The following is a 57,671-nucleotide window of genomic DNA, read 5'->3' as shown; positions in this document are numbered from 1 at the left end:
CCATGCTGTCCAGAGAAGAAGCGGCGGTGCATGAGCCGATCGTCGTCATTGTGGATGGAAACAACAAGCCGCTCGTAACCGAGCACCGCGAAATCCACGCCACGGTGCGATAAGGGAATGACACCAGAAAGTAACGGCATGACATCGAATGAAATCGCCCGTCTTAACAAAAAATGATATCAGGTCGGCTGCACTGATCACTCATTTATCAGGTTAAGGGTGGGATGCACTCCATGTTTCAGCATGTATTCGATGAAATGAACAACATGTTCGATGAAATTGTGAAGCATTACCCTGCCGCTCAAGGCCCCCAAAAGCAAGCGCTGGTGCACAATTGGAATTTGCTCAAGCAGATGAGTGACGGCATCATTGACGAGTGGCTCCGCTTCGAGGAGAGAATGGCGGTGTTTCGTGAGAACACGGCTGCACCTCCGGGATTTCCGCCGACCGGATCGCCGGAGCTGCAGCTGGAGACGTTTATCCGGGGACAGGGCTATTACAAGCTGCTGATGTTTGAGCCTGCCTTATCTCAATTCACGGCAGCGGCCGAATCATACCCGGACAGTCCTTTAATCCGGCTCTACCTTGCCATGTCCCATCTGCATCTGGGGGAAACGTCAGAGGCTGCAAGGCAGCTGCTCGGGATGCTCCCTGGTGCAGAGGACAAGAAGCTGAAGGCCATCATTTACAATGCAATGGGCTGTATACAGGTGATTCAGGGAGCAAGGGATAAGGCCTCAGAGTTCTTTACTCTGGCGATTCAACAGGATCCTACATTGCCGGATCCTCTGAACAACCTGCAGGTCTGCCACCAAAAGCGGGGAGAACTGCAGTACGGGAGTCCGCTGATCTCGCTGTTATAAGCCACGAAGACGATGCTCCTTCGCTTTAAAGAAGCGGATGGCAGCATCGTCTTTTTGTGCCGGCAGGGTGTGGAATGTTCAAAAAGCGTAACTTCTGGTATGCTGATAGGTAGACTGTAGGGAAGGAATTTGGCTCAATGAAATATGCTGTGTTGGACTTTGAAACGACGGGCAGCCATTCCACAGATGAGATTATCCAGGTAGGCCTGGCGATCATCGAAGAAGGCGGCCATATTTCCCGTGTATTCGGATCGTATGTAAACCCGGGAATCCCGATACCTCCCTTTATCACGGGACTGACTGGGATCACGGAGCAGGATGTTAAAGATGCTCCGATGCTGGAAGAGATGATGATGCAGCTCGTTCCTTTACTGGACGATGTGATATTGGTTGGCCACAATGTAACGTTTGACTTTAATTTTTTGCAGAATGCACTGGATCGCTGCGGGTACCTGCCCTTCAGCGGCCGGATTCTGGACACTATACATTTTCTCAAAATATGCTTCCCCTCCTTGCACACCTACCAGCTGGGCATGGTTTCTGCTGAGTTCGGTCTGCAGCATGACCGGCCGCATCAGGCCGACAGCGACGCATTGGCAACAGCACATATTCTGCTGAAATGTTTCGAGGAGCTGGAGAAGCTGCCCTTGCTGACTATTCAAAGGCTGGCTGATCTGTTTGTCGATGAGGACAGCGATATGGGCTGGTTCTTTGATGGCTTGAGAGAAGAGCGGGAGCGTCATCCGGTGGATGAGGAGAGTGAGCTCGGCTATACGTTCTATCGTCAGCTTGCCCTGGCTGTAGAGGACTGGACAGATATTCCGCCTGTACGTGATGAAGAGGAGGGTAACCCGCTCAAGAACGTGGGTTTTCCGGAATTTATGGAGCAGGTTCAGCGCAATTTACAGCAAACGCTATCTCATTATGAGAGCCGTGAAGCGCAGGAAATGATGTTCAACAAGGTCATGGAGGCCTTGGATGAACGCAAGCATCTGCTGATTGAGGCAGGAACCGGAACAGGCAAATCGCTCGGCTATTTGCTGCCCTCCATTTATCAGAGCGTCAAGCAGGAAGAGAAGGTCATTGTCAGCACCCATACGATTAATCTGCAGGAGCAGCTGCGGGAGCGGGATGTGCCTCTTCTGAATCAGGTTGTGCCCTTTCCTTTCAAAGCAGCCGTCTTCAAGGGAAGGCAGCATTATTTGTGTTTGCGAAAATTTGAACATAAAATAAACAGAAAAGACTTCGCCTCTCCGAAGGAAGATGTTATCATTGCTGCTCAAATGCTGGTGTGGCTGACTCAGACCCAGACGGGAGATGATGAGGAGCTGAATCTGGGCGGACGAAACGGCGAGTTCTGGGATAGCGTGTCCAGCGACTCCGATTCCTGCCTGGGCAGAGCCTGTCCCTGGTTCAAGAAATGCTACTACCACCGGGCGAGACATGAAGCGGGCTTGGCAGATGTCGTCATTACCAATCATTCCAAGCTATTTACGGATGTGAAGGCCAACCATCAGCTGCTGCCTCCCTACGAGAACCTTGTCATTGATGAGGCGCATCAGCTGGAAGAGGTGGCTGGCAAGCATTTGGGACTGAACGTGAAATATTTCTCGGTCGTGCATACGCTGATGCGTCTGTACAAGGACAGCAAGAACGGCCAGCTTCCGGCGCTTCGGCAGCTGCTCCAGCTCTCCGGCCATGAGAAATCTGGAGATTGGACTGCGGTTGTGGATCGGCTGATCCCCGATCTTATTAGCGTGAAAGAGCATTGGGACCGGCTTAGTGAGCAGCTGTTCCAGCTCATTCCGGAGAGAGGGGATGCTCTTCCCGGCGACGCAGGACAATATACGCTGCGGCTGTCCAAGTCGAAGCTGCCAAAGGCCTGGACCGAGCTGCAGCAGATCGAGCATCAGATCTACTTGACCCTGGGAGAGTTATCCCGGCAGGGAGATGTGCTGATCCAGGAGCTCAGAGAAGATCTGGATGACTACAGCGCTGACAGTCTGGTGACGGATCTGAACGGCTTGTTTAAGGACCTCGCCGCCCATCGGGAGGAGCTGCGCTTTTTTATGAGCCTGACTCACGAGGAAACGGTATACTGGATGGAGGCCAACAGCAGCTATCGCAGCAAGTCACTTCAGCTTTATGCTGTCCCGATTGACGTATCGCAGCAGCTGAAGGCATTATTCTTTGATAAGAAGCAAAGTGTGATTCTCACCTCTGCGACCCTGTCTGTCGATAAATCATTTCAATATATGATTGACAACCTGGGGCTGCAGGAGGCCTCGGAACAGAGCCGTCTGGACACCGTGCAGCTGCCTTCTCCGTTTCAGTACCGGGAGCAGGCGCTGCTCATTGTCCCCCGGGACTTCCCGAGCGTGAAGGGAACGGTGGGAGATCCCAAATTTCTCAGCAGCCTGGTGCAGTCGCTGGCTGACGCGGCCGTGGCGACCCAGGGCCGAATGATGGTGCTGTTCACTTCCTACAAAATGCTGAGACAAGTCTATGAACCGTTAAAGGAGCTGCTGCAGTCCCGTGATATTCACGTGCTGGGACAGGGGATGGACGGCGTGAGTCGAAGCAAGCTGATCCGGCGGTTTCAAGATAGCGGTCCCTCGGTTCTTCTGGGCACGAGCTCCTTCTGGGAAGGTGTTGATATTCCAGGAGAGGCCCTTACCTGCCTGGCCATTGTCCGGCTTCCCTTTCAGCCGCCAAGCCACCCGCTGGTTGAAGCGAAGAGTGAGCTGCTGCAGCAGCAGAAGAAGAATCCGTTTATGAAGCTGTCTGTCCCGCAAGCAGTCATCCGCTTCAAGCAAGGGTTCGGCCGCCTCGTCCGAACTGCAAATGACCGCGGCATCGTCATTGTTTATGATACAAGAATTATTGAATCTTATTACGGCAAGTATTTTCTGTACTCTTTACCCGGACCGAAAATGGAGCATATGCGATCTGATCAGATGGTATCTCGGATTGAGGAATGGCTTCAGCCTGATTCATGAATAAGGTGTGTTAGTGTTCCAGTGTTAGAGACTTAAAGTGTTCGGCCTTGAGTTTAATCTATAGGGGGAGCAAGCATGAAATCGGATAAAATTTCGGAAGCTGTGGTTCGCAGACTGCCTGTCTATCTGCGTTATTTGAATGAGCTGCATAAGAGAGAGGTTGCCACCGTCTCCTCGCAGGAGCTGGGACAGAGGCTGGATCTAAATCCTGCCCAGATTCGCAAGGACCTTGCGTATTTCGGGGATTTTGGGAGAAAGGGCATCGGGTATGACGTCATTTATCTGATTGAGAAGATTCGCCAGATTCTGAAGCTGGATCAGCAAATTAACGTGGTGCTTGTCGGTGCAGGAAATCTGGGACATGCATTATCCAACTATAATGCCTTTCTGAAGGATAATATGAAAATCGTAGCGGTCTTTGACGCTCATACCGCTAAGGTGGGGACACGCATCAATAACCTGACCGTGCTGCCGATGGAGGAGCTGAGTGATACGATTCAGAAGCTGAGCATTCGGATCGGCATTATCACCGTCCCGGACATTGAGGCGCAAAATGTTGCGGATATGCTGGTTGCAGCTGGAATTGAGGCCATATTGAATTTCGCGCCGGTCATTCTGAAGGCTCCATCTCACATCCGTATTCATACGGCTGATTTTACGACAGATTTGCAAAGCCTGGCTTACTATTTGGATAATGGGAAGGAGGAGATGAACAATGACACCGCGGAAGCAGGTCATTAAGAACGGCACCTTTGCCGTGATGGAGGAAGGAAAGACTGTCATTTCGGGATACATGCTCATCGAGGACGATATCATTACGTATATCGGGGAAGAGGAGCCGCAAATCGATGAGGCAACCGAGGTCATGGACGGCAGCCATTTGCTGTTTTTACCGGGATTGATTAATACTCATGGACATACAGCGATGTCGTTGCTGCGAGGTTATGGTGATGATCTGGCGCTCCAGGTATGGCTGCAGGAGAAAATGTGGCCAATGGAAGGGAAGTTTACGGCCCAAGACGTCTATTGGGGTACCTCTCTTTCCGTTCTTGAGATGCTGAAGGGCGGCACAACGACCTTCCTGGATATGTATGATCATATGGATCAAGTGGCGGCTGTGACGAAGCAATCCGGAATGCGGGCGGTGTTGACACGCGGGGTGATCGGCCTGTGCTCACCGGAAGAACAACAGAGAAAGCTGAACGAGGCGGTTGACTTCGCCAAATCCTGGCATGGAAAAGCGGATGGACGAATTACAACGATGATTTCTCCACATGCCCCGTATACCTGCCCGCCGGAATATATTGAGAAATTTGTACAGGCTTCCATCGATATGGATCTGCCGATGCATACCCATATGAGTGAGACCCGCAATGAAGTAGAGCAAAATGTGAAGGATTACGGTGTCCGGCCGGTGGAGCATCTCCTGAAGCTGGGCATGTTCTCCCGGCCTAGCCTGATTGCCCACGGCGTACATCTTACCGATGAGGAGATCAGCATTCTAGCCGCGCATCAGGTCGGCGTCTCTCATAATCCCGGTAGTAATCTGAAGCTGGCGAGCGGCATTGCCCGTGTACCGGAGCTCCTGAAAGCGGGAGTGAAGGTATCTCTCGGTACAGACGGTCCGGCGAGCAACAACAACCTGGATATGTTTGAAGAAATTCGACTCGCTGCTCTGATTCACAAGGGCGTCAGTGGAGATCCTACTGCTGTTCCTGCTGCAGAGGCGCTGCGAATGGGCACCGAATATGGAGCGGATTCCTTGTTCCTGAACCAGGTGGGACGTCTGAAGGCAGGCATGAAAGCAGATTTCATTGCACTGGACACGGATCAGCCGCATTTTCTGCCATACAGTGACTTTATCTCTCATGCCGTTTATTCTGCCTCGGCGAAGGATGTAAAGCATGTATGGGTGGATGGCAGACAGCTCGTGAAGAATGGAGCTTGCCTGACCCTGGATGAAGAGAAAATCCGCAGGGAAGCACAGCTAGCCTTCGAGGCTCTCTTGACCCAATAATGGCGGGAGCGAGGGGACTGAATTGAAAACCAAAACGAAACGTATCTTATTCACCTTATCTGCCATATTGCTTGTTCTGCTCTTTGTTCAAATCTACTACAATGATGTCATGTCCCGCTCCTGGGAGAAAGAGCGGGCAGCCGTTCAGGCTGCAAGGCAATATGGCGGACTTGGCAAGGTCGAGAAAACCTACCGCTCCGTGTGGGATGAGAACAGTAATTACTGGGTTGCTTCCGGGCTGGACACCAAGGGTGAGAACATTATGGTATGGGTGAAATTCACGAAGGACGGGGTGCCTGCAGGAGGGGACTTTGTGCATGCAGAGTCTTTGAAGGATGGCATGAGTGAGAAGCAGATGTCCTCCCTGATTTCCAGCCAGTTTCCGGAAGTCTCAATGCTGCGTCTCGTTCCCGGAATGTACGAGAATGAATATGTCTGGCAGCTTCATTTCCGTGATGAAGGCAAGACAGGCTACCGTTTCTTTCGATTCGCCGATGGTGAACCGATCGGAGAAGATATTATATTACCGAATCCATAAGCATGAATAAACACGCGCCTTTCATGCAGAGGCAGCGTGTTTATTGGTGTGCAATACTATGAATGCGCTTACAACAAATTGTTTTCAATATTTTCACAGTTGTAAATGAAATCGTATATATAATGTGATATACTCTTATTTGTATTCAAAACTACTATGTCGTAAATGCTATAATGATATACTTTCCTATGTACACTTTATGTAGAGAGGATGAACTGACCTTGAAGCTCCGCATATTTCCCATCTTGCTGTCAGTTGTCGTTTCGGCTTCCGTGCTTTTTGGAGGCTGGTTTCTGTACCGTCACTATGCTCTTCAGAATCCTATTGCTCAAGTCCTGTCACAATATGAGGGAGTCAATGACTCTCAGATAGATATTAAACGCAATACGGTCACTTTGAAACTCGATTTACAGCCAGAAACCGATCTTCGGGATTTGGTGTCCCAGATCCAGAAGGAAGGTAAAAGCGTCATTGACCAGCGGGAGCTGATGATCGAGGTGGCTGATCATTCCTCGGAAGTGCTGAATGAGTGGTGGGACAGCGCCATGCTCTCCGTCGCCCAGGCTATGGATAACCGGCAGTATACCGATATTCAAACCGCATTGAACCAGCTGGCCGATCAAAGGCCGAACCTGAAAGCGGTCGCGCAAATTGATGATCAGAACGTGTATGTCAGCCTGTCCGATGGAACCTCGGGCAAGTTTATAATCCTGCCGCGTCATCCCGGCACAATGGAGGTATGGAATCATGCCTAAATGGAGTAAGGAAGCGTTGATTGGCTTTGTTCCTGTATTGTTTATATTTATGGCATTTATCGGCTTGAACGTGGTGCCGATTCTGATCGCGGCTGCTTTGGTCGGGGCCCTGTTTATGGTCCTTAAGATGAGAGGCGGAATCGCAGTAGGGGCCGGCAACGATCGGAAACGGAAGAAAGCGGCGCCCGCGAAGCTGACCTTTGAAGAGATCGGCGGTCAGGACAATGCCAAGCAGGAACTCCGGGAAGCACTGGATTTTCTGAACCGGCATGAAGAGATCAAGAAGTTCGGCATTCGGCCGCTGAAGGGGATTTTGCTGACAGGCCCTCCGGGAACCGGGAAGACCTTGATGGCGAAGGCGGCGGCGCATTACACGAACTCGGTCTTCGTCGCTGCCTCAGGCAGTGAGTTTGTCGAAATGTATGTCGGTGTCGGTGCGGGACGGATTCGTGACTTGTTTAAGGATGCACGGACACGGGCATCCAAAGAGAATAAGCAAAGCGCCATTATTTTTATAGACGAGATCGATGTCATCGGGGGAAAGCGTGAAGGCGGACAGCAGCGGGAGTATGACCAGACCTTGAACCAGCTGCTTACAGAAATGGACGGAATTTATTCCTCGGAGTCGCCGAAGATTCTCGTCATTGCAGCTACTAACCGCAAGGAAATGCTGGACAGCGCCTTGCTTCGCCCGGGACGCTTTGACCGTCATATTCAGGTAGACCTGCCTGACAAGAAGGGGCGTTCTCATATTCTGAATCTGCATGCCGGCAACAAGCCGCTGCACCCGAATGTGGATCTGGACAAAATTGCGGAAGAAGCCTATGGCTTCTCTGGTGCGCAGCTCGAAAGTGTCATGAACGAAGCCGCAATCTACACGATGCGTGAAAATAGTGAAATGATTCATCACCGCCATTTATCCATGGCGATTGACAAGGTAATGATGGGGGAACGCTCCGACCGGGAATCGAATCTCGAAGAGAAAAAGAGAGTAGCTATTCACGAGCTGGGTCATGCCATTATGGCAGAGCTCGTTCGTCCAGGCAGCGTAAAGCAGGTTGCTTTAAGCCCGCGGGGTAAGGCACTGGGCTATGTCCGGCACAATCCGCAGCAGGAGCAGTACTTGTACACGAAGTCTTTTTTGGAGGAACAGATTATGATTGCGCTCGCGGGAGCCGCCTCTGAAGAAATTTATTATGGGGGACGCAGCACGGGCTCTAGCAACGACTTCGAGCAATCCATTTCGATCGTAGAGACGATGATGAAGTCCGGCCTGACTTCGCTTGGCATCGTCAATATGAATATGGTTACGACCGAAGAGCTGATGAAAGAGAATAATACGATTCTGGAGGAGCTTATGGGCCGCACGAAGCAGCTGCTGCTACAGCATCATCAGATCTTTGATCACTCTCTGGACATTCTGATGAGAGAAGAGATTTTATCCGGCGAGCAATTCCGTTGTCAATTCCGTGAAAACACGCTTCAGCCAGCATAATTCTTATGCTTGGCTGTTTTTTTTTACTTTTTGAGCGTGCTAAGATATTATTATATTCCGTGCCCGTATAAATGTATGTTTACAGAAAGAAGGGTACAATAAAGTATAGGATGTTAAGGAAAGGGTGGAGTAAACCATGTACTTCAAAAAAATCGGCGTAATCGGCGGAGGGACGATGGGCCAGGGCATTGCTGAAATGCTTGCCGCTAAAGGCCTCGATGTCATGCTGGTTGAGAAAACGCCAGAAAAGCTTGAGTACTCTTATCATATGATTGAGACCAGTCTGGATAAGCAGCTGGAGCGCTGGGGAATTACCCAGGCAGAGAAGAAGCTCATTCTGGGCCGCATTCAGAAGGTGACGCATTTTGCGGAGCTGGGGACCTGTGACATGGTTATCGAAACGATTACAGAGGATCTGGATGCTAAGAGAGCCGTATTTGAGCAGCTGGACCAGGTTTGCCCGGCTCACATTATACTTGCCAGCAATACCTCCTCGCTCAGCTTAACCGAGCTGGCCAGCTCAACCATGTATCCCGAGCGGGTCATTGGCATGCACTTTATCCATCCGGTATCGAAGGTCGATCTGGTCGAAATTATCCGAGGTCTCAAAACCTCTGAAAATACCTTTACTGAAACCAAACGCTTCGTAGAAGAGGTAGTGGAGAAAAAAGGCATCATGGTTTACGAGTCCCCGGGCTTTGTATCAAGCCGCATGATCTGCCTCCTGATTAATGAAGCACTCCATCTTCTGCAGGAGGGTGTTGCTTCGCCAGAGGATATTGACGATGCCATGCGGATCGGCTACAGCTTCCAGCACGGACCACTGGAAATGGCGGACCGGTTCGGCCTGGACTCTGTACTGGCAGCACTGCAGCGGATGTTCCGGGAATTTGGTGAGCTTAAGTACCGTCCATCCATTGTATTAAAAAAGATGGTGCGTGCAGGTCATCTGGGTGTCAAGACCGGAGAAGGCTTCTTTAAGTATGATAAGGACGGTGACCGGCTGTGAAAATATTAGTCATTAACGCGGGAAGCTCTTCCCTGAAATATCAGCTGTACAATATGAATGATGAATCGGTTCTGGCCAAAGGCCTGGTGGAAAGAATCGGAATGGATTCTTCAATATTGACGCACAAGCCTGCAGGGAAACAGGAGGTCAGTGAGGTTAGTGAAATTCTGGAGCATATTACCGCGATCCGTAAGGTGCTGAGCATGCTGACCCATGAGGAGCATGGTGTGATTGCTTCTATTGAAGAGATTCAGGCGGTCGGCCATCGTGTGGTACACGGCGGTGAAGCCTTTAAGGCGTCTGCGCTCGTGGATGATGCTGCCAAAGCCGAGATTCGTCGCTTGTTTGATCTGGCGCCGCTGCACAACCCTGCCTCGATGATGGGGATCAAGGCTGCCGAAACTAACATGCCGAATGTGCCTCAGGTTGTCGTATTTGATACGGCCTTCCATCAGACGATGCCTGAAAAATCTTACCTGTACGCCATTCCAAGAGTTCTTTATAATAAGTATAAAGTCCGCCGTTACGGCGCTCATGGCACGTCCCACGAATATGTAAGCCAAGCGGCTGCGACGTTCCTGGACAAGCCTATTGAGGAGCTCAAAATCATCACCTGCCATATCGGAAACGGGGCTTCCGTCACGGCTGTGCAGGGCGGTCAGTCTGTAGATACCTCCATGGGCATGACGCCGCTGGAAGGTCTTATGATGGGAACACGCAGCGGTGATTTAGATCCTGCGATCGTACCTTATGTAATGAATAAAGAAGAGCTGAGCGTTAGCGAAGTCAATTCCATGCTGAACAAGCACAGCGGCCTGCTGGCGATTTCCGGTGTGAGCAGTGATATGCGGGAAATTACCGAGGGCATGGATAAGGGCGAAGCCAATGCGACACTGGCGTTCGAGATGTATGAATATCGTCTGCGTAAATATATCGGCTCTTATGCCGCGGCCATGAATGGAGTCGATGTGCTCGTATTTACGGCAGGTGTAGGCGAGAATTCCGTAGTTCTTCGTCAAAAGGTGCTGGAGCAGCTGACCTTCCTTGGCGTCAAGCTGGATGCAGAGCTGAACGCCATTCGTTCCGGAGAACCGAGACGGATTTCTGCACCGGATTCCCGTGTAGAGGTGCTCGTGATTCCGACGAACGAAGAGCTGGTTATTGCCAGGGATACCCATAACATCGTAACAGCGGCTAATCAACAGTAGCAGTTTAAGGAGAGAACAAGCATGACCACCAAAAGTGTAATTTCTCAAGTTCATCAGCATGCAGGAGAGACCGTAAGGATTGGAGCCTGGATTCAGAACAAGCGATCCAGCGGCAAGATCCAGTTTCTGCAGCTGCGGGATGGAACCGGATATATTCAGGGTGTCGTTGTCAAAAGTGAAGTGTCAGAGCAGCTATGGAATGATGCGAAGAGTCTGACTCAGGAAAGCTCACTATACGTGACCGGCATCATTCGGGAAGAGCCGCGCAGTCAGTCCGGCTATGAAATGACAATTACCGAGATCGAAATTATTCATATTACAGAGAATTATCCAATTACTCCGAAAGAGCATGGCGTAGACTTCCTGATGGATCACCGCCATTTGTGGCTTCGCAGCCAGAAGCAGCGCGCCGTCATGGTTATTCGGGCAGAGATTATCCGCGCGGTGCAGCAATATTTTGACAATAACGGCTTTACATTGGTGGACCCTCCAATTCTGACGCCGACATCGGCAGAGGGAACGACCAATTTGTTTCACACGAAATATTTTGAAGAGGATGCTTATTTGACGCAGAGCGGTCAGCTGTATATGGAAGCCGCTGCGATGGCGTTGGGTAAAGTGTACTCCTTCGGTCCGACGTTCCGTGCTGAGAAATCCAAGACGCGCAGACACCTGATTGAGTTCTGGATGATCGAGCCGGAAATGGCGTTTACGGATCATGAGGAAAGCCTCAAGGTCCAGGAGGCGTTTATCAGCCATGTTGTGCAGTCAGTCGTCAAGAACTGCCGCAAAGAGCTGGAAGCGATCGGTCGGGACGTGGCGAAGCTGGAAGTCATCCAGGCTCCATTCCCGCGAATTACGTATGATGAAGCGATTTCCTTCCTTCAATCAGAGGGCCATGAAATTTCCTGGGGCGAGGATTTTGGAGCGCCGCATGAAACTGCGATTGCTGAGAAGTATGAGAAGCCAGTGTTTATTACTCATTATCCTGCCGCAATTAAAGCCTTCTATATGAAGCCGGATCCGAATCGTCCTGAGGTTGTACTATGTGCGGATATGATTGCCCCAGAGGGCTATGGCGAGATTATTGGCGGATCTCAGCGGATTGATGATCCCAAACTGCTGGAGGAACGCTTCAAGGAGCATGAGCTGTCCATGGAAAACTACCAGTGGTACATGGACCTTAGAACCTATGGTACCGTGCCGCATTCCGGTTTTGGCCTGGGACTGGAGCGGACTGTAGCCTGGATTTGCGGATTGGATCACGTGCGTGAAACTATTCCGTTCCCTCGAACGCTTTACAGGCTGTACCCTTGATTTACATGGCGAACCAAAGACAGTCACAGGAACAGGTACAGAGCTCTTCCCAAGCTTGGGCTGACGGTGCCGCAGCGGGAATGCAGCAGGGCGTTACGCTGCTTCCGTATGCTTTATTGCGGAATTATCGAAGAGCCGGTCTTAGCGACAGGGAGTGTATGCTGCTCATTCATCTGCTGTCGTTTCAGCAGAATGAACAGAATGCATTTCCATCCCTGGAAGAGCTTCAGGCAGTGACCGGCACGCCGATGGAGGCGATCGCAGAGCAGCTGCAGAAGCTCATGAAGGCGCAGTGGATCACCATTGATGAATTCAGGGATCCGAACGCCGGCATTCAGTATGAGCGTTACAATCTGCAAGGAGTCTATGAGAAGCTTGCGGCGCTGCTGTCTTCACAGCAGTCCTCCCCGCCGGAGATGATGCCTAAGCCAGGCCAGCGCTTCTCGGAAGAGTCTCGTGCCGCAGAGGCCTGGCCGCCTGCTGAGCAGCCCGTGAAGGAGGAACGTAATCTGTTCCGGATATTTGAACGGGAGTTTGGCCGCCCCTTGTCTCCCATGGAGCTGGAGACGATCTCGGGCTGGCTGGATCAGGATCGCTATCCTGATGAGCTGATTCTGCTCGCGCTGAAAGAAGCCGTATTCGCGGGCAAGGTTCATTTCAGGTACATCGACCGGATTTTGCTGGAATGGAGTCGGAATCGGGTGCGCAATGCCGAAGAGGCCAGAGCCTATGCCCAGAAGTTCCGTAACATCGGCAGGTAATATACGTCAAGCAGCCGGCCAGTTTGGCTGGTGCGTAAGTAAATACTCGCCGTCTCGAGCCCTCTGGTGGGTTTGAGGCGGCGGTTTTTTTTATCACAATGTCATGGAGCAGCGGCTTGCTCGTTTCCTTGCGCGATTCAGCGGTTATAAAGAGCTATAGCATACTTTTTGGAAGCAGCTATTATATAGAGAGAGGGGCTGGAGAGATGTACAAAGCGTATTGGAAGGAAAGCGTGATCTATGAAATTTATCCTCGCAGCTTTATGGACAGCGATGGAGATGGAGTCGGTGATTTGGCGGGACTAATCTCTAAAGCGAATTATATTCAAGATCTGGGAGTGGATACGGTATGGCTCACGCCAATCTATGCTTCTCCCAATGTAGATTACGGCTATGACATTTCCGACTATTACGAGATCCAGCCCGAATATGGCACAATGGACGACTTCAAGCGGCTTGTCCACGAAATGCATGAGCGGGGAATCCGGGTGCTTATGGATTTAGTGTTAAATCACACCTCGGATCAGCATCCCTGGTTTCAGCAGTCCCGCTCAGCAGCAGACAACCCGTATCGAGACTATTACATATGGCGTCCCGCCAACAGTGATGGCGGCCCTCCTAACAACTGGACCTCTTATCTCGGGACTCCAGCCTGGACCTGGGATGATCAGGCAGAGCAGTATTATTTGCACCTGTACAATGCCAGACAGCCGGACCTGAACTGGGATTATCCTCCGCTGAGGCAGCAGATGTACAAGATGATGAGATTTTGGCTGGAGCTCGGCATTGACGGTTTTCGTCTGGATGCCATAAACTCATTGTCCAAGGATCAGCGGTTTCCGGATACCAATCAGGAGAAGCTTCAGGCGAATGGTGACATTTTCACTAAAAACGGACCTCATATTCATACCTATCTGCAGGAAATGAATGAGGAGGTGTTCAGTCATTACCCTATTTTTACAGCTGGAGAGGCATCGAAGGTAAGAAATCAAGATGTGCTGATGTATACTCACCCCGCCCGGCACGAAATGAATATGATTTTATCTCCGGAAGCAGCAACCTTAGGACGTTCTCGGGAGGATGAGTTTCAGAGCCAGAACTGGACCTTAGAGGACCTGCGAAGTGTCTTAAGCCGATGGCAGAAGGACATCGGTGAAGATGGGGGCTGGTTCGGCATCTATGTCAGCAACCATGATCAGCAAAGGATGGTGGATACCTTTGGAGACCCGGAGACATACCGGGTGGAATCGGCCAAAATGATCGCTACGCTGCTGATGACGCTGCGAGGTACGCCTTTTATTTTTCAGGGAGAAGAGCTAGGTATGATTCACAATCCCTTGCTGCAGGAGATCGGGGATTTCAAGGATCAGCAATCTCTGTCGTACTATCAGTTGATGGTTGAGGAGCGCGGAGAAGACAAAGAGAAGATCATGCAGCGAATCCGCCGTCAATCAAGGGACCATGCCAGGACGCCGTTGCCGTGGAACGAAAGTGATCAAGGCGGGTTTACCACGGGGCAGCCATGGCTGCCGGTGCATCCCAAGCACCAAGAGCTTCACACGGAGTTGCAAACACAAGATCCTCATTCCGTACTGAATTACTATAAATCGATCATCCGGCTGCGGAAGGAGCACGAGACCCTCGTCTACGGCGATTTCAAATGGGTGCTGGAGGATCACCGCCAAATCCTAGCTTATATGCGCTGGATGGAGGATGAGGCATGGCTGGTCCTGTTGAACTTTACGGGAGAGGAAGCCGGCTATGAGCTCTCCTGTGCTGAGGTGGCATGGGCAGAACAGGCTGTCTTTGTCATCGGAAGCTACAGGGATCACAGCGATTGTACGACGGGTTTGGAGCGTAATGGACGTCTTCTGCCTTATGAAGCGGTTGTTTACCGGGCAAGTGGTATGAGAGAATGAATCATTAAGCATTAGAAAGTTGGAGTGATGATGGATTTCAAGAAGCTAAGGCATGAGATGGCAGAGGTGGATCTGCGAAGCTGCCTCATTAGCTGCAGAGGAGAGCTGCAATTCCAGTATTACCGGGATGCGGCTGCAGAAAAGGAGCCGGCCAAAATCAATTCCTGTACGAAGAGCATTCTGTCCGCGCTAATTTGTATCGCTATGGATCAAAAGATTTTGCCGGGAGCAGGCACGCCGGTCTCGACATTTTTTCCACAGCTTGCAGCGTCGGAAGACAGGGACAAAGCGGAGATGACGCTGGAGCATCTCTTGACGATGTCGTCCGGCATAAGCTGGACTGAATTTGGCGGTCCCAAATCATTTCCGCGAATGACGAGATCCCCCGACTGGATTCAATTTGTGCTGGAGCAGCCGCTGTGTGAGGTGCCGGGCAGCCGGTTTGAATATAATTCGGGTAATTCTCAGGTGCTGTCTGGAATTCTGATGAAGGCGTCGGGGCTGCCTACGGCTGTTTTTGCACAGGAGCAGCTTTTTCGTCCACTCGGAATTGAACAATACGCGTGGGAAATGGATCCGCAAGGGGTGCATACCGGCGGCTACGGACTGAAGCTGACACCGAAGTCATTGCTGCATTTCGGCCAGCTGTATTTGCAAAAAGGGTGCTTTGACGGGACTCAGCTCATCTCAGAGCGTCTGCTGCAGCAGTCTATAGAGCCCAGGATGGCCACAGAGCCGCCGCGCTCCGGGCATTATGCCTGGCATTGGTGGGTGGACACGTTTAGGGACGAGAGGAGCGAAGGTTCTGGCTTTGGACAAGGGGTAGAGCTGTCCTATTACTATGCCCGCGGCTTCGGGGGGCAATTTGTGTATGTCCTTCCCCAGCTGGAGACCGTTGTTGTTCTTACGGAGGATAAGCGGAAGAAAGACCGTCATAAGATCGATATTTTCCGTCAATGGATTGTGCCGCTGCTGGTGCAGGAAATGCATATATCATAAGAACAAGAGCTGCCTTTAAGATACAGGATCTTGGCAGGCAGCCCTTGGCTTGGAGTACTGGTTATTTTGCTGGGCGGGCGGCGTCCAGCAGCAATTTTTTGTACAAGTATTCAAAAATGAATTCAAAGGCCTCCAAATGCCGCTTGGCTTCAAAGGCATTCTTGCCCCAGGCATAAATTCCATGATTGCGAAGTACAATTCCCGGGATGGTCTGGTTCAATACGCCCGGTACGAGCTTGGCAATACTCGGGATATCTGCGTAATTCGGGAGCACCGGAATGGAGATGCTGGCATCCTCCTCCCAAATATTGAACGCTTTAATAAGCTCGATGCTCTGGGCGGGCACGAAGCCCTCCTCGCCATAATATTCACTGATGAGGTTATTATACACGGTGTGCACGTGAAAAATCGCACCACAGCCTGTTTCACGGTAAATCTCACAATGGATCAAGGTTTCCGCGCTGGGCTTCAGTGCCGTGGCTTGAGCGGGCTTGCCGTTCTGATCCACAAACAAATAATCCTCTGGCGTATGGGCAGACTTGTCTTTACCGCTTGCAGTGATCGCAAAGTGAAAGTCCTCCCGGTCAAACTCACCCACACGGACGGACAGATTGCCGCTCGTGCCGGGAAACCAGCCCCGCTGTGCAAACAGCTCCTTCACCTGTCTCAGCTCTTGAAGGGCGCCTTGCTTCTCTTCTAGAGTAATCTCTGAAAATCTCATTTATCATACCCCCTGAAGCGTCTTCTGCTTCATATCCTCAATGATATCGTGGAACGTTTGAAATGGAACATGCTGAACCCCGAGCTCCTCACACCGCTTGGTCAGTGTAGAGCGCGAGTACACCAGATCGGCGATCTTGGCTCCTTCGAAATCAGTAATGCTGTCCCCAATTAAAATACGGTAATATTGATCGGAAGGGAATTGTTTCATCACGGTCACCTTACACATCCCGCACTGATTGGTGCAGCTGCCTTCACAAGGATGAGGCCAGGTAATCGTAATCTGGGACTGGCTAAAGTCAGCACTGTTACAGTAAATCTGCTCCTCCGGAATATGAAACGGCTCCAGAAGCGGTTTAACGAAGAAGTCGATCCCGCCGCTCGTTACATAAAACGGGATTCTGTGGTCCTGCAGATGCTGCAAATATTCTTGAAAGCCTTCACGAATGACGGCCTGCTCTAACGCGAAGCTCTTGATCTCCTCACGCCGGGAGGAAGGGAAGAGGGCAAACATGCGTCCGACGCCTTCTTTGATAGAGATCTGCCGCTCCACTGTAGCGCGCATCACTTCCTCATAGCCCTCCGGCAAAAAATGCTTCATAATCTCGACAATGTTATCATTGTCTGTAATCGTGCCGTCGAAGTCGCAAAAGACGACAGGCTGCTTGTTCATCATCATGCTGTATTATTCTCCTCCCCAAAGTTCCAGTGCAGCTTTCAGCTCCGGGTGAGCCTCGGCATATTCGGACAGCGGGACTCCATGCATGGCAGCGTCAATGGCCTGCACAAAGGCTTGCCCGCCGGCCTCTGTCCCCAAAGGATGACCATGTATGCCTCCCCCTGCGTTCACCACCACGTCTCTGCCAAAATCACGAATGATTTTAGGTACGAGTCCAGGGTGAATGCCAGCGGATGGAACAGGCATGCTCCGTTTAACCCCAAGGGCTGTTGTATGCAGCTCGTCCCGGATCGACAGATTTTCTTCCCGAGGCATGGTGACCGAGCCATATGGTGAAGGGAACAGCACCAGATCGGCTCCTGCCAGCCGCATCAGCTGGCCCAGCAGAACGGGCGCGGCAATGCCATAATGAGGCGACGGATACATGGCTCCGGCGAGAGCAGGATGCGCCATAATAGGAACCGTAATTTCGGGGTCCGCACTCAGCTCCTGCAGGACGTCATAGCCATAGGACAGCACGTTAAACAGGAGGGCATTGGCTCCGGCATCAATGGCTCGCAGCGCCTGATCCCGAAGCTGAAAGGTCCGTCCGGTAAGATTGGCCGCGTAAAGGAGCTTGCGTCCGGTTTCCTGCTCAACAATGTTCGCTGACTCGATGCACAGACGAACTCGGGTCGTAATCGGGGTCAGGTCATTCTCGAAAAGAATTTCGTCATCCTTAACGAGATCTACACCGCCTTGTGCCTGTCTCATAAATTGTTCCCGAAGCTCGGCAGCACTCAGACCGATCACGGATTTGAAAATACTCATCAGGAGCGGCCGATCATTCACGCCCAACAGCTCGCGGATGCCGTCAATGCCGAACTTGGGGCCCGGAAAAGAGGATAGAAAATCAGACGAAAGGTCTAGATGGGTCAGCTTGATCCGGCCATCCATAGATATTTTACCGAACACGGTGACGAGCAGCGCCGGAATGTCCCGGCTGAAATTAATATCCGGGTAAGCAATGCGAATGTCGGCGTAACGGGTGCCGGCAGAGCCGTCCGGGGATTCGTGAACCTCAACAGCGTACACCTCACCCAGATGCTTCTTCATCGCATCCCGTTTGGCCTGTGGAAGCTCCGTCCAGCTGCCAACGGTCATACCGACCGCGATGGACTGGGCTTTTTTATGAAAATCGGCATGGTCATCATGGATACGATACGTTGCAATACAGTAGCTCATTGGGCTTGTCCTTTCAGCGCAGCGCCCATTTCCCGGGAGCGCTCGGCGCAGCGATTTACAGCAGCAATAACCGTTTCAAAAAAGTCTCCCTGATCCAGGCGCTCCAGGGCAGCTTGGGTCGATCCATTCGGAGATGTGATCTTGGCCCGCAGCGCAGAAGGCTGCTCCCCGGTCACCTGAACCATGCGGGCCGCGCCCATGATGGTCTGCAGCGTCAGCTCATGGCTCTGCTCCGCAGTCAGGCCGCCTCGGATTCCGGCCGCTGTCATGGCTTCCATCATGTAGTAGAAGTAAGCGGGTCCGCTGCCGGAGATCCCGGTCAGAACATCCATCTTGTCTTCATCTATGACGGTGACATCCCCGACAGCCTGAAACAGAGTCATTACGAGACTGCGCATATCCTCTGTCATCTCTTTAGAGAAGGATAGCCCGGTCGAGCCCAGGCCGATCGAGCTGGATGTGTTCGGCATGGTCCGCGCCAGCGGCTGGTTTTGCCCCAGCAGAGTTTGGGTGGTCTGTATTGATAAGCCGGCAATTACCGAGACGAGCAGCTGATCTGGTGACAGAAATGCTCCGAGCTCTTTCAGCGCTTTGGCCGCATCCTTGGGCTTCATCGCGAGGACGATCACTGGACTTGCGGCTAAGATCTCACGCTTGGCCTGCGGATCATTCTCCGTGCGGACTCCGTATCGCTGCTGCAGCTCTTGCAGACGCTGGAGGTTGCTCCGGTTCAGCATCGTAATATTCTCGGGTTCAATAACATGGCGTTGGGTCAGGCCTTTGACGATCGCTTCCGCCATGGAGCCGGCACCGTAGAAGGTAAGGGCTTTATCAATTAAAGGGCGGTTCTGGGGAGATTGACACACAGATGATTCCTCCTTGTCATGTTTATTGGCGGATCTGGCCGCTGCCGCTCACGATGTATTTCGTGGAGGTCAGCGCCGGCAGGCCCATCGGGCCGCGTGCATGAAGCTTCTGGGTACTGATGCCGATTTCGGCGCCGAATCCGAATTCGAACCCGTCTGTAAAGCGGGTGGAAGCATTGTGGTACACCGCTGCAGCGTCTACCTCCTGGATAAAGCGGGAAGCATTCTCGCTGGAGGCGGATACGATGCACTCGGAGTGCTTGGTACCGTAGTCAGCGATGTGCTCAATGGCTTCATCGAGGTTATTTACGATCCTCACATTGAGCACATAATCATTATACTCTGTAGCATAATCCTCCGGCGAGGCTGAAAGTGCCCAGGAAGCATAGCCTTTGGTCGCTTCGTCGCCCCGGATCTCGACTTGCTGCTCCCGGAACTTCTCCAGCAGGCCAGCCAGGTGCTGCGCTGCAAAATCGGCGTGGACGAGCAAAGTCTCCATAGAGTTGCAGACAGAAGGGCGCTGCACCTTCGCATTGAGGCTGATTTGCTCTGCCATTACAGGGTCAGCTGATTGATCAAGATAGGTATGACAGATGCCGGCGCCGGTTTCGATGACCGGAACGGTGGCATTCATGACAACATTCTGGATCAAGGAGCTGCCGCCGCGCGGGATAATGACATCCAGCAGCCCGTTCAGCTTCAGCATTTCATCCACGGAAGCGCGATCGGTATCTTCAATAAGCTGCAGCGCATCCTTCGGAATAGCCGTTGCTGCCATAGCGTCATGAAGAACCTCGACGATTTTTTTGTTGGAGGAGATGGCTGAAGAGCCCCCTCGGAGAACGACGGCGTTTCCGCTCTTCAGGCACAGCCCGGCCGCATCCACCGTCACGTTAGGTCTGGCCTCGTACACAATCCCGATGACGCCGATTGGAACCCGGATCTTGGTGATGGACAGGCCGTTCGGGCGGTCCATCGTATCCAGGGTGTCTCCCACGGGGTCGGGAAGCTCCACGATCTGACGCAGTCCTTCTGCAATGCCCTGGATGCGGGACTCATCCAGAGCTAAACGATCCAGGAGGGAGGGGGAGGTTCCTTGCTCCTTCCCGCGCTGCAAATCCTCGGCGTTTGCTTGAATGATTTCGGCGGAGCGCTGGATCAAGGCATCTGCCATACTCAGCAGAGCCTGATTCTTCTGTTCGGTCGTCAGTTTATTCAGTACCGGAGCTGCCTGCTGGGCAAGACCGGCTTTGGTTCTCACTTCACTCATTGGCTGCAAGCCTCCTTCTATTCCTTATCCTATCACTTTAACGTAATCCATTCATCCCGGTGGATGACTTCCAGGCGATGTACCTCGCCAAGAGCGGCGAGCACCTCTCGGGTCGACATGCCTATAATATGCTGGAGCTGCTCGGAATCATAATTGACAATCCCCCGGCCCACACGTTCGCGGCGGCTGTTCATTACCTCAACCACATCACCGAGCTGAAAATGTCCTTCCATACTCTTCACACCGACCGGAAGCAGGCTGTGCCCGCCGTGGAGCAGTGCTTTCTCGGCTCCATCATCCACGATAAGGGTTCCAAAAGGGGAGGACATAAAGCCGAGCCACTGCTTCTTCATGGGCAAGGTTGAGAGCTGGGTGGCAAAACGGGTGCCGTTCCCGTTGCCCTTCAGTGCACGAAGCAGCTCGCCGGGCTGATCTGCCCGGCCAATGAAGACGGGAACGCCTCCACGGGTGGCAATCTTGGCCGCATCCAGCTTCGAGCGCATCCCGCCGGTACCGACATTGCTGCCTGACCCGCCAGCCAGTCCATAAATCTCTTCGGTAATCTCCTCAATCTCCTGAAACCGGACGGCTTCAGGATTCTTGCGGGGATCAGCGGTATACAAGCCGTTCATATCCGTCAGGATGATGAGGTGCCTGGCTCGAACCATGTTGGCCACGAGCGCGGACAAGGTATCATTGTCCCCGAATTTCAGCTCGTCCACAGATACAGTGTCGTTCTCATTAATGACCGGAATGACACCCTGCTTCAGCAGCTCTTCAATCGTCAGGCTGGCGTTGTTCATGCGTTTTCGGTTGGAGAAATCCGTTCGGGTCAAAAGGATCTGGGCGGCTGTCAGCCCATGCCCGGCAAAGGCGGCCTGATAGGATTCCATGAGCAGAGCCTGGCCCACTGCTGCGGCCGCCTGCTTCTCATGCAGCAGGCGCGGCTTGGCCGGATAGCCGATCTTGCGGAAACCGGCAGCGACGGCACCGGAGCTCACCAGAAGCACTTCATGTCCTTCTTGGGTTAACTGCGCCAGCTCGGAGGCATAAAATTGGATGGCAGCGGCATTTAAACCGCCTTCCGGAGTGGTTAGGGAGCTGCTGCCGATTTTGACGACGACACGTGAAGGCATTACAATCACTTCCTCATTGTTGTTCTATATCCTTGATATAGCCATAAAAAAAGCTTTCGTCCTTGTATGACAAAGGACGAAAGCTTAACTTCCGCGGTACCACCTTTATTGATGAGGTCACTCATCCGGCTCTTTCCCTGTAACAGAGGGTGCTGTCCTGCTGGGCAGGCCGTTCGGGGTTAGGTTTCGGAAGGGGGCTAAACGGCGAATTCTTTCAGCCTGAGGAATTCGCTCTCTGGGCGCGCCGGACCTGTCGTACTGATCCCGTCATTACGTTTATGAGTTCGGTTTATAATTACTAGCAAGAATACCACAACGGCTTCTGCTTTTCAAAGATCAATGGCTCAGAATACGCCCAGCTTACCAATCCGGGCAGCGGCCTCTTGCAGGCGCTCTTCACTGCTTAGCAGGCCGGCACGCACATAGCCTTCACCATGTGCTCCGAATCCAACACCCGGTGCCATGACGACATGGGCTTCTTCAAGAAGAAGATTGGCAAACGAGACCGAGGTGAAGCCCTTGGGTACCGGCAGCCAGCTGAAGAACGAGCCTGTAGGCTTGGCTGCATTCCAGCCAATTCCCTTTAGAGCGTCGTGAAAAGCGTCTCTGCGGGATTGATAAACCGACACCAGGTCCCGCACACAGTCCTGCGGACCAGTTAGAGCTTCGGCTGCCGCAGACTGAATGCCTCCGAACAGACTGACATACATATGGTCCTGAAGCTGATTGATCAGTGAGATGATCCTCGCATTGCCGAGAGCGAATCCGACTCTCCAGCCGGCCATGTTGTAGGTCTTGGAGAGGGTGTAAAATTCAATGCCTACATCCTTGGCGCCTTCTGCCTGCAGGAAGCTGACGGGACGATGACCGTCAAAGCCGATCGCACCGTATGCAAAGTCACTTGCAACCACAATGCCGTGTTGTGCAGCAAATGCCACAGTTTCTTCGTAAAAGGATAACGGGGCGTCCGCTGAGGTCGGATTGTTCGGATAATTCAAAAACATGAGCCGAGCCCGCTCCTTGTCTCTATCCGAAATGGCACTGTAATCAGGTAAATAATCGTTACTCTCCACTAGCGGCATAAATTTCATCTCGGCTCTGGCCAGAGCAACGCCTGACCAGTAGTCGGGGTAACCGGGATCGGGCACCAGGCAAAGCTCACCGGGATTCAGCAAAATCTGCGGCAGCTCGACGAGCCCGGTCTTGCCTCCAAACAGGATGGCCACCTCCGTCTCGGGGTCCAGGTCTACCTGGTAATCCTCCTTATATCTCTTGGCAATAGCCTCCTTCAAAAAAGAGTAGCCGCTAAACGGAGAATACTTATGATACTGCGGATTATCGGCTGCTTCCTTTAGCCGGGCTACGATATGAGCTGGTGTCGGCTGATCGGGATTGCCTTGTCCGAGATTAATAACATCATGCCCTTGAGCAGTCAAACGGCTTACATTACCGACCAGCGTGGCAAAAAATTGTGTTGGCAGCTGTGCCATGATGTCAGCAGGGCGGATTTCAAATGGCGGGTTAAGGTTCAAATTCATGTTAAAGTCACTCCGGTTCTGTACTGCTTCCTGCGCCAAAAAGAGTACGTCATGATTTCTTTGAACCTAAATTTATCACGATTTATCAGGGCTGTATAGAGGGCTTTGGGGCGTTCTATTGAAACGACAGAGTTTACGGGATATGATGAGGATATTGCAGCATGCCACGAAAGGAGTTTTTTCTGTGAACATTGTGCTGATTCAGGCTGATATTCAGATCGGTGAACCGACCGCCAATTTTCAACATATAAAAAAGCTTATGGAGACTGCGCTTTCCGAGGGGCAGAAGCCGGATATTCTGGTGCTGCCTGAGATGTGGAACACAGGCTACGCGCTGGAACGCATTCATGAGCTGGCCGATCCGGACGGCAGACAGGCCAGGGAGCTTTTGAGCTCTTTTGCCAAGAGACATCAGGTGCATATCGTCGGCGGCTCTGTGGCGGAGAAGAAGAACGGACAGATCTATAACACGATGTATGTTTATGACGCTGCAGGTGAGCAGAAAGCCATGTATTCCAAGATTCATTTGTTCAGACTGATGGATGAGGAGAAGCATCTGTCTGCCGGAGATCAGGCGGTAGTGTTTGATCTTCAGCCCGGATTTACAGCCGGTGCATCCATCTGCTATGATGTCCGTTTTCCAGAGCTGTCGAGAACGCTTGCGCTGAAGGGTGCTCAGGTATTGTTCGTTCCTGCAGAGTGGCCGAATCCGCGGCTGCATCACTGGAGAACGCTGCTGACGGCCCGAGCCATTGAGAATCAAATGTATGTTGTGGCCTGTAATCGGGTTGGCACAAGCGGGGACACTACTTTTTTTGGTCACTCCATGATCATTGACCCTTGGGGCGACATCGTTGTGGAGGGCGGCGAAGAGGAAGGTATCCTCCGGGGGGCGCTGAATCCGGCGTTGACGGATGAGGTTCGGACCCGCATTCCCGTCTTTGAAGACCGCAGACCGGGATTGTACAAGCTGAGCTGATCACCTTGAATCCAGCGTTTCATCCTTGAGGTCACGGGTATACTATGTGTATTCCCCAACAAGGAGGTATGAAGCCATGGCCAATCAAGATCACAACGAGCAGGACAGCCAGGAAACCATTCAGGAGCAGAAGAATCAGTTCCGCAGCTTTGTAGAGGGTGTATCCGAGGGCGGAAGCCGCGGCAGCAACGATGCCATTGAAGACAAGGCCCGCATTCCTGATAACCAGAACCGGCTGGTGGACAAGCACAATCTGCGCAAGTAGATAGGGCTGGCCTGGATCAGCATAATCTGGGATTGTAGATTGACGCTGGCGGGATTAGCGGTGAAGACGGTTTGAGAGTGTCAGGGAAGCTTGATGATTAATAAAAAGGCGATGTTTAGGGAGATTCCCTGGCATCGCCTTTTTGGGCTCTGGTGGTGGTCTGTTTCGGGACGAGTTCGGTTTTTCGAGTTCGTTGTGCCGGAAAGCGCCGTGGGGACGGGAACGAGTTCGGTTTTTCGAGTTCGTTGGACCGAATAGCGCCGCTGAGTCGAAATGAGTTCGGTTTTTCGAGTTCGTTGGACCGCATAGCGCCGCTGAGTCGAAACGAGTTCGGTTTTTCGCGTTCATTGGGCCCACTAGCGCCGTGGAGGCGGAATGAGTTCGGTTTTTCGAGTTCGTAGGACCCAATAGCGCCGTGGAGGCGGAATGAGTTCGGTTTTTCGCGTTCATGGGGCCGAATAGCTCCGTGGGGACGGAACGAGTTCGGTTTTTCGCGTTCATGGGGCCGAATAGCGCCGCTGAGGCGGAATGAGTTCGGTTTTTCGCATTCGTTGGACCGCATAGCGCCGTGGGGACGGAACGAGTTCGGTTTTTCGCATTCGTTGGCCCACTAGCGCCGCAGCGGCGAAAGGAGTTCGGTTTTTCGAGTTCGTTGGACCGCATAGCGCCGCTGAGTCGAAACGAGTTCGGTTTTTCGCGTTCATGGGGCCGAATAGCGCCGCTGAGGCGGAATAAGTTCGGTTTTTCGCATTCGTTGGGCCCACCAGCGCCGTGGAGGCGGAACGAGTTCGGTTTTTAGAGTTCGTTGGACCGAATAGCGCCGTGGAGACGGAACGAGTTCGGTTTTTCGCGTTCGTTGGACCGCATAGCGCCGTGGAGGCGGAATGAGTTCGGTTTTTCGCATTCGTTGGACCACATAGCGCCGCTGAATCGAAATGAGTTCGGTTTTTCGAGTTCGTTGGACCGAATAGCGCCGCTGAGTCGAAATGAGTTCGGTTTTTCGCATTCGTTGGGCCCACTAGCGCCGCTGAGTCGAAACGAGTTCGGTTTTTCGCGTTCATGGGGCCGAATAGCTCCGTGGGGACGGAACGAGTTCGGTTTTTCGCGTTCATGGGGCCGAATAGCGCCGTGGGGACGGAACGAGTTCGGTTTTTCGCGTTCATGGGGCCGAATAGCGCCGCTGAGGCGGAATGAGTTCGGTTTTTCGCATTCGTTGGACCGCATAGCGCCGTGGAGGCGGAATGAGTTCGGTTTTTCGCATTCGTTGGCCCACTAGCGCCGCAGCGGCGAAAGGAGTTCGGTTTTTCGAGTTCGTTGGACCGCATAGCGCCGCTGAGTCGAATCGAGTTCGGTTTTTCGCCTACATTACCTCTTAATGACTTAATCCTTGCAGATGGAGCGGTCGCTCTCGGCCAGGCGGCCCATGACTTCCTTGAAGGTTTCAATGAACGCTTCCGCAGCCTTGGATAAATATCGGCCGTTTCGATACGCTATGACCAGCGTCCGGCTGGGGACCGGCTCTGCAAGCGGCAAATACACAGGAATGAATTCGCTGCGCTTGGCCCGCACGATGAAGCGGGGAACGAGGGTCACGCCCATGCCCGCGGCAACGAGCGACTGGACCGTCTCGATGTTATTGCTTTCGAACACCACCCTCGGCTCGAAGCCGGCATTCCGGCAAAGATCGAACGTCAGCTGGCGGAAGCCTTGACCTTTTTTGAGCACAATGAAGGCTTCGTCCTTCAGCTCCTCCAAAGCGACGGGCACCGGGCTGCCCTTATCCGCTCTCGCCGCCAGCGGATGGCGGATCGGCACGGCGAGGTCAATTCGTTCTTCTCCAATAGGCACCCAGGACAAGGATGGCTCGGTTAATGGCAGCGATAACAGGCTGAGATCTGTTTTTCCACTAGCCGTCAGCTTCTCGAGATTGGCAGAGGAATCCTCCAGTAATGCAATCTCGACATCAGGGTATTGCTGGTGAAAAGCAGGGAGTACCCACGGCAGCAGATGTGAGCCGGTGATCGGCATGCTGCCCACGACGACTTTCCCTTTGCGGAGCTGGGATATATCCGACATTTCCTGCCGAAGCTGCTCCACGGCATCCATGATTTTTTGGGCGTGCTCCACAAAGCTGGCGCCTGCATGAGTCAATTCGACCGTGCTGGTATTCCGTTGAAACAGCAGTACACCGAGCTCTTTTTCGAGCTTGGACAATTGCTGGCTAAGTGAAGGCTGAGCGATGTGAAGCTTTTCTGCGGCCCGGGAAAAATTTTTGTCCGCTGCAATTTGCAGGGTATACATTAACTGGCGTAATTCCATATCATCACTCCGTTATAGGCAATACCTATGAAATTTATAGTTCAATTATATTAGTTTATCATTGAATTTAAAAGTAAGAAGTCATTTATAGCTGGAACCTATTGCTTTTATAGATTTTATATCTTGGATCAATCAAGAGGAACATGCTATATTACGTATAAGCAAAAGGGAGATTCAACTCTCTTTAATATGGACGTAATGAACTAATGGGGTGATATGAATGAGTAAAAAGACAATGTTTGAGAAAATCTGGGACAATCACGTGATCCATCAGGAGGAAGGCAAGCCCGGCATCCTGTATATTGATTTGCATCTGGTGCATGAGGTAACCTCTCCCCAGGCCTTTGAAGGCCTGCGCCTGAGCGGCCGTAAGGTTCGCCGTCCGGAGCTGACTTTTGCAACAATGGACCACAATGTTCCGACAAAAGACCGCTACAATATCAGTGATCCGATCTCCAAGCAGCAAATTGACACATTGACTCAGAACTGCCGGGACTTTGGCGTAACGCTGTATGATCTGGAGACGATTGACCAGGGTGTTGTACACGTTATGGGACCGGAGCTGGGCTTGACTCATCCGGGCAAAACTATCGTGTGCGGCGACAGCCATACGTCTACTCATGGTGCTTTCGGCGCATTGGCCTTCGGTATTGGTACCAGTGAGGTTGAGCATGTGCTTGCGACCCAGTGCTTGCAGCAGGCCAAAGCAAAAACCATGGAGGTTCGCTTCAAGGGCAACCGTAACCCTGGCGTAACCGCGAAGGATATGATTCTCGGCGTAATTGCTAAATACGGCACGGATTTCGCGACGGGATATGTAATTGAATACACCGGTGAAGCGATTCGTGATCTGTCGATGGAAGAGCGCATGACCGTTTGTAATATGTCCATCGAGGGCGGCGCCCGTGCGGGGATGATCGCTCCGGATGAAACGACATTTGAATATTTGCGTGGACGTCAGCATGTGCCTCAAGGTGCAGACTTTGACCGTGCTGTAGCTTCCTGGCAGCAGCTCGTTACTGACGAAGGCGCCGAGTTTGATCTGGTGCTTGAATTCGATGTGGAGACCCTGATCCCGCAAGTAACCTGGGGCACCAGCCCGGGCATGGGTACAGACATTTCCTCCGCAGTACCTAACCCGGCAGATTTCAAAACCGAGAACGAGCGCAAGGCAGCTGAAAAGGCACTGGAGTACATGGCCTTAACGCCAGGTACACCGATGTCAGAAATTCCGATTGATTATGTATTTATCGGCTCCTGCACGAACGGACGGATTGAAGACCTTCGCGCTGCCGCCGCAGTAGCAAAAGGACACAAGGTTTCACCTCAGGTCACTGCAATTGTCGTTCCCGGTTCCGGCCGCGTGAAGCTGCAGGCTGAGAAGGAAGGCCTGGATCAAATCTTTACAGAAGCAGGCTTTGAATGGCGTGAAGCCGGATGCAGTATGTGCCTTGCCATGAATCCGGATGTGCTTCAGCCAGGACAGCGCTGTGCCTCGACCTCCAACCGTAACTTTGAAGGACGCCAGGGACGTGGCGGCAGAACACATCTCGTATCTCCGGCAATGGCAGCTGCAGCAGCTGTAAAGGGACATTTTGTTGATGTCCGTGACTGGAATTTTGTATCTGAAGAAGCTGTTATCTAAGAAGGGACGGGGGAGTTTACAATGGAAGCATTTACGAAATTAAACGGATTGGTTGCACCCGTGGACCGGGTCAATGTAGATACCGATGCAATTATACCTAAGCAGTTCTTGAAAAGAATCGAGCGCACAGGCTTTGGCCAGTTTCTGTTCTACGAATGGCGCTTCGACGAGCAGGGAGAGGTCATCACAACCTTTCCTCTGAATCAGCCGCGTTATCAAGGAGCCAGCGTACTGATCTCCAGAGCGAACTTTGGCTGCGGCTCCTCCCGGGAGCATGCCCCTTGGGCGATTATGGATTACGGCTTCCGTGTTGTGATCGCGCCTTCGTTTGCGGATATCTTCTATAACAACTGCTTCAAGAACGGCATTCTGCCGATCAAGCTGTCGGAAGAGCAGGTTGAAGAGCTGTTCAAGCGTACTGAAGCTCATGAAGGCTATCAGCTGAGTGTAGATCTTGAGAACAAGCTTCTCTCCGATGATCAAGGGCTTCAGATTCAGTTTGATCTCGATGAGCATCGTCGTCAGTTCCTGCTTCAAGGTCTGGATGATATCGGACTGACGCTGCAGCATGCTGATGCCATTGATGCCTACGAGCAGGAGCATCACAACCGTTTGTTCGCCTAAGCCGGCAGCATTCGATATTTCTTTCTAAAAAACTTCAAAACTTCCATATCCGCTGTAGGATATGGAAGTTTTTTCTGTTAAAATCATAGATATAGTGCGGAACATTCGCTGTGAAGCCGGAAAATGCCGCATGCTGAGCCAATATGGCGGTTTTTGGGTACTCGTCGCTTTCATTAAATTCATAGGGATGGTAGAGGTGTGAGTATGAAGAAGTGTGGTCTGCTGATGTTTTTGGTGCTTTTTCTGCTGAGTTTAGGCAGTGCAGGAAAAGCGGAGGCAAGCGGTGCAAAGATTTATCTGGATGGAGAACAGCTGAATTTACCGTCCGGAGTCAAGGTGTTAAATGTCAACAACTCTATCATGGTCCCCATTCGGGTCGTTTCCGAGAACCTAGGCTATGAAGTGAAATGGGAAAAGTCCACTCAGACCGTTTCTGTGCTGGACAGCGTTACGGCGGTACATATGAATGTGGGCAAGACACAGTCTCAGGTGAACGGGATCGAGGTTCAGATGAGCATCCCGCCGATGCTGCAGGGGGGAACCACCCTGGTGCCGCTGCGCTTTGTAAGTACAGAGATGGGCATGGATATTGAGTGGGACAACCAGATCAAGGCGGTATATTTGACTAGCAGCGCACCTCCTGTCGCGACTGAACCCGTTCAAGTAAGCCCGCCCCCAGCAGGATCAGTGGGAAGTAATCCCGGCGCTGTCAGTCCTGTAGAAGAAGTGACCCCGGTCTCAGCTTTGGCAAGCGTCGATGGCATCAGCTTCGTCGATAACCAGCTGCTGATTGCCGTATCCGGAAAAGTGACGCCTAAGGTTTTTAGTATTCCTAGCCCTGACCGGATTGTCGTTGATCTTCCGCAAAGCTTTCTGTCCAGCTCCTTTGCCGGGTCGGATCAACAAGTGGGCAAGGAAACGATCCTTCCGCTTGAAGGATACCCCGACGTGAAGCAGATCCGTTATGCCAGATTCAGTGCTTCCCCGGAAACCGTGCGTGTCGTTCTGGACCTCCATACGTCCAAAGCGTATGAGCTTACCCATCAGAATGGATTAATTACACTCAACTTAAACATAGAGCAGACCGCAGCACCGGCGGAGCCGGCTAGCAGCGGCAAGAAAATCGTTGTCATTGATGCCGGACACGGAGATGGAGACCCGGGTGCTCCTAGTGTGAACAAGCGTTGGGAGAAGGACTTTAATCTGGCCGTTGCCCAGAAGGTCGGGAAGCTCCTGGAGAAGGAAACTCAGATCGAAGTAGTCCTTACACGAAGCAATGACACGTTTCTGGAGCTGAAGGATCGGGTAAAAATAGCTAACAACCTTAAGGCTGATGTTTTTGTTTCCATCCATGGAAATAGCAACAATTCCAGCAGCGCCAACGGAACGGAGACTTTTTATACGCGGGATGCCAGCTTGTCTTTTGCCAAAATTATGCACAGTCATCTTTCTAAAGCTACAGGTCTTAAGAATCGTGGCGTCTCTTACGGAAATTTTCATGTGACCCGCGAAACATCCATGCCGGCCGTACTGCTGGAGATCGGGTTCTTAAGCAATAAAGGTGATGAAACACAGATGTTCAAGGAAGATTTCCAAAACCGGGTGGCACAAAGCATCGTAGATGGAATTAAGGAATATCTTAAAGTACAGTAATGTACTTCCCAAGGGGGACGGTTCAATGAGTCAACGTAAATATTGGTCAGCAGCAATTCTGGCTGCTGTAATGGTAATGAGCAGCGGATGTGGAGACAAGCCGGCTGCAGCACCTCCTGCAGACACGGGAGCGGTAAAGCAAGCGGCAGGTGCCGATGAGGGCAACGTCAAAGATGATGTTGATACCACCCAGCAGGCACAAGGGACTGCAGGTACTCAGACCGCAGGAAACAGCACTTCAGCTTCAGATGGAGAGAAGAAGGAGGAGCCGATGCGCAAAGAAAAGGTAGTCCTCTACTACACAGATCCTGAGCTGATGGGCGTCGTTGAAGCCCCGGGTGAAATTATGTACAACGGCGCTGAAGACAAATACGCTAAAGCTTTTAATGCACTACAGCAGAGCGATGATGAAGAGTTCGTTCCATTGTGGAATGAGGCCATTACGCTGAATCAGGTTGAATTTGACGCCGGGGCGCTCGTTCTGGATATCACCAAGCCCGCTGAGGCAAATCTGGGTGCTGGCGGAGAGATGTACGCTCTGGAAGCAATGAAGAATATGTTTTTCCAGTTTGAGGAAGTTCAGTCGATCCAGCTGCTTATTGATGGAGAACAGGTCGAGAGTTTGATGGGACATGTTGTCCTCGAGCATCCGATGAAGCGTCCTACACCTTAATTAGCTAGCGGTAGATTTCAGGTAATATTATTCTTATATAAAGTAAAGCAGCCTTTAAGCAATCTGCTTAGGGCTGCTTTATTTTTTTGGCAAAGTGGAAAAATTTTCGCAACTTTAGAACGAGTGACGCGTCTATTGTATGTCAGGTAATGTCGGACAGGCCGGGAAGTCTACGCCATTTTATGGCAGATTAATAGGATGGTAGGGGTGAAGGATGAAGAAGTTCGGTTTTTTTATGTTTCTGTTCATCATCATGCTGGTGTTTCCAAAGGGCATTGAGGCAAGCGCATTAAGTGCCAAGATTTATTTGAACGGCAATGAGCTGCAGCTGTCTCAAGGTGTCAATGTGGAAAATATCAATGGAACCGTGATGGTGCCGATCCGGGTCGTATCCGAGAATTTGGGCTACACGGTAGGCTGGAATCAGGCAGCACAGAAAATTACGGTTCAAGGCGGAGGAAAAACCGTCGAGATGGTGGTCGGAAGCAGCAGTGCATCCATTGATGGTCAGCGTGTAAGCATGGTTAAGGCACCGCTCTTGCGCGGAGGCACGACAATCGTACCCATCCGGTTTGTGAGTGAGCAGATGGGCATGAATGTCAGCTGGAACAATCAAGAGAAAGCAGTATACCTTATTACCCCGGAGTCAGGCGTCTCAAACCCAAGTGAGTCCGATTACGGTACTCTGACAACGATTGACGGAATCAGCTTTAGCAGCAATCGCCTGCTGGTAGCGGCGACAGGAACGATGAAGCCCAAGATTATGAAGCTGACCTCGCCGGACCGGATTGTCATTGATGTAGAGAATGCGGCATTCTCCGAGCAATTCAGCACGAGTAATATTTTGGACGCTACAAACAATGGGTCCTTGACGGTAACCGGATATCCAGATGTGAAATCGGTCCGGTATTCGCTGTACAGCGACAGCCCGTCAACCGTTCGCATTGTCATTGATCTGAATTATCCCAAAAATTATACGCTTCATAATGAACCTAACGGCTTGTTTACAGTGGACCTGAATACAAGCTCTGAGCCGGTTCCTGCTCCGGGAGCAGGCAGCAAAAAGCTCGTCGTCATTGATGCCGGACATGGGGGTCATGATCCTGGCGCAATCAGCGTCTCGAAGAAAAAGGAAAAGGATTTTGCCCTGAGTCTCGCTCTCAAAACGGCCAAGCTGCTGGAGAACAGCTCAACGATCGACGTTGTCCTTACACGCAGTGATGACACCTTCCTGGAGCTGAGTGACCGCGTGAAAATTGCCGAGAAGCTGAAGGCAGATGTCTTTATCTCCATTCATGCCAATGCGGGACCTGCCACGGCTTCCGGAACGGAGACCTTTTATCAGCGTTCGTCCAGTAAATCGTTGGCGACGGTCATTCATAAAAATATGTTAAATGCCGTTGGATTGAAGGACCGCGGAGTGAAATACGGGAATTTCCACGTCATCCGCGAGACCACGATGCCGGCCATTCTGCTGGAGGTCGGGTTCCTGACCAATAAAACGGATGAAACCAAGCTCTACGATTCCGGGATTCAGGACCGTGTCGCGAAGTCGATTGTGAACGGACTCAATGAATATTTTAAATAATAGTGATGCAGGGCAGATGGAGGTGGACTCATGAATAAAAAAATAGGGTCTGCGGCGTTCCTGGCAGCGTTTATGCTGCTAGGAACGGCATGCGGAGAGAAACCAGGGGCAGCACCTGTCCCTGCGGAGGAGAAGCCGGCAGCTCCTGTCCAGGAGACTGCAGAGGCCGGAAACGAAGGCACTACCACGGCGCCGTCACAGACGCCATCCAGCACGCAGGGTGCAGGCGGAAGCACAGGGGGCAGTGAAGCCCCCTCTACGTCAACGCCTCAGGAAGAAGCCGAGCCAGCGCAGCAAAGTGAAGAGATCAAAGTATACTATACTGATCCTGATTTGATGGAGCTTCTCGAGGATACAGCCAAGATTACGTATACCGATGAAAAAGCGAAATACCAGGCGGCTTACGATGCGCTTCAGAAGAGCACATCTCAGGAGATGGTTCCGCTCTGGAGTAACATGAAGCTTCTTTCCTTGTCATTTGAGGATGGAGATCTGACACTGGATCTGCATATGCCGGATACGGCAAACATGGGCTCCACGGGAGAGGATTTTGCAATTCGGGCGCTCAAGGGCACCTACTTTCAATTTGATGAAGTGGAAACCATTCAGCTGCTGCTCGACGGTAAGCAGGTAGAGAGCCTGATGGGACATGTGACGCTGTATAACCCGGAAACCCGCTAGCTGCTGGAAGGAGATCACATTCTGCTGTCGAATATGTCAAAGAACGCGTATAGCAGAAATGAAAGGAGCAACAACAATGTCATCTAAACGAAGAAATATTCATTCCAAAAAAGTGGTCTCCGCCGTCATGGCCGGGCTTATGGTTATGGGAACTGGCGTATCTGCAGAGCCTGCAGCACCTACAGCAGTCAGCGCGGCGCTCTCGACGCCTGTTTTCAGTGATGTCGTCAGCGGCTATTGGGGAGAAAAATACATTTATAAACTGGCGGCTCAAGGGATTATAACTGGTAATAACGGCAAGTTTCGTCCTAATGATCCCGTAACTCAGCAGGAAGCTATGACGATGGCAATCCGTTTCTTGAATTTGAATGTGAATGAAGGCACCGGCACGGCTGCGACATTACCGACAAATATGAAAGTAAATAATTACTTTGTACCGTACGTCAGCCTGGCGCTTTCGCAAAACCTGCTCAATCAAGAGAAAGAATCGCAGTATGCCGATGACAGCATGATCTGGGGAGCTCAAACGGCAACCCGGGAATGGATTACCGAGGTGCTGATCCGCTCCATCGGCCGTACTGCAGATGCGCAAGCAGCCATGTCGGAAGCTTCAGGCTTTGCAGACCATGGCAGCATTTCACCTGACCGCGCAGGGTATGTCAATACCGCCGTTGAGCTGGGTCTTGCCCAAGGCGTGACGGCTAATCGGTTTGATCCGAAAGGAGCGGTCACCCGGGCTCAGCTGGCTACCTTTTTTAGCCGGGCTCAGGCCTACATAGATGAACAGTATGAGAATCAATATGAGGGCGTCGTCACCTCAATGAGCGATGGCGGGCTGACTCTGTATACCGATGGACAGAGCCAGACATTTTCACTGCAGCCTTCCACGGCCTATTTTGAGAAAGAGGCTGCCGGACGCATTACACAAGGAGATATCCAGCCTTACACGAAGGTAACCGTCATTGCGAAGGATGGTGCAGCAGCTTATGTCGAGCTTATGGATAAAGAGCAGCAGCTGGAATCTTTTGAACGGAAATTTGAGCGTCTGTCCCCCGACCAGGTCATATGGTTTGATACGGGATCGAGCTTTGAGTCTCTGTCTTACACAAAAGATACCCTCTTCCTGGATCAAAACGGCAGCAAGATTGATCCTGCCGATCCCAAGACATTGGTGCCGGGCAGTGTAGTAACTGTGCAGCGGGAAACCTTTACGCCACAGAAGCAGATTGTAGCGATCACGGTGAAGGATGGCGTAGTGAACAAAACGGCGACAGGGGTCATTCAGTCAGTGGATCTCAATGGCAAGAAGCTTACGGTGCAGACCACGACGGGGTCTGCAGAAACCTACAGCTATGAAGGAGCCATCATCAAATACCAAACCCAGCTGCTGACACCTTCTGAATTAAAGGCGGGAGCTGTCGTGAATTACACGGTTGAGAACAGTGTGCTGAAGAGCGTTGAAATTAGCCAGAGCGTTGACCGCACCGTTAGCGCCATGCTGTATTCAGCCGATCCCAACGGGAAATTCATTACGTATAAACGTTCTGGCAGCACGCAGCTGGAAATCAAGGTGCTGGCCTCTCAGCCGGAGCTGATTGTCAGCGGGATTGCAAGACCGGTGCTGGATGACCTCATCTTTGACGAGAAGGCCGGCGACGAGGTGGAGCTGATCATTAATGGCGATGAGCAGGTCACCAAGATCACGGTCGTAGGACGTCAGTCCGAGCTGATGAAGCAGGCGGTCGTAGCGAGATATGATGCAGCCAAGAAGTGGCTGATGGTAAGCGACAGCGCCGGCAAGCCGCACGTGATGATCCTGGATGAGAAGACCAAGCTGGAGTCCTCGGCCGGCAGCTCGCTGTCCGCGGTTGAAGGTCTGCTCGGTTCTGGCAGAAAGGTGAACATCAAGCATCTGGGCAACCGCGCACTATCCCTGGAAGTCATTTATCAGTACGAGGGCACAGTGACGGAGATCAATACAGCCGCCAAGACGGTTACGATTCTCACCGACAACGGTGAAACCGTGAAGCTGCCATTCTCGAATCCGAAGGTAGAGCTGTACAGTAAGGCTTCCGCCTCGCTCTCGGATATTAAAATCGGCGACGAGGTCTATGCGGAGCTTTCCGCTAACCAGGATATGCTGGCCAGCTTGAAGTCCAAGGCTTTCGTTCAGTTTGAGGTGGGATCGGTGGAGCCTTCCTTAAACCGGCTTACGGTTAAGCACGATGGGGTGTCCAAGCTCATTTACACTGACAAAACCGTCATGAGTGACGAGAACGGCCAACCGATTCAGATTAGTGCCTTGAAGCCAGGCAGTCTGGTCAATGTACAGTTTACAGGCACAACGCCAACCTCGATCCAGGAGGTTCGTCTGACGCTAGGCCAAGTGATGGCTGTGGATGCTGCCGCTAACACGCTGACCGTGAAAGACTTTAATGGAACGCAGCAAGTCATTTCGGCAGCAGGCGGGGTCAAGATGAACCGCGGTGGCGCGGTGTCCACAAGCTTGGCCGGCCTCACCCTTAATGACCGGGTCGAGGTTCACAAGGACATTAGCGGAGTGACCGTAGTCAAGGTTCTGGATTCTTTATCAAAAACGTTCTGGAAATCTCAAAATGGCGAAATTTATGTAAAACGGACGTACACAACGGATGAATATCGCTTCCGTACGTCAAGTAGCGTATTTGTTCACCAAAATGATCAGAACTTGTCCGTGCAATCCCTGAAAGAAAATGATAATATTGTACTGTATTTCAACAACGGCACCGTTGTAGAGGTCGTGAAACAATAGTTATCACTGAGGGATACACGAGAAACACCGTCTTGATGCGGGATTTGCTCGCATCAAGACTTTTTTTTGCGGGAGGACCAGCGATGAATAATTCTACCGTACGTCACATTCTCGATACCATCGGCGCTATGTACCCGGGTGCACACTGCGAGCTGAATCATAACAATGCATTCGAGCTAACCATTGCCGTGCTGCTGTCTGCTCAATGTTCCGATGAAACAGTGAACAAAGTGACGAAGGACTTGTTCCAGAAATACAAAACCCCGCAGGATTATGTCTCGGTTCCGATTGAAGAGCTGGAGCAGGACATCCGACGGATCGGGTTGTACCGTAACAAGGCGAAGCACATACACCAGCTGTGCCTCATTCTGATTGAGCAGTATGGAAGTGCAGTGCCAGAGGCTCATGATGAGCTGGTCAAGCTTCCAGGTGTGGGCCGCAAAACTGCGAATGTTGTGGTATCCAATGCCTTTGGTGTACCGGCCATCGCGGTGGATACGCATGTGGAGCGGGTGTCCAAGCGGCTGGGACTGGCTGGCTGGAAGGACAGCGTGCTGGAAGTCGAGAAAAAGCTGATGAAGCGCGTCCCTCGGGATGAGTGGACACTGACGCATCACCGGCTCATTTTTTTCGGCCGTTATCATTGCAAGGCGCAAAATCCGATGTGCCAGGTATGTCCGCTGCTGGACCTGTGCCGTGAAGGAAAGAAACGTATGAAAACATCAGTCGTCAGGAAGAATAAGGATTAGCAGGCTGGCGGCACAAAGTAGACAAAGAGGATGGGATTAAACATGAAATGCATCTCGGTATACACGGATAATTTTGAATTGTTCTCTGACATTTTTGAACAGGTGGTTGAAACCCAGCTGGAAGAGAATGAAGAGAAGGAGGTTGAAGGCGTAACCTTCAGCCATTCCGGTGAAGCGCCGGAAAATTATTTGGAACGGATGTCGCAAAAGGCAGAGGTCGTCGTTATGCGCGATAAATCCCGCGGCGTGACCATTTTGCAGCATGGAAACGTGTTTGAAATTCTCATTCCGGAAACCGAGAGCGCAGCTGCGCTGTAAGCTTTAGAGCCGGGGACAAAGCATGGAATAGCGAGGCCGCAGGGGAGTCTTCCCGATCTGCGGCCTCTTTCCATATATTCCGGCGAGATGGTACAATGAAGGAATGGAGAAATCAAGCATCCCTGATGACAGGATCGGAAGAGGAGCGAATGACAAGTGAAAGCTGTTACAGCACATGAAACCGGATTCAATGCAGACCTGCTGCAGGAAGCCATTGCGCAATTCCAGGCGTGGAATGATGAATCCTCCGCGGAGCTGGCCAAGGATCTTCAACGGAAACAGGAAGCCAAGGAATTAACACTCGCCTTCTGCGGGCATTTCTCGGCAGGCAAGTCCAGTATGATCAATGCCCTGTGCGGCAAAAAGGTGCTTCCATCCGGCCCCGTGCCGACAAGCGCAAATATTGTAACGATTCGAAACGGAGACGCCAAGGCGGTGATCCACCGGGCAGACGGAGCCGTCGAAGAGAGCATTACGGTAACGACCGAGGAGCTGGCTGAATACTGCAAGGCTGGCGGCGACTACCGTGCTATTGAGGTGTGGGATCAGGTTCCGGTGCTTCAAGGCCATGGTGTACTGATGGATACACCAGGTGTGGACTCCACGGACGACGGCCATCAGAAGGCGACTCACTCCGCGCTGCATTTGGCCGATGTTGTTTTTTATGTGATGGATTACAATCATGTTCAGTCTGAGAGCAATCTTATGTTTGCCAAGAGCCTGTCGGATTGGGGGAAGCCGCTGTATCTGATTGTCAATCAGATCGACAAGCACCGAGATGAGGAGCTCAGCCTGGCGTCTTACCTGAGTGACGTTCGCAAAGCGTTCCGGCAGTGGAACATTCAATATCAGGGATTGCTCTGCATCTCACTGAAGGTGCACGATTATCCCTATAATCAATGGCCGGAGCTGCAGTCCGTCATTGCCGGCCTCCTGGAGCAGTCGCGGTCCTTGCTGGACTACAGTGTAGCCTCTTCGCTACGGCAGGTCGCGCATTCTCATGGAGAGGCATTTGCGAGAAGTCATCAGGAGGAGAAGGAGGCGCTGCTGGAGGAGATTGGGGGCCAAGCTGCGCTGGAGGCGCTGAATCAGCGTCTTGCGGAGGAAGAGGCCGAGCTTTCATCTGCCCGGAATATGCCGGAGGTGACGGCAACGGCTTTCCGCAAGGAAGGAGATGCACTGCTGGCGAATGCAAACCTGATGCCTGCCGAGCTGCGGGACCTGGCCTTGTCCTGGCTGGAGAGCCAGAAAAGCGGCTTTAAGGTCGGCTTTCTGTTCTCTAGTGGCAAGACGGGCGAGGAGAAGAAGCGACGGCAGGAGCAGCTTCTGGAGCGGCTGAAGCAGCAGGTGTCCTCACAGGTCGAATTCCATTTGCGCCAGCTGTGGAAGAGCAGCATGGAGGCCATCTCTTCTTTCGGTGAAGAACAGGAGCAGGTCCTGGATTCTGTGCTTCCGAGGGTTACAGCGGAGCTGCTGCTTCAGACTGTGGAGCCGCAGGCGATTCTCTCCGGAGAATATATGCTGAACTATTGCCGGAAGCTCGCCGATCAGATCAAGGCGAGCTATCGGCAGGCGGTCCTGACCTTGGCGGACCGCCTCAAACAGGCCGCCGCGGACGCAGCTTCAGTCCGCGTGGCCGAGCTCTCGCGCCGTCACGCAGAGCTGACGGCGCAATCGGCGGCCGCCGCCCGCTATGCTGCGCTGCAGCAGGCGGAGGCCGCCCGCAGCGGCGCGGCTGCGCAGCTCGCGCCGCCGCCAGAGCCGCTCACCCCCGGCCTCCTGCCGGAGGTGAGCGAGCCGGCTGCGCAGCCGCAGGCCGCAGCCGAGCCCGCCCCTGCGGCTGCGCCGCCGCAGGGGGAAGGGCTGCCCCGCCGCGTGCCGCAAGGCGGGGGCCGGCGCCAGCGCCTGGAAGCAGCGGCAGCGAAGCTGCGGGCTGCTTCGGCGCTGCTGGCGCCGCATCCCGCGCTGGCGCAAGCTGCGCGGGATCTGGACGCCCGCGCGGACAGCCTCGCGGGCGGCTCCTTCACGATGGCGCTGTTCGGTGCCTTCAGCGCCGGCAAATCCTCTTTCGCCAACGCCCTGCTGGGCGAACGCGTCCTGCCGGTATCGCCGCACCCGACCACCGCGGCGGTCAATCGCATTCTGGCACCGAATGCTGACCATCTGCACGGAACGGCGGAAGTGAAGATGAAGACCTATGACACCTGGTGGGATGATCTGAACTATTCCTTTCAGGTTCTGGGCCTGGAGCAGCCCACCAAGAGCAGCTGGCGCAAGGCCGCAGAGGAGCTAACCCCCGCCGGTATTCACCCGGCAGGGCTGCCGCATTACGGTTTTCTAAAGGCAGCAGCGGCCGGCTGGGAGGACATGGAGTCCCGGCTAGGCAGCATCATGACCGTGGGACTGGAGGAATACCGGGGCTTCGTAGCCGACGAAACCAAGTCCTGCTATGTTGAGGGCATCGACCTGTACTATGGCTGTGACCTGACAGAGCAAGGCATCGTGCTGGTCGATACGCCAGGGGCCGATTCCCTGCATGCACGGCATACCGGTGTCACGTTCAGCTATATCAAGAATGCGGACGCTATTTTATATGTGACTTATTATAATCATGCCTTTTCCAAGGCCGACCGTCAGTTTCTGTCGCAGCTGGGCCGGGTGAAGGACAGCTTTACCCTGGACAAAATGTTCTTCATTGTCAACGCGGCCGATCTGGCTTCCTCACAGGAAGAGCTGGAGCAGGTGGTAGAGCATGTCCAGGATAATCTGAAGCGAAGCGGCATTAGCCGGCCGAGCATTTTTCCGGTTTCCAGTCTGGAATCCCTGAGAGCCAAGCAGGCGGCAGATGATGTCAAGCTGGCATCCTCCGGCTTCCTGTCATTTGAGAAGACCCTGAATCATTTTGCCGTGGAGGAGCTGCCCGGCTTGTCTCTGCGGGCAGGCCTGGACAGCATTAGAGAGGCTTCTGGGAAAGCGGAGAGGTGGGCCAGACTGGCTGAGGAGGACGCGGACAGCCGCAAAGTGAGAGCCCAGCGGCTGGAGGAATCCCGCACACAAGCTGTCTGTATGCTGGAAGAGCTGCCAGTCATCAGCTATGAGCGCGATGTGCAGGAGGAATGTGGTGAGCTGTTGTTCCACGTTCGTCAGCGGCTTGATTATGCCATGGGTTCCTTTTTCCAGGATGCCTTCCATCCCTCGGTACTGCGCGAGGATGGCGGCAGTCTGAAGGCGGCGTTCGCGGCCTGCGGGAAGGATCTTCAGCGCACACTGGCGCTGGAGCTGGATCAGGAGCTGTGGGCTACCACGCTCAGATTGGAGGCGACAGGGCGCAAGCTCTGCTCCAAAGCCGTTCAGCGCGTGCTGGATCGTATTAAAGAGCTTGAAGAAGGTCTCGCCTTGTCCGTAAGTCTGGAACTGGAGTGGCCTGCTCCCACGCTGCCGGAAAGTGCGCTTCAGCAGCCGAAGGACTGGGGTCCGTATTGGAGCCTGTTCAAGAATCCGAGGCATTTCTTCGAAAGTCAGGGCAGCCTCAAGCTGCGGGAGCAGGCTGAGCCGTTAGTGAAGGAGGACATTGCCGTTCTCCTTGCATCAAGGTCTCACGAGCTGGTCCGTCATTACACCGAGCAAACGACCGTGGCCTTGACGCAGTATAGAGATGTGCTGCTGGAGCAGCTGGAGCAGGCTGTGAAGGCCATGCAAACGTCTCTTGCTGGCGGACAGTCTGCAGAGCAGTGGCGACAGCTGGCCCAAGAGCTGAAGAGCATTAGCGAGTAAAGCGGAATAGATCCATATTGAAACGGCGAATCCGGGGTCATGCAGCCCCGGTTTCGCCGTTTTTTGACGTGCTGCCGACGCCTAAGATGTCAGGTATTTTTGCTTGGTGATATGCTTTTTTGAAAATGTCACCATATTGTCAGAATTAAAGAGGAAAGCCGATGATTTCATCATGAAGAAACGATAAGTTGCACGAAACGCTTTCAGAAGGTCAGATCATCGCCAATTCCGCTTTTTTTTGTCTTTGCCGCTTTTGGAAGTCGGTGATAAACTTCATAAATGCTACATAACTGTTCGTATTGAGATTAGGGAGGATTAAGATGAATGTTCTCAGGCAACTGCAGGGCTTCTTTTGGGAGAAACGAGTCTATCTCTTTCTTTCCATACTGTGTCTGGCGATGGCGACCGCGCTCGGACTGGTATACCCGTACCTGCTGCAGCGTTTGATCGATGATGCGATCAGACCGGAAAATTTCGGCCTGGTGCCTCAGCTGGCACTCACGGTCGTAGGGGTCGTAACGATCAAAGCATTTCTGCAATTTTTACACGGATTTTATGGTGGAAGGCTCGGTAATTTCTTAGCTTATCAAATGCGGAACGCCTGTTACGAAAAGCTCCAATTTCTGTCCTTCCGGTACTATGATACCGCGCGGACCGGAGACCTGATGTCCCGCCTGACGGGAGATCTGGAAGCGATTCGGATGTTTATCGGATTTGGCTTTGCGCAGCTGCTGAATGTGGTCATGATGGTCACCTTCGGCTCCATCATGATGTTCTCCATCAGCTGGAAGCTGACACTGTTCACCATGATCAGCATGCCATTCCTGGTCGTCACAGCGCTGCGGTTTGAATCCAAGATTCATCCGGCCTTTCAGGAAATGCGCCTGGCGCTGAGCTCGCTGACGACGGCCGTGCAGGAGAACATTACCGGTGTGCGGACCGTCAAGTCCTTTGCCCGGGAGCCGCATGAGGTCGTTAAATTTTCAGGGCGTAATGAACGTTATAAAAGCAATCAGATTTTTGCGTCCGCGCTGTGGGCGCGTTTCTTTCCTTTAATGGAGCTCTTTGCCAACATCAGTGTCGTGCTGTTGCTGCTGTTCGGTGGACGTATGGTCATTAATCAGGAGCTGACGTTGGGACAGCTGGTTGCCTTTTTCAGTCTGATCTGGTACATCATCGGACCGCTTTGGGGCATTGGATTTCATATTAACAACTACACTCAATCCAAAGCCTCCGGAGAGCGGGTGCTGGAGCTGCTCCATCAGCCGGTCGATGTTGAGGACAGTGAAGATGCCATAACACTGAAGCCCGATGAGGTCAAGGGGCATGTCGTGTTTGACAGCGTGACCTTTGCTTATGGAAACAAAATGGCGGCAGTTAAAGATATTCAGCTTCATGCCAAACCAGGATCTGTTATCGGCTTGCTAGGGGGAACCGGCTCCGGTAAATCAACGATCATTCAGCTGCTGATGCATGCTTATAACGTGAACTCCGGCAGCATTACGCTCGATGGAGTGAACGTGAAGGACATTAAAGTCCGCAGCCTTCGCAGCCAGATCGCGACCGTATTTCAGGAGACGTTCCTGTTCTCCTCCAGCATTCGCAATAATATCGCCTACGGCATGAAAAATGTAAGCATGGAAGACATTATTCGTGCAGCCAAGCTGGCGAAGGCGCATGATTTCATCATGGAGATGGAGCATGGCTACGATACCGTGGTCGGGGAGCGCGGAATGGGCCTCTCCGGAGGTCAGAAGCAGCGGATCGCCATTGCGCGGGCTTTGCTGAAGGACCCTAAAATACTCATCCTCGACGATGCCACCAGTGCCGTCGATATGGAAACCGAGCATGAGATTCAGTCGGGGTTCCAGGAGGTTATGAACGGGAGAACGACCTTTATTATCGCGCATCGGATTTCCTCACTGCGTCATGCTGATGAAATTCTCGTTCTGGATGAAGGGGTGATCGTACAGCGCGGCAAGCATGATGAGCTGATCGAGCTCGACGGCCCTTACCGGGATGTCTATCAGATTCAATATGCCGACCTGATCGCCAGACGCTCGGGGGGAACTGTGGAAGGGCAGGTGCAGTCATGAGCGCAGGATTAAAGAGCAAGAGGCGGCCTGAGCCCTCCGCGAGTGGAGCAGGGGCGAAAGAAACCTTGAATGAACGCTTTGTGTATCAGGATGATGAAGCGATTGAGAAGCCGTTTAACTGGAAGCAGCTGGCTCGTTTGGCTTCCTATATGAGGCCTTATGCGAAGCAGATGATTCCGTTAGTCATCATCCTGATGCTGATTGGCACGGTGACGAAGCTGACGGTGCCTTATTTGACGGGTATGGCTATAGATAAGGCATTAGGCGCCGAGACAGGCAGCACGAACCTGACCCTGCTTTATCAAATCGCTGCGGCCGTTCTGCTCTTATTCGTAGTACAGTATATTACCGGCATTTTCCGCATCAAGTATACGAATATTATCGGGCAGCGGGTCATCTACGATCTGCGGACGGATTTGTTCCGCCATATCCAGAAGCTGTCGTTTAACTTCTTTGATAAACGCCCGGCGGGATCTGTGCTTGTCCGTGTGACGAATGACGTGAACTCCCTTCAGGATTTGTTTACGAACGGGGTCGTTAACCTCATGATTGACTGTGTCCAGCTCTTCGGGATTGTGATCATCCTGCTGGCCATTAACTTCAAGCTGGGTCTGGCCGTCATTGTGACCGTTCCGATCATGTTCTTGATTTCGACCGCACTGCGGGTTCGCATTCGTCGCGCCTGGCAGGAGGTTCGTGCAAAGAACTCCCGGATCAACTCGCACTTGAATGAATCCATACAGGGCATTCGTGTCACGCAGGCATACACTCAAGAAGAAGAAAACATGAAGTTCTTTGATGCCATGAACATGGACAGCAAAAAATCCTGGGATAAAGCTTCAGCCATGAACCAGGCCTTCGGACCGATGATCGAAATTACCGGCGGTGTCGGGACATTAATTCTGTTCTGGCTTGGCGCGTCTTTGATTGAGAGCAATGAGCTGACCATCGGCCTGCTGATTGCCTTCTCGAACTATGTCGGCAACTTCTGGGAGCCGATTAACCGGCTGGGCATGATGTATAATCAGCTGCTTGTAGCCATGGCATCCTCGGAGCGCATTTTCGAGTTTATTGATGAGAAGCCGAACATTGCCGATGCCGAAGCGGCAAAGAAAATTCCAGCGATTCAGGGTAACATTCAGCTGAGAGATGTCGTATTTGAATATGAACCGGGGCGCCAAGCGCTCAAGGGCATTAACTTGGATGTGAAAGCAGGCCAGTCCATCGCGCTTGTCGGGCACACCGGCTCGGGTAAAAGCACCATCATCAATCTGCTCAGCCGTTTCTATGATATCACCAGCGGAACGATTACGATTGACGGGTATGATATCCGAAAAGTTACGGTAGACAGTCTGCGAAGCCAGATCGGAATCGTGCTCCAGGATACCTTCATCTTCTCGGGTACCATTCGGGACAATATTCGTTTTGGGCGTCTGGATGCAACCGATGAGGAGATTGAGCAGGTGGCCAAAGCTGTCGGCGCCCATGACTTTATCGTCAGCATGCCAGGCGGCTATGAAACCGAGGTCGAGGAGCGCGGTAACATGCTCTCTATGGGCCAAAGACAGCTGCTGTCCTTTGCCCGGGCTCTGCTGGCGGATCCTCGTATTCTTATTTTGGATGAAGCTACGGCTTCCATAGATACCGAGACTGAGCTGAAAATTCAGGAGGCGCTGAAGCTGCTGCTGAAGGGGCGAACCTCATTTATCGTAGCTCACCGGCTCTCGACCATTCGCCACGCTGACCATATCGTAGTGCTGGATCATGGACGCATTATGGAGGAGGGCAATCATCACGAGCTGATGACCCAGCAAGGAATTTATTATGGGTTAATTGAGGCCCAGTACAAATTTCTGTAAGTTTCGGCAGAAGAAACCTGTGGCAATATGGGGAAAATTGTCGATATGGACTTGAAATCTCTCTGAGAAAGAAAGAAAATAAGAGAGTGGAGAGTTGATATCATAGTAGAAGGGAAGCTTGAGGGTAAATGAGCATGGAAAGCGTTATGTCTGCGCCTGCACTGCTGATTCGAACGTATGAGAGCAGAGATCTGGAATCCGTCACGTCCCTGATGCGCGAGTTGTCCTATCCGACGACACAAAGTGTCATTCGGGAGCAGATGGAGAATATGTCGTGCAATTCGTCCCACTGCAATCTGATTGCAGAACAGAATGGGAAGGTAGTAGGCATGATTATGCTTCGGCAGGTCAAGTCCTACACGATGACGGAGAGAATCACTCAAATTACGTCGCTGTTCGTAACCTCAAACTGCCGCGGCCAAGGAATCGGCAAACGATTGGTTCGCGGGGGAGAGAACTGGGGAAGACAGCACGGAAGCAACCTCTTGTTTCTTACAAGCGGCAACCGGGAAGGCTTAGCCCCGGCACATGCATTTTTCGAACATATTGGCTTTGAAAAGAACGGCTATCAGTTCACCAAAAAGCTGTAGCCCTACCCTTCCTTTGCCCGGCTCCTAAGTGGAGCCGGGTTTTTCTTTATACTCCGAGAGCAGTTGAAGCATCACTTTCCAACTTTTGCAGGATGGCGGATTGGTTAAATCATGCTACAATGATTACATATTGGTGACAAAATTGTAACCAAATTAAAAAGCTCAAAGGAGAGATTGAACCTTATGCGCAAACATATGATGAAAAAAGCAGCGGCAGGAAGCCTGGCTGCAGTGTTGTCCGTTGGACTGCTCTTTCCGTCCTCGGCCTCTGCCGCTTCCTCGACAGATCGCTATGCAGGACTGAAGCAGCAAATCGAGCAATATTTAAAAAGTCAGGGTTATGGAAGCTTTAAATGGCTTGTGCCTGGCGAGCGTGTAACCCAGCAGCCCGCTCCAGCCCCGAGCCAGCCTGAAGCGACCAAGCCTAGTGAGCCCGCATCTCCAGCCCCAAGCCAGCCTGAAGTGCCCAAGCAGCAGCCAGCAGCGCCCGTAACTACCGAACAGGCAGCTATGGAAGCCAAAGTGGTTGAGCTGGTCAATCAGGAGCGCACCAAGGCAGGACTGAAGTCTTTGACTGTTCACCAGGAGCTTGCTGCTATGGCTCTAGATAAAGCAAAGGATATGAGCAGCAACAATTACTTTGCTCATACATCTCCAACCTACGGCTCTCCATTTGATATGATGAAGGCTTACGGAATCTCTTACAGATACGCCGGTGAGAATATTGCTAAAGGTCAACGGACACCGGAGGAAGTGATGAAGGCGTGGATGAACAGCGAAGGTCATCGCAAGAACATCCTGTCTCCGAATTTTACGATGATCGGTGTCGGCTATTACAACGGACATTGGGTTCAGGAATTTATTAGCCAGTAAAGCAGACGTCCGGCCTTCCCCTCAAGGCCGGAGGAGTCTAAGGCTTTAGGCTCACTATTTATAGAAAGCGGCGGTCTCAAAAGTAGATTTTTGTTTAACGAGACAGCTCACTTAAGTGAGATCTGAAGCAAAAAATAAAGACGTGGTGGAGCCAGGGAGGTGATCCCAGCACTGCCACGTCTTTATTATTGAATGTACAAATGAGACCGCTCCTTTTTAGATGGTTGCTAGACACTTCCATTCTACTAAAGGGCGGTTTCTTTATCTTACCTGTGTTTTGGGGAATGGATATGCGCGGAGCATCTCTATAACAACAAACGAGATCATCCCGCAAGACCCTAGATCTTTTGGACAGCCGCTTTTTGTCTTTTTGCCGATTTGCAAAATGCGACGGGAAGTTTTATGTTTATGTACATATACAGCAGGGATCAACGCCTTTTGAACTGCTACGATAAGACTATGAACAGCCGGAGGGATACAGTTGAACTCATCAAAATGGATATGGCGGACGACGGCAGCAATTTCGATCGCCGCGACGATTACGCTTCTCATCGGATTTATTTATGCGTATCAGGATATTAATCAGCCGACAGCTGATTCTTTCGAGCCGGTGACGTCAGAAAGGGAGAAGGCGGAGGAGGCCAGTGAGAGCTCCGCATCAGAAACAGAAGAGTTCCCTGCTGGTGAGAAAGACGGAGAAAAGACCTCCGTGCTGCCTCCGCTGCCAGAACGAGTCAAGGTCACTGCGCTTGGAGATTCTCTCGCGAAAGGAACGGGAGACAATAGCGGAGAAGGTTATGTTCGGCGCAGCATCACAAGACTGAATGAGATCGGAGTCCAGAGTGAGCTGTTAAACAATTTGGCCATCAACGGACTGACAACGGAGGGATTGCTATCCAATCTGAAGGATTCGGGCATGCAATATGCGCTGGAGAAGTCAGATCTGATTCTATTGTCCATTGGCGGAAATGATCTGTTTCAAAACAGCGGACTTACGGATAATGCTCAAGCCCAAAGCGGGGAAGCTGCATTGGATCCGGAGCAGCTGGTGCAGGAGATTCCTGCCGCAACGGAAAGGCTGAAGCAGATTATTCAGTCCATCCGTGAAATCAATCCTACCGCCCGCATTCTATACCTGGGGCTTTATCATCCGTTCGGAGATATTGAAGGGCTGCTGCTGCCTGGGAATATGGCTGTTTCATCCTGGAATTATGCGGCCCAGCAGGTTATTAATGAAGATGCCAATGCGATGTTGATTCCGACCTTTGATCTGTTTCAAGGTAAACTGGAGCAGTATCTGTCCGGAGACCATTTCCATCCCAATGGAGAAGGCTATCAGCAGATCGCAGATCGAATCGCGCAAGGCCTTCAATAGCCGAGGATGACCTGTTTACACTTCTTTATTCAAGCCACTGAACTCACGGGAGGAGCTGCAAGGTATGCAACATGCGTCAGATGAAATCGTGCTGTCTGTGAATCATGTGAAGAAAAAGATCGGGCGAAAATGGATTATCAAGGATGTAACCTTTGATATTCGCGCCGGAGAGGTGTTTGGTTTTCTGGGTCCTAACGGTGCGGGTAAAACAACAACGATCCGCATGCTGGTGGATTTGATTAAACCGACCGAAGGCGTGATTAAGGTTTGCGGCTACAATGTAAACACGCAGCAGGAGCAGGCGCTGCAATATGTCGGCTCTATTGTCGAAAATCCGGAGATGTACAGCTATTTGACCGGTTGGGAGAACCTGGAGCACTTTGCAAGAATGCAGCCGGGTGTGGATGCGGCGCGGATCGCAGAGGTTGTTGACATTGTCGGAATGGATAAACGGATTCACGACAAGGTTCGCACCTATTCCCTCGGCATGCGTCAACGTTTGGGAATTGCCCAGGCACTTCTTGGCCGGCCCAGGCTGTTAATTCTGGATGAGCCAACCAATGGTCTGGATCCCAAGGGCATCAAGGAAATGCGACAGTTCATTCATCGCTTGGCTGCGGAGGGCTTGGCGGTGTTTGTATCAAGCCATCTTCTTAGTGAAATCCAGCTGCTGTGCGACCGGGTAGCCATTATTAGCCGGGGCTCCGTGCTGGCTGTAGGCGGAGTTCAGGATCTGATTGCGGGAAGCTCCGGCTATGTCATCTGGCATGTGTCTTCCCAGGCGGAGGCTCAATCCATTTTGTCCACAGTAGAGGGCTGTGAAATTATCGAGAAGCCTGGCGAGGTGCTGGATGATTCTGTCCTGGCTGGAATGGGACAGAAGGCACTGGTCACAATACTGTCGGAGGACATGACTCCTCTAGCGGTTCGCAAGCTGATGGAAGCAGGTATTGAGGTGTTCGGTGTCAGCCGGATCAATCCTACACTGGAACAGCTGTTCCTGCAGATGACGGAGGGTGAGAGCATTGAATAATATACTGCCGCTGATCCAGAATGAGACGATCAAGGTCATCAAGAAAAAGCGTTTTTACGTTATTCTTCTCGTCATCCTGATCCTAGTGCCCATGTTCACGTATGCCCAGGTCAAGTCCGCAGAGCGAAACAAAGGGAAATTTAACGACGACTGGCGATTAGAGCTGCAGCAGAGCATTATTGATAATCAGAATTCCTTGGGAAGTGACCGTATTCCCGAAGAATATAAAAAATACCGGCAAATTTATATTCAGCAAATGCAGTACTATCTGGATCAGGATGTAAATCCCAATCAGCCGACAGGCGTAAACTTTACGAGGGAATTTATGAACAATGCGGTTTCACTGTTTATTCCCCTGCTCATTATGGCTGTCGCTTCAGACCTGGTGTCTGGAGAACGAACAACAGGCACGATCAAAATGCTGCTGACCCGCCCGGTCAAGCGCTGGAAGATTCTGCTCAGCAAGATGATCACGCTTATATTATTCGTCTCGCTCATCATTTTGGCCACTTATATCCTTGCATACGGCATATCCGGACTTGCCTTCGGCTATAAAGGCCTGCAGCTGCCCGTATTTACCGGCTTTAAGATTACAGGTACAGAGGTAGATCTATCCTCCGTACATGCGATTCCACAGTGGCAATATATTCTTATGCAGGGTGGCCTGACCTGGTTTGTGAGTGTATGTGTCGCTTTACTCGCCTTTATGGTTTCTGTGCTGGTGCGGAGCACAGCCGCCAGCATCGTCGTGATGATGGCTGCGCTGATCTCTGGTACAATTTTGACGAATATGGCATCAGCCTGGACAAGCGCCAAATATTTGTTTATGGTGAACCTGAATCTTCCAGGATATCTGGAAGGCAGATTGCCTCCAATTGAGGGCATGACACTGAATTTTTCACTGGCTGTGCTGGCGGTTTGGGGTCTTGCCGCGGTGATCATTTCATTCACCGTCTTTACGAGAAGGGATATTTTGAATTAAAATGTACAAAGTATAAAAACATTTGTTTGCATTTTAAGCCAAACCACCTTATATTGTGTCAAGGTTAAGCGAAGAAAAGAAGGAGGAGCATGAATGGTCGAACAGATCGATGGGTTTGCAGAGTCATCACAGAGCGGCCAGGGCCGCCCGGGATACGATGCTGACGACATTCAAGTGCTCGAAGGCCTCGTTGCAGTACGCAAGCGGCCAGGCATGTACATAGGCAGCACAAGTTCATCCGGACTGCACCATCTCGTATGGGAAATCGTGGATAATGCAGTCGATGAGCACCTGGCGAAGTACTGCACGAGAATTGAAATCCAATTGCACAAGGACCAGTCCATTACCGTCATAGACAATGGCAGGGGCATTCCAACCGGAATGCACAAGACCGGGATCCCGACACCACAGGTCGTGTTTACGATCCTGCATGCCGGCGGCAAATTCGGCGGCGGCGGATACAAGAAGTCCGGGGGTCTTCATGGTGTCGGTGCTTCCGTAACGAATGCGCTGTCAGAATGGCTGGAGGTCGAGATTTTCCGTGACGGCAAAATTCATCGTCAGCGTTTTGAATACTGGCAGGACAAGAAGGGCCGTGAGCATGTAGGCGAGCCGGTGACCGGCCTTGAAGTGACGGGCAATACGAATAAGACCGGAACCAAGGTAACCTTTAAGCCGGACGCCCGGGTCTTTGCTTCGGGCATCCATTTGAACTATGACACGCTGGCTGAACGTCTGCAGGAAATTGCCTTCCTGAACTCCGGACTGCGAATTGTGCTGAAGGACGAGCGCAGCGGGAATCAGGATGAATTTTTTTACGAAGGCGGGGCAAGCCAGTTCGTCGCTTTCCTGAACGAAGGCAAGGATGTACTGCATGATGTCATCCATTTCTCTGCGGAGAAAGAAGACATCGAGGTCGAAATTGCGATGCAATATAACGCCGGCTATACCGAGACGCTGGCATCTTTCGTAAACTCAATCCCGACCCGGGGCGGAGGCACGCATGAGACCGGCTTCAAGACTGCGTATACCCGGGCCATGAACGAGTACGCCCGCAAGAACCAGCTCTTGAAGGAGAAGGATAAGAATCTGGAGGGCGGCGACCTGCGTGAAGGCATGATGGCGATTATTAGCGTCAAAATGTCCGAGGTCGAGTTCGTTGGACAAACGAAGGATCAGCTGGGAAGTGCTTCTGCCCGGAGTGCGGTAGAGAGCATTGTCACTGACAAAATGCAGATCTTCCTGGAAGAGAATCCGCAGATTGCCCAGACCCTCCTGAAGAAAGCCATACAGGCGTCTAAAGCCCGGGAGGCGGCTCGGAAGGCCAGAGACGAAATGCGTACCGGGAAGAAGCGCAGCGAAAGCTCCAATCTGGGCGGCAAGCTTTCTCCTGCCCAGTCCAAGGACTTCACCAAGACAGAGCTGTTTATTGTCGAAGGCGATTCCGCGGGCGGTTCGGCGAAGCAGGGACGGGACTCCAAGCTGCAGGCGATTCTACCGCTCAAGGGCAAACCGATGAACCCAGAGAAATCCAAGCTTGCAGACATTCTGAAGAATGAAGAATACCGTGCTATTGTTGCAGCGATCGGCGCCGGGATCGGCAATGAATTCTCGGCAGGCGACAGCAATTATTCCAAAATTATTATCATGACTGATGCGGACACGGACGGCGCCCACATCCAGGTGCTGCTGCTGACCTTCTTTTATCGCTACATGAAGCCGCTGATTGACGCCGGGCGCGTCTATATTGCCCAGCCGCCGCTTTACAAGATTTCGAGCAAATCCGGCAAGCTGGAAACGGTAAGATATGCATGGAATGAAGCCCAGCTCGCAAACTATTTAAAGCAGTTCAAGAGCTACGAGCTTCAGCGGTACAAGGGTCTTGGGGAAATGAATCCGGAGCAGCTGTGGGAAACGACCATGAATCCGGAATCCAGAACGCTGCTGCAGGTTCAGATTGAGGATGCTGCCAAGGCGGAGCGCCGGGTATCCACGCTGATGGGCGATAAGGTTGACCCGCGTAAGCGCTGGATCGTGGATAATGTCAACTTCGCAGAGTTTGAGGAATAGAAGGTGAAGCCATGAGTTTATCAGAACAGTTTTTGCCGGCATTTCTGGAAGAGGTCGTCGGCGACCGCTTCGGCCGGTATTCCAAATATATAATTCAGGATCGTGCCATTCCCGATGTTCGTGACGGCCTAAAGCCCGTGCAGCGCCGGATTCTTTACGCCATGTACGATTCCGGCAACACGCCGGACAAGCCATACCGTAAATCCGCCAAGACGGTTGGGGACGTTATGGGTAATTATCATCCTCACGGGGATTCCTCGATTTATGAGGGGATGGTGCGGATGGCGCAGCCCTGGAAGATGGGGCATGTGCTTGTCGACGGTCACGGCAACTGGGGCTCTCAGGATGATGATCCTGCGGCTGCCATGCGTTACACGGAAGCCCGCCTGTCTCCGATTGCCATGGAGCTGCTGCGGGATATTGAGAAGCGTACGGTGCTGTTTAAGGACAACTTCGATAACACTGCCAAGGAGCCTGTCGTGCTTCCTTCTCGGTACCCGAATTTGCTGGTCAACGGAACCAGCGGCATTTCCGCCGGCTTCGCGACAGAGATTCCACCGCATAATCTGCGGGAGGTCATCGATGCTTGTATTGCCTTGATGCAGAAGCCGGAGATTGAGCTGAGCGAGATTATGACCTTTATTAAAGGACCGGATTTCCCGACAGGCGGAATTATCATGGGACAATCGGGCATTGAGGACGCATACCAGACCGGGAAAGGCCGGGTATATCTTCGTTCCCTTACCGAGATTGAATCACTTCGCGGCGGGAAGCAGCAGATTGTAATTAAGGAGATCCCATTTCAGGTTGTAAAAGCAAGACTCGTCACTGCAATGGAGAACATTCGTCTGGAGAAAAAGGTTGAGGGGATTGCCGAGGTTCGTGATGAGAGCGGCCGGGAAGGCCTGCGTATTGTTGTCGAGCTGAAAAAGGATGCCGATGCGAACGGAATCCTTGCCTATTTGCTGAAGAAAACAGATCTGCAGGTCAATTACAATTTCAACATGGTCGCCATTGTGAACAAAGCTCCGCAGCAGCTTGGTTTGAAAGACATGCTGCAGGCTTATATTGATCATCAGCGCGAGGTCGTCACACACCGGACTCAATTCGAGCTGGAGAAGGCCGAGGACCGCTCTCATGTACTGGAGGGTCTGGTCAAGGCACTGAACATTCTGGATGAGGTCATTGCAGCGATCAAGGCTTCGAAGAATCGTCAGGATGCACAGAACAATCTGCAGTGGATGTTCGGCTTCACCGAGCGTCAGGCGGATTCCATTCTAACGCTGCAGCTGTACCGATTGACGAATCTGGAAATACACTCGCTGCAGAAGGAGCTTGATGAGCTCGAGAAGAAGATTGACACGCTCCGCGGAATTCTGAACAGTGATAAGAAGCTGATCCAGGTCATTCGCAAGGAATTGATGGAGATTCGCGAGAAGTACGGAATCGAGCGTCGTGCCAAAATTCAAGAAGAGGTTGAAGAGATCAAGGTAAACCTGGAGGTCATGGTCGCTGCAGAGGATGTGCTGGTTACGCTGTCCAAGGATGGCTACGTCAAGCGGACAAGCCGTATGTCCTTCACCCGCTCTGGAGGTGAGCTGGACAGCTCCGGCGTGAAAGAGGGCGATTACATCACCCGCGTGCTGGAGGTGAATACCCTTCAGAATCTGCTTATATTTACGCAGCGGGGTCAATACTTTGTCTTGCCGGTGCATCAGATTCCCGAGTACAAGTGGAAGGAAGCCGGGACCGCCATCGTCAACGTCATTCAGCTGGCAAAAGAGGATCTTATTGTATCGGTTCTTCCGATTTCCAGCTTTGAAGAGGCCCGTCAGAGCCTCGTCTTCGTCACCGCGAAGGGTCAAGTTAAGCGTTCGGAGCTTAAGGATTATGAGACCAAACGGTCTGGTGCCGTAGCAGCCGTCAAGCTGGGAGCAGAGGACAAGGTCATTTCCGTCAGCATGAGCCAGGGTAATCAGGATCTGGTCCTGATTACAGCTGCCGGCATGAGCATTCGCTTTCAGGAATCCGAGGTGAACCCGATGGGACGTGTATCGGGGGGCGTTAAAGGCATCCAGCTTCGTGAAGATGATCAGGTTATCGCCGCTCTATGGGTTACTGAGGATGAGGGTGAAATTTTCGTGATTAGTGATCTGGGCTATGGCAAACGCTCGCTGCTGGCTGATTATCTTGCCCAGAGTCGGGGAGGCAAAGGCATTGTGACCTTTGAATTCAAGGAGGGCAAGAGAGTAAAACCGAATGGAAGCCGGCTCATTGGCGCTTATTACTGTAAAGAGCCGTTGTCCTTGACTGCATATGCCCAGGACAACAGCTTGTATCATTTCAGTACCGAGCAGGCACCCATTGGAGATCGGAAATCCATTGGCAAGCTGCTGGCGGATGTCGGCCGCAAAGGCGAGCTGAAGGACATCATTCAGCAGCCTGTATTTAAAACGCCAGGCATGTAATATGAAAGTATGCTTTAGCATCCGTTTCCCGGACCTTGGGGAGCGGATGCTTTTTTGTGTGCAAGCCGTGCAGTGACATGAATATGTCGAAACCAGGGCATGTCTGAAGCACCTTGTCGGGATGAGGCTGACGGCATTTGTCGCTTCCTTGGAAGTTTTATTTTTTATCATTTTCGGCAGGAATAAGCTTCCTGTGAGACGAAACTTAACGCTATAAACTACCGGAAAAAGGGCTGCCGGGTGCTTCATCGTTGAGGATCCGGGGAACACATCACAAACTAGAAAGGGGAAGGTTTAACCATGCATTCTCATGAATTTGCCAAGGTATGGTCCAGGATCGCTAAAGACTATAAGCTGCATATGGAGCAGGGCTTGGCTCCATCGCTCACGGAGGCGCAGCTGACTGTGCTGGAGGTATTGGAGGAGCGGAGGCGAATGAAGCCCTCGGACTTCATCCCTTATCTGGCTACAAGTCCAGCTGCGGTCACCATGCTGCTGGATCGCATGGAGAAGAACCGACTCATTATTCGGGAGCGGGATGAGAGAGATCGCCGCATTGTGTGGGTCAGCATTTCGACCATCGGACGTCAGGAGATGCAGCGCGGTATTCAGGTCAGAAATGAATATTTAAATCAGATGCTTAATCGCATCTCTTCCCATAATCAGCAGCTGCTGGTATATCTGCTAGGCAAGGTGGGCACAATGCCCCGCGAAGTTGGCTAGCGGAGGGTTCTCCCGCTGAAATGACATGCTTGGCAGCAGCAAAAAGGAGCCTGATCATCTCAGGCTCCAGCCGTACGTTTATGATGTGCTGCAATGCTGATCTACTGCGGAGGAAACCAAACTCTCTGGATACAGGCTCCAGGGGTAAGTCGCGGGTGGATTAGAGCGGAGCTGCACCTGCTCTTTACTGACGGGATGAGACAAGCTGACCAGCAGGGACCAGAGCGCTAGCTGCTGTCCCGGCTTGTTCTGCCGGCTGCCATATTTCTGGTCTCCGTACAAGGGATGGCCGAGATGACTGAGCTGGACCCGGATCTGGTGGGGACGGCCGGTATGCAGTTCTATGAGAAGCAGGCTGAAGCCATCCTGCTCTGCAAGTACTTTGTAATCCAGCACCGCCTCCTTGGCCCCTTCCGTTCCCTTAGGAACCACGGTGACGGTGTTGGTGCGGCTGTCCTTGCTGAGTGCATCCTGCAGGCGTCCCGAAGGACGGTGCAGGGTACCGTGCACCACAGCGGCATACAGCTTCTTAAAGCTGCGGCTGCGCACTGCATCCGACAGCCGCGACGCTGCTTTAGACGTCTTTGCGAACACCATCGCACCTCCCACGGGGCGGTCGAGACGATGGACCAGGCCAAGGTAGACATTGCCAGGCTTGTTGTAGCGCTCTTTGAGATCCTCTTTGAGCAAAGTGAGCATATCGGGATCACCGGAGGCATCCTCTTGCGACGGTATGTTTACCGGCTTGATGACACCCAGCAGATGGTTGTCTTCGTACAGAACGGGAATGTCAGAGCCTTGCAAACGGGATGTGCTCATCCTCAGGACTCCCAACGACCCAATATTCCGCACGGCAGGTTCAGCCCGGAATGGGTAATTGGCAGTCCAATTTCTCCGGCACTGATGGTTCCGCCATATTTATGCTGCATGGTCATCGACAGCATATTTCGGAGTACGGTTGGAGAGATTCCGGTCGTATAGGAATTAATAAGCATGAACAGCGGCTGATCTGACACAATATCCATGCAGCTTGCAAGAAAAGGATATAAGCTTTCTTCGAGCTTCCACGTTTCGCCGCTAGGTCCTCGTCCATAGGAAGGAGGGTCCATAATAATCGCGTCATATTGATTGCCGCGACGCTTCTCCCGCTGTACGAATTTGAAGACGTCATCTGTAATATAGCGGATTGGCGAAGCAGCGAGGCCGGAGAGGGCGGCATTCTCCTTGGCCCACTGCACCATTCCCTTGGCAGCGTCCACATGCACAACCTCGGCACCGGCAGAAGCAGCAGCTACGGTCGCACCGCCTGTATAGGCAAACAGGTTCAGCACCCGAATCGGACGATTGGCACCGGCAATCTTATCCATCATCCAGCGCCAATTGGCGGCCTGCTCTGGAAATAGCCCGGTATGCTTAAAGCTCGTCGGCTTGATATGAAATTTGAGTCGATCATATTGAATGGTCCAGCGTTCGGGAATCGCTTTTTTCATTTCCCAGCTGCCGCCGCCGGAGGAACTGCGGTGGTAATGTCCGTGAACGTTTCTCCACAGACCGGTGTCCTGCTGCAGGGGCCAGATAATTTGCGGATCCGGGCGGCGCAGCAGAACCTCTCCCCAGCGCTCCAGCTTCTCACCGCCACCGGTGTCAATTACTTCATAGTCTTTCCAGTCATTTGCTACATACATCATGTAAATACCATCCTTCAACAAGTCATTTAGTCTATATTGTACAACAATTTGTGAAAAGGATGCTAATCCTTCATTACGCTCCAATAGAATCGGCAATCCATCCAAGAGTAAGTGATGGCTCATCCTTCATCCGGCTTCATCTCGATACTTAAGCCCTCGACATGCTTGCGCTGCAGCAGCCTGCGCTTCTTTCGATTCTCCTTGCTGTCAAACACAATGCTCATGTCATACTGCTCCGGATAGAGCTCGGCTGCCTCAATATGCAGCTTTAGCCGTTTGTGATTGATTCTTAGCTTCGAGTCCCGAACCTGGACTCCAACCCTGCCCCGCTTATCCTCCACAGCATAAACAATGCCAATCGCATTCAGATATGAGATCCATACCGCATCGCCGACCTGAAATGGAGATCTGCTTTCCTGTACTTTTAAAGCAGGAGCATCCTCCTGGGGCTCTTCAGAAGAAGACGGAGGCTCAGCATCACTTTCGGCTTCCACGATCTCTTCTTCACGGCCGTCTTCAGATGATGGCGTACCGATAGGATG

At 52.1% G+C, this 57,671-nt stretch carries 49 protein-coding genes (2 of these 49 running past the window's edge); 36 read left to right on the top strand and 13 right to left on the bottom strand.

Annotation, left to right across the window (positions count from 1 at the left end):
- The 14 genes from panD to JJQ72_RS03950 form a co-directional block, all read left to right on the top strand.
- Positions 1-113: the 3' portion of an aspartate 1-decarboxylase gene (gene panD, locus JJQ72_RS04015; RefSeq protein WP_138225601.1), read on the top strand. The gene continues 271 nt to the left of window position 1, outside the view; 113 of the gene's 384 nt are visible here — the last part of the coding sequence; its start codon lies beyond the left edge, outside the window; its stop codon occupies positions 111-113.
- Positions 114-233: 120 nt separating this feature from the next.
- Positions 234-863 carry a tetratricopeptide repeat protein gene (locus JJQ72_RS04010; RefSeq protein ID WP_138225602.1) on the top strand — a complete coding sequence of 210 codons (630 nt, stop codon included), beginning with the start codon at positions 234-236 and terminating at the stop codon, positions 861-863.
- A gap of 137 nt (positions 864-1,000) precedes the next feature.
- Complete coding sequence (dinG, locus tag JJQ72_RS04005; RefSeq protein ID WP_208202842.1) at positions 1,001-3,862, top strand: ATP-dependent DNA helicase DinG; 2,862 nt, start codon at positions 1,001-1,003, stop codon at positions 3,860-3,862.
- Between the two features lie 75 nt (positions 3,863-3,937).
- Entirely contained in the window at positions 3,938-4,603 is a 666-nt protein-coding gene (locus tag JJQ72_RS04000) for a redox-sensing transcriptional repressor Rex (protein ID WP_138225604.1), read from the top strand.
- Positions 4,578-5,879 carry an amidohydrolase gene (locus tag JJQ72_RS03995; protein ID WP_208202841.1) on the top strand — a complete coding sequence of 434 codons (1,302 nt, stop codon included), beginning with the start codon at positions 4,578-4,580 and terminating at the stop codon, positions 5,877-5,879. Before JJQ72_RS04000 ends, JJQ72_RS03995 begins: the two co-directional genes overlap by 26 nt.
- 22 nt (positions 5,880-5,901) lie before the next feature.
- Entirely contained in the window at positions 5,902-6,417 is a 516-nt protein-coding gene (locus tag JJQ72_RS03990; protein ID WP_138225606.1) for a cell wall elongation regulator TseB-like domain-containing protein, read from the top strand.
- 221 nt (positions 6,418-6,638) lie between these two features.
- On the top strand, positions 6,639-7,172 hold the full coding sequence (locus tag JJQ72_RS03985) for a cation transporter (RefSeq protein ID WP_208202840.1): 534 nt from the start codon (positions 6,639-6,641) through the stop codon (positions 7,170-7,172).
- Positions 7,165-8,667 (top strand): AAA family ATPase, encoded by a 1,503-nt coding sequence (locus JJQ72_RS03980; RefSeq protein ID WP_208202839.1) that lies wholly within the window; start codon positions 7,165-7,167, stop codon positions 8,665-8,667. The genes JJQ72_RS03985 and JJQ72_RS03980 overlap by 8 nt, the downstream gene beginning before the upstream one ends.
- Before the next feature lie 136 nt (positions 8,668-8,803).
- Positions 8,804-9,676 (top strand): 3-hydroxyacyl-CoA dehydrogenase family protein, encoded by an 873-nt coding sequence (locus JJQ72_RS03975; protein ID WP_138225609.1) that lies wholly within the window; start codon positions 8,804-8,806, stop codon positions 9,674-9,676.
- A complete protein-coding gene (locus tag JJQ72_RS03970; RefSeq protein WP_138225610.1) occupies positions 9,673-10,884 on the top strand; it encodes an acetate/propionate family kinase in 1,212 nt (403 codons plus the stop codon). Before JJQ72_RS03975 ends, JJQ72_RS03970 begins: the two co-directional genes overlap by 4 nt.
- A gap of 21 nt (positions 10,885-10,905) precedes the next feature.
- Positions 10,906-12,201, top strand: coding sequence for an asparagine--tRNA ligase (gene asnS, locus JJQ72_RS03965; RefSeq protein WP_138225611.1), 1,296 nt, complete (start codon positions 10,906-10,908; stop codon positions 12,199-12,201).
- A 5-nt stretch (positions 12,202-12,206) separates the two neighbouring features.
- Entirely contained in the window at positions 12,207-12,962 is a 756-nt protein-coding gene (locus JJQ72_RS03960; RefSeq protein ID WP_208202838.1) for a DnaD domain-containing protein, read from the top strand.
- Between the two features lie 206 nt (positions 12,963-13,168).
- Positions 13,169-14,881, top strand: coding sequence for a glycoside hydrolase family 13 protein (locus JJQ72_RS03955; RefSeq protein WP_208202837.1), 1,713 nt, complete (start codon positions 13,169-13,171; stop codon positions 14,879-14,881).
- A gap of 27 nt (positions 14,882-14,908) precedes the next feature.
- Positions 14,909-15,880, top strand: coding sequence for a serine hydrolase domain-containing protein (locus JJQ72_RS03950; RefSeq protein ID WP_208202836.1), 972 nt, complete (start codon positions 14,909-14,911; stop codon positions 15,878-15,880).
- Positions 15,881-15,941: 61 nt separating this feature from the next.
- On the opposite strand, the gene mtnB is transcribed toward JJQ72_RS03950, so the two are convergent.
- The 7 genes from mtnB to JJQ72_RS03915 all read right to left on the bottom strand — a co-directional run bounded on the left by mtnB (position 15,942) and on the right by JJQ72_RS03915 (position 23,313).
- A complete protein-coding gene (mtnB, locus tag JJQ72_RS03945) occupies positions 15,942-16,601 on the bottom strand; it encodes a methylthioribulose 1-phosphate dehydratase (RefSeq protein WP_208202835.1) in 660 nt (219 codons plus the stop codon).
- Positions 16,602-16,604: 3 nt separating this feature from the next.
- Positions 16,605-17,279, bottom strand: a complete 675-nt coding sequence (locus tag JJQ72_RS03940) for a 2-hydroxy-3-keto-5-methylthiopentenyl-1-phosphate phosphatase (protein ID WP_208202834.1) — start codon at positions 17,277-17,279, stop codon at positions 16,605-16,607.
- 6 nt (positions 17,280-17,285) lie between these two features.
- Positions 17,286-18,503, bottom strand: a complete 1,218-nt coding sequence (locus tag JJQ72_RS03935; RefSeq protein ID WP_138225616.1) for a 2,3-diketo-5-methylthiopentyl-1-phosphate enolase — start codon at positions 18,501-18,503, stop codon at positions 17,286-17,288.
- A complete protein-coding gene (gene proC / locus JJQ72_RS03930; protein WP_138225617.1) occupies positions 18,500-19,369 on the bottom strand; it encodes a pyrroline-5-carboxylate reductase in 870 nt (289 codons plus the stop codon). The genes JJQ72_RS03935 and proC overlap by 4 nt, the downstream gene beginning before the upstream one ends.
- Positions 19,370-19,391: 22 nt before the next feature.
- Positions 19,392-20,639: a glutamate-5-semialdehyde dehydrogenase gene (locus JJQ72_RS03925; protein ID WP_138225618.1), complete on the bottom strand. Its 1,248-nt coding sequence runs from the start codon at positions 20,637-20,639 to the stop codon at positions 19,392-19,394.
- 32 nt (positions 20,640-20,671) lie between these two features.
- A complete protein-coding gene (gene proB / locus JJQ72_RS03920; protein WP_208202833.1) occupies positions 20,672-21,775 on the bottom strand; it encodes a glutamate 5-kinase in 1,104 nt (367 codons plus the stop codon).
- A gap of 344 nt (positions 21,776-22,119) precedes the next feature.
- Positions 22,120-23,313: a pyridoxal phosphate-dependent aminotransferase gene (locus tag JJQ72_RS03915; protein ID WP_138225620.1), complete on the bottom strand. Its 1,194-nt coding sequence runs from the start codon at positions 23,311-23,313 to the stop codon at positions 22,120-22,122.
- A 145-nt stretch (positions 23,314-23,458) separates the two neighbouring features.
- Between JJQ72_RS03915 and JJQ72_RS03910 the strand changes: the two genes are divergently transcribed.
- Positions 23,459-24,292 carry a carbon-nitrogen family hydrolase gene (locus JJQ72_RS03910; RefSeq protein WP_208202885.1) on the top strand — a complete coding sequence of 278 codons (834 nt, stop codon included), beginning with the start codon at positions 23,459-23,461 and terminating at the stop codon, positions 24,290-24,292.
- 76 nt (positions 24,293-24,368) lie between these two features.
- Positions 24,369-24,557, top strand: coding sequence for a hypothetical protein (locus tag JJQ72_RS03905; RefSeq protein WP_138225621.1), 189 nt, complete (start codon positions 24,369-24,371; stop codon positions 24,555-24,557).
- Between the two features lie 115 nt (positions 24,558-24,672).
- On the opposite strand, the gene JJQ72_RS03900 is transcribed toward JJQ72_RS03905, so the two are convergent.
- The 3 genes from JJQ72_RS03900 to JJQ72_RS03890 all read right to left on the bottom strand — a co-directional run bounded on the left by JJQ72_RS03900 (position 24,673) and on the right by JJQ72_RS03890 (position 26,876).
- Positions 24,673-25,119, bottom strand: a complete 447-nt coding sequence (locus JJQ72_RS03900) for a hypothetical protein (protein WP_208202832.1) — start codon at positions 25,117-25,119, stop codon at positions 24,673-24,675.
- Positions 25,120-25,352: 233 nt separating this feature from the next.
- Positions 25,353-25,781, bottom strand: a complete 429-nt coding sequence (locus JJQ72_RS03895; RefSeq protein WP_208202831.1) for a hypothetical protein — start codon at positions 25,779-25,781, stop codon at positions 25,353-25,355.
- A 156-nt stretch (positions 25,782-25,937) separates the two neighbouring features.
- Positions 25,938-26,876, bottom strand: coding sequence for a LysR family transcriptional regulator (locus tag JJQ72_RS03890; RefSeq protein WP_208202830.1), 939 nt, complete (start codon positions 26,874-26,876; stop codon positions 25,938-25,940).
- 220 nt (positions 26,877-27,096) lie between these two features.
- On the opposite strand from JJQ72_RS03890, the gene leuC reads away from it, so the two are divergent.
- From leuC to JJQ72_RS03790, 20 genes are all read left to right on the top strand, one after another.
- Positions 27,097-28,521 carry a 3-isopropylmalate dehydratase large subunit gene (gene leuC / locus JJQ72_RS03885; RefSeq protein ID WP_138225623.1) on the top strand — a complete coding sequence of 475 codons (1,425 nt, stop codon included), beginning with the start codon at positions 27,097-27,099 and terminating at the stop codon, positions 28,519-28,521.
- A 21-nt stretch (positions 28,522-28,542) separates the two neighbouring features.
- Positions 28,543-29,145, top strand: coding sequence for a 3-isopropylmalate dehydratase small subunit (gene leuD / locus JJQ72_RS03880; protein WP_208202829.1), 603 nt, complete (start codon positions 28,543-28,545; stop codon positions 29,143-29,145).
- 204 nt (positions 29,146-29,349) lie between these two features.
- Positions 29,350-30,798 carry an N-acetylmuramoyl-L-alanine amidase family protein gene (locus JJQ72_RS03875; protein ID WP_208202884.1) on the top strand — a complete coding sequence of 483 codons (1,449 nt, stop codon included), beginning with the start codon at positions 29,350-29,352 and terminating at the stop codon, positions 30,796-30,798.
- 25 nt (positions 30,799-30,823) lie between these two features.
- The gene (locus JJQ72_RS03870; RefSeq protein ID WP_208202828.1) at positions 30,824-31,471 is read left to right on the top strand and encodes a GerMN domain-containing protein; all 648 of its coding nucleotides are present in this window, start codon (positions 30,824-30,826) and stop codon (positions 31,469-31,471) included.
- 214 nt (positions 31,472-31,685) lie between these two features.
- Positions 31,686-33,059, top strand: coding sequence for an N-acetylmuramoyl-L-alanine amidase family protein (locus tag JJQ72_RS03865; RefSeq protein WP_208202827.1), 1,374 nt, complete (start codon positions 31,686-31,688; stop codon positions 33,057-33,059).
- A 30-nt stretch (positions 33,060-33,089) separates the two neighbouring features.
- The gene (locus JJQ72_RS03860; RefSeq protein WP_208202826.1) at positions 33,090-33,740 is read left to right on the top strand and encodes a GerMN domain-containing protein; all 651 of its coding nucleotides are present in this window, start codon (positions 33,090-33,092) and stop codon (positions 33,738-33,740) included.
- Positions 33,741-33,816: 76 nt separating this feature from the next.
- Positions 33,817-36,531, top strand: a complete 2,715-nt coding sequence (locus JJQ72_RS03855; protein WP_208202825.1) for an S-layer homology domain-containing protein — start codon at positions 33,817-33,819, stop codon at positions 36,529-36,531.
- 83 nt (positions 36,532-36,614) lie between these two features.
- Entirely contained in the window at positions 36,615-37,280 is a 666-nt protein-coding gene (gene nth / locus JJQ72_RS03850) for an endonuclease III (RefSeq protein WP_208202824.1), read from the top strand.
- A gap of 42 nt (positions 37,281-37,322) precedes the next feature.
- A complete protein-coding gene (locus JJQ72_RS03845; RefSeq protein WP_138225630.1) occupies positions 37,323-37,598 on the top strand; it encodes an NAD/NADP transhydrogenase alpha subunit in 276 nt (91 codons plus the stop codon).
- A gap of 156 nt (positions 37,599-37,754) precedes the next feature.
- On the top strand, positions 37,755-41,372 hold the full coding sequence (locus JJQ72_RS03840; RefSeq protein WP_208202823.1) for a dynamin family protein: 3,618 nt from the start codon (positions 37,755-37,757) through the stop codon (positions 41,370-41,372).
- Between the two features lie 320 nt (positions 41,373-41,692).
- Positions 41,693-43,468 (top strand): ABC transporter ATP-binding protein, encoded by a 1,776-nt coding sequence (locus JJQ72_RS03835; RefSeq protein ID WP_138225632.1) that lies wholly within the window; start codon positions 41,693-41,695, stop codon positions 43,466-43,468.
- Entirely contained in the window at positions 43,465-45,327 is a 1,863-nt protein-coding gene (locus JJQ72_RS03830; protein WP_138225633.1) for an ABC transporter ATP-binding protein, read from the top strand. The genes JJQ72_RS03835 and JJQ72_RS03830 overlap by 4 nt, the downstream gene beginning before the upstream one ends.
- Before the next feature lie 128 nt (positions 45,328-45,455).
- Positions 45,456-45,917: a GNAT family N-acetyltransferase gene (locus JJQ72_RS03825; protein WP_138225634.1), complete on the top strand. Its 462-nt coding sequence runs from the start codon at positions 45,456-45,458 to the stop codon at positions 45,915-45,917.
- Between the two features lie 183 nt (positions 45,918-46,100).
- Positions 46,101-46,790 carry a CAP domain-containing protein gene (locus tag JJQ72_RS03820; protein ID WP_175415257.1) on the top strand — a complete coding sequence of 230 codons (690 nt, stop codon included), beginning with the start codon at positions 46,101-46,103 and terminating at the stop codon, positions 46,788-46,790.
- 481 nt (positions 46,791-47,271) lie between these two features.
- Positions 47,272-48,165, top strand: coding sequence for a GDSL-type esterase/lipase family protein (locus tag JJQ72_RS03815; protein WP_208202822.1), 894 nt, complete (start codon positions 47,272-47,274; stop codon positions 48,163-48,165).
- Between the two features lie 64 nt (positions 48,166-48,229).
- On the top strand, positions 48,230-49,198 hold the full coding sequence (locus JJQ72_RS03810; protein WP_208202821.1) for an ABC transporter ATP-binding protein: 969 nt from the start codon (positions 48,230-48,232) through the stop codon (positions 49,196-49,198).
- Positions 49,191-50,180 (top strand): ABC transporter permease, encoded by a 990-nt coding sequence (locus tag JJQ72_RS03805; protein ID WP_138225637.1) that lies wholly within the window; start codon positions 49,191-49,193, stop codon positions 50,178-50,180. The genes JJQ72_RS03810 and JJQ72_RS03805 overlap by 8 nt, the downstream gene beginning before the upstream one ends.
- 93 nt (positions 50,181-50,273) lie before the next feature.
- Positions 50,274-52,250, top strand: coding sequence for a DNA topoisomerase IV subunit B (parE, locus tag JJQ72_RS03800; protein ID WP_208202820.1), 1,977 nt, complete (start codon positions 50,274-50,276; stop codon positions 52,248-52,250).
- An 11-nt stretch (positions 52,251-52,261) separates the two neighbouring features.
- Positions 52,262-54,718 (top strand): DNA topoisomerase IV subunit A, encoded by a 2,457-nt coding sequence (parC, locus tag JJQ72_RS03795; RefSeq protein WP_208202819.1) that lies wholly within the window; start codon positions 52,262-52,264, stop codon positions 54,716-54,718.
- A gap of 300 nt (positions 54,719-55,018) precedes the next feature.
- Positions 55,019-55,441 carry a MarR family transcriptional regulator gene (locus JJQ72_RS03790; protein WP_138225640.1) on the top strand — a complete coding sequence of 141 codons (423 nt, stop codon included), beginning with the start codon at positions 55,019-55,021 and terminating at the stop codon, positions 55,439-55,441.
- 78 nt (positions 55,442-55,519) lie between these two features.
- Here JJQ72_RS03790 and JJQ72_RS03785 read toward each other — a convergent pair whose 3' ends face one another.
- The 3 genes from JJQ72_RS03785 to JJQ72_RS03775 all read right to left on the bottom strand — a co-directional run.
- Entirely contained in the window at positions 55,520-56,260 is a 741-nt protein-coding gene (locus JJQ72_RS03785; RefSeq protein ID WP_208202818.1) for an RluA family pseudouridine synthase, read from the bottom strand.
- 2 nt (positions 56,261-56,262) lie between these two features.
- Positions 56,263-57,126: a class I SAM-dependent methyltransferase gene (locus JJQ72_RS03780; RefSeq protein ID WP_138227715.1), complete on the bottom strand. Its 864-nt coding sequence runs from the start codon at positions 57,124-57,126 to the stop codon at positions 56,263-56,265.
- Between the two features lie 122 nt (positions 57,127-57,248).
- Positions 57,249-57,671 carry the end of an endonuclease MutS2 gene (locus JJQ72_RS03775; protein ID WP_208202883.1) on the bottom strand. 1,530 nt of this gene lie beyond the right edge of the window, so the window shows 423 of its 1,953 coding nt (coding positions 1,531-1,953); its start codon lies beyond the right edge, outside the window — the gene reads right to left on this strand; it ends in the stop codon at positions 57,249-57,251.

This window comes from Paenibacillus sp. F411, from assembly GCF_017582705.1.
GTDB classification, from domain to species: Bacteria; Bacillota; Bacilli; order Paenibacillales; family Paenibacillaceae; genus Paenibacillus_AQ; species Paenibacillus_AQ algicola.
Note: the sequence above shows the minus strand (reverse complement) of the source record. Positions and strands in the feature narration are given on the sequence as shown.

What these genes read in the sequence shown, in the direction of transcription:
- JJQ72_RS04010 (WP_138225602.1), top strand. Translation starts at nt 234, where the DNA reads ATGTTTCAGCATGTATTCGATGAAATGAACAACATGTTCGATGAAATT.
- dinG (WP_208202842.1), top strand. Translation starts at nt 1,001, where the DNA reads ATGAAATATGCTGTGTTGGACTTTGAAACGACGGGCAGCCATTCCACA.
- JJQ72_RS04000 (WP_138225604.1), top strand. Translation starts at nt 3,938, where the DNA reads ATGAAATCGGATAAAATTTCGGAAGCTGTGGTTCGCAGACTGCCTGTC.
- JJQ72_RS03995 (WP_208202841.1), top strand. Translation starts at nt 4,578, where the DNA reads ATGACACCGCGGAAGCAGGTCATTAAGAACGGCACCTTTGCCGTGATG.
- JJQ72_RS03980 (WP_208202839.1), top strand. Translation starts at nt 7,165, where the DNA reads ATGCCTAAATGGAGTAAGGAAGCGTTGATTGGCTTTGTTCCTGTATTG.
- JJQ72_RS03975 (WP_138225609.1), top strand. Translation starts at nt 8,804, where the DNA reads ATGTACTTCAAAAAAATCGGCGTAATCGGCGGAGGGACGATGGGCCAG.
- asnS (WP_138225611.1), top strand. Translation starts at nt 10,906, where the DNA reads ATGACCACCAAAAGTGTAATTTCTCAAGTTCATCAGCATGCAGGAGAG.
- JJQ72_RS03960 (WP_208202838.1), top strand. Translation starts at nt 12,207, where the DNA reads ATGGCGAACCAAAGACAGTCACAGGAACAGGTACAGAGCTCTTCCCAA.
- JJQ72_RS03955 (WP_208202837.1), top strand. Translation starts at nt 13,169, where the DNA reads ATGTACAAAGCGTATTGGAAGGAAAGCGTGATCTATGAAATTTATCCT.
- JJQ72_RS03950 (WP_208202836.1), top strand. Translation starts at nt 14,909, where the DNA reads ATGATGGATTTCAAGAAGCTAAGGCATGAGATGGCAGAGGTGGATCTG.
- mtnB (WP_208202835.1), bottom strand. Translation starts at nt 16,601, where the DNA reads ATGAGATTTTCAGAGATTACTCTAGAAGAGAAGCAAGGCGCCCTTCAA.
- JJQ72_RS03940 (WP_208202834.1), bottom strand. Translation starts at nt 17,279, where the DNA reads ATGATGATGAACAAGCAGCCTGTCGTCTTTTGCGACTTCGACGGCACG.
- JJQ72_RS03935 (WP_138225616.1), bottom strand. Translation starts at nt 18,503, where the DNA reads ATGAGCTACTGTATTGCAACGTATCGTATCCATGATGACCATGCCGAT.
- JJQ72_RS03925 (WP_138225618.1), bottom strand. Translation starts at nt 20,639, where the DNA reads ATGAGTGAAGTGAGAACCAAAGCCGGTCTTGCCCAGCAGGCAGCTCCG.
- proB (WP_208202833.1), bottom strand. Translation starts at nt 21,775, where the DNA reads ATGCCTTCACGTGTCGTCGTCAAAATCGGCAGCAGCTCCCTAACCACT.
- JJQ72_RS03915 (WP_138225620.1), bottom strand. Translation starts at nt 23,313, where the DNA reads ATGAATTTGAACCTTAACCCGCCATTTGAAATCCGCCCTGCTGACATC.
- JJQ72_RS03910 (WP_208202885.1), top strand. Translation starts at nt 23,459, where the DNA reads ATGAGGATATTGCAGCATGCCACGAAAGGAGTTTTTTCTGTGAACATT.
- JJQ72_RS03905 (WP_138225621.1), top strand. Translation starts at nt 24,369, where the DNA reads ATGGCCAATCAAGATCACAACGAGCAGGACAGCCAGGAAACCATTCAG.
- JJQ72_RS03900 (WP_208202832.1), bottom strand. Translation starts at nt 25,119, where the DNA reads ATGCGGTCCAACGAATGCGAAAAACCGAACTCATTCCGCCTCAGCGGC.
- JJQ72_RS03895 (WP_208202831.1), bottom strand. Translation starts at nt 25,781, where the DNA reads ATGCGGTCCAACGAATGCGAAAAACCGAACTCATTCCGCCTCAGCGGC.
- JJQ72_RS03890 (WP_208202830.1), bottom strand. Translation starts at nt 26,876, where the DNA reads ATGGAATTACGCCAGTTAATGTATACCCTGCAAATTGCAGCGGACAAA.
- leuC (WP_138225623.1), top strand. Translation starts at nt 27,097, where the DNA reads ATGAGTAAAAAGACAATGTTTGAGAAAATCTGGGACAATCACGTGATC.
- leuD (WP_208202829.1), top strand. Translation starts at nt 28,543, where the DNA reads ATGGAAGCATTTACGAAATTAAACGGATTGGTTGCACCCGTGGACCGG.
- JJQ72_RS03875 (WP_208202884.1), top strand. Translation starts at nt 29,350, where the DNA reads ATGAAGAAGTGTGGTCTGCTGATGTTTTTGGTGCTTTTTCTGCTGAGT.
- JJQ72_RS03870 (WP_208202828.1), top strand. Translation starts at nt 30,824, where the DNA reads ATGAGTCAACGTAAATATTGGTCAGCAGCAATTCTGGCTGCTGTAATG.
- JJQ72_RS03865 (WP_208202827.1), top strand. Translation starts at nt 31,686, where the DNA reads ATGAAGAAGTTCGGTTTTTTTATGTTTCTGTTCATCATCATGCTGGTG.
- JJQ72_RS03860 (WP_208202826.1), top strand. Translation starts at nt 33,090, where the DNA reads ATGAATAAAAAAATAGGGTCTGCGGCGTTCCTGGCAGCGTTTATGCTG.
- JJQ72_RS03855 (WP_208202825.1), top strand. Translation starts at nt 33,817, where the DNA reads ATGTCATCTAAACGAAGAAATATTCATTCCAAAAAAGTGGTCTCCGCC.
- nth (WP_208202824.1), top strand. Translation starts at nt 36,615, where the DNA reads ATGAATAATTCTACCGTACGTCACATTCTCGATACCATCGGCGCTATG.
- JJQ72_RS03845 (WP_138225630.1), top strand. Translation starts at nt 37,323, where the DNA reads ATGAAATGCATCTCGGTATACACGGATAATTTTGAATTGTTCTCTGAC.
- JJQ72_RS03835 (WP_138225632.1), top strand. Translation starts at nt 41,693, where the DNA reads ATGAATGTTCTCAGGCAACTGCAGGGCTTCTTTTGGGAGAAACGAGTC.
- JJQ72_RS03830 (WP_138225633.1), top strand. Translation starts at nt 43,465, where the DNA reads ATGAGCGCAGGATTAAAGAGCAAGAGGCGGCCTGAGCCCTCCGCGAGT.
- JJQ72_RS03825 (WP_138225634.1), top strand. Translation starts at nt 45,456, where the DNA reads ATGAGCATGGAAAGCGTTATGTCTGCGCCTGCACTGCTGATTCGAACG.
- JJQ72_RS03820 (WP_175415257.1), top strand. Translation starts at nt 46,101, where the DNA reads ATGCGCAAACATATGATGAAAAAAGCAGCGGCAGGAAGCCTGGCTGCA.
- JJQ72_RS03810 (WP_208202821.1), top strand. Translation starts at nt 48,230, where the DNA reads ATGCAACATGCGTCAGATGAAATCGTGCTGTCTGTGAATCATGTGAAG.
- parE (WP_208202820.1), top strand. Translation starts at nt 50,274, where the DNA reads ATGGTCGAACAGATCGATGGGTTTGCAGAGTCATCACAGAGCGGCCAG.
- parC (WP_208202819.1), top strand. Translation starts at nt 52,262, where the DNA reads ATGAGTTTATCAGAACAGTTTTTGCCGGCATTTCTGGAAGAGGTCGTC.
- JJQ72_RS03790 (WP_138225640.1), top strand. Translation starts at nt 55,019, where the DNA reads ATGCATTCTCATGAATTTGCCAAGGTATGGTCCAGGATCGCTAAAGAC.
- JJQ72_RS03785 (WP_208202818.1), bottom strand. Translation starts at nt 56,260, where the DNA reads ATGAGCACATCCCGTTTGCAAGGCTCTGACATTCCCGTTCTGTACGAA.
- JJQ72_RS03780 (WP_138227715.1), bottom strand. Translation starts at nt 57,126, where the DNA reads ATGTATGTAGCAAATGACTGGAAAGACTATGAAGTAATTGACACCGGT.